We start from the raw sequence: 57,188 nt of genomic DNA on the forward strand, positions 1-57,188 counted from the left end.
ATAGCCAGCAAAGGCGGCGGCGAGCAATTCATCCTGGGTCCAGCTGTCGCGCTCGAAGGTCTCGATCAACCGCCCGGCAGACAGCACGCCGATGCGGTCACAGATCAACATCAGCTCACGCAGGTCGCTGGACACCACCACCAGCGCTTTGCCCTGACGGGTCAATTCACCGAGCAACATATAAATGTCGAACTTGGCACCCACGTCGATGCCGCGGGTCGGCTCATCGAACAGCATCACCGAGCAGTCGCGCTCCAGCCAGCGCCCAATCACGACTTTCTGCTGGTTGCCGCCGGACAGCTCGGACACCAATTGCGCCGGGCTGGAACTGCGGATGCGCATGGCATCGATCTGACGCTTGGCCAGAGCGGTTTCGTCGCGACTATTTACCACACCGCCGCCGGAAATTTCCGGCATGTTGCCCAAGGAGATATTCGCGCTGATGGATTGCGTCAGCAGCAGGCCTTCGCCCTTGCGGTCTTCGGTGATCAAGGCGATGCCGTGACCCACCGCGTCGACCGGCGAGCGAATGCTGACCACTTGGGCCGGCGACCCCAGGGCAACGGTGCCACTGTCGGCCAAGTCGGCACCGAAGATCAGGCGCAGCAATTCCGTGCGGCCGGCGCCGATCAGGCCGGAGATGCCGTAGATCTCGCCCGCACGCACTTCAAAGGAGACGTCGCGGACTTTGTCGGCGCGGGTCAGTCCTTTTACCGTCAAGGCAGGGCCGCCGATGGTACGTGGCCCCAGGTCAATGTGTTCGCCCAGCTCGCGACCGACCATCAAGGTCACCAGTTGCTCGCTGTTGTAATTGGCCATCGGCTCGACGCAGACCAGTTTGCCGTCACGCAGTACCGCAATGCGTTGGGCGACACGGGCCAACTCTTCGAGCCGATGCGAAATATAAATGATCGCCACGCCTCTGGCCTGCAGGCGGGTGATTTGCTCAAACAGCATCTCGACTTCACGGGCGGTCAACATCGCCGTGGGTTCATCGAGGATCAGCACATGGCAGTCGCCGATCAGGTTACGGGCGATCTCGACCATTTGCTGATGGCCGATGCCCAGGCTGCCGACCAGCGTGTCCGGGTCGATCGCCTCCAGGCCAACCCGTGCCATCGCTTCGATCGCCGCACTACGCAGTTGCTTGCGGCTGATCCAGCCACAGTGGCTGGGCAGGTTGTCCAGGAACAGGTTTTCGGCAACGGTCAGCGTCGGCAGCAGGTTGAGTTCCTGCATGACCATGCGCACGCCCAGCTCTTCGGCCTGGGTGCGGCTGCCGGGGCGGTAGTCCTGACCGTTGAATTGCATGTGCCCGGTGGTCGGTGTGACCAGCCCGCCGATGATCTTCGACAAGGTACTTTTGCCTGCGCCGTTTTCACCGGTCAGCGCCAGCACCTCCCCGCGATTGAGCGTCAGGGTGATGTCGGATAGAACCGGCTGGGCATAGGTCTTACCGATACCGCTGACCGAGAGGACAGCGTTCGGGGCGGAAGATGACATAGGAAAATCTCCAGGCGTCCGCTCAGGGCGAGCGGACGCTGTTGGGTGCAGCCAGGATTACTTCTTGAGGACGAGTTCGACCGGGGTTTCAATCGCGCCGTCTTGAGCGTCTACCTTCTCACCCTTGACCAGCTTGAGCGCGTTCTGGATACCAAACACGGCCTGCTGTGCGGCGGCCTGGTCGGCTGTCGCCAGGACACGGCCGTCCTGCAGCATCGGCTTGATCGCTTCGATGTTGTCGTAGCCCACGACCAGCACCTTGCCGGCCTTGCCTGCCGCGCGCACTGCGGAGACAGCGCCCAGGGCCATGTTGTCGTTACCGGCCAACAGTGCCTTGAGGTCCGGATATTCGCTCAGCATCGCAGAGGCGACCTTCTGACCCTGGTCGATTTCCCAGTTGCCGGATTGAGTGGAGACGATCTTCATGCCAGCCGCGTCCATCGCATCCTTGTAGCCTGCAGTGCGCTGCTGCGCGTTGGTGGTGGTCGGTACGCCTTCGATGATGCCGACCTTGTCACCCGCAGCCAGTTGCTTGGCCAGGTAATCACCCACCAGCTTGGAGCCCTTGCGGTTGTCCGGGCCGACGAAGGGAATATCGAGGTTTTTGCTTTTCAGCACGCCCGGGTCCAGGCGGTTGTCGATATTGACGACCTTGATGCCGGCATCGGAGGCTTTTTTCAGCACGGTGACCAGTGCCTTGGAGTCAGCCGGCGCGATGACGATGGCGTTCACTTTGGCGAGGATCATCTGGTTGACGATATCGATCTGCGCGCTGGTATCGGTTTCGTTCTTGATACCGTTGGTGATCATGTCGAAATCAGCGGCGTGGGTCTTCTGGTAGTCCTTCGCGCCCTCTTGCATGGTGACGAAAAACTCATTGGCAAGGGACTTCATCACCAGGCCGACCTTGGGTTTGGCGGCGGCGTCATCGGCGAATGCAGAAGAGAAAGGCAGCGCAGCAGATGCGGCGGCAAGCACAGCGACAGCAAGAAGACGTCCAGCGAATGGCAGCTTCATGGGTTCACTCCGATCTTATGATTATTGTGAGCAACGCTTGCACCGAAGAACACTTCGGCAGCCCTCCCACCCGGGTGACTGATACGAGCTTTCAAGAGGTTCAGGGCGTACCCGTGAAACATCTCGCAAACGTTTGCGTTAGTCAAACTATGAGAACCTTGTCGAGATTTGTCAACGGAAGAAAACCGCCCTCCCTACAAGCCCTCTAGCCCCTACTCTCTCGTCCGTCACGCTGGGTTATTAAACATCGCCGCCGCCGGATCGTTTTCTAAAACGACAGCCCATGACGCCGATGACATAAACCGCGCGCGACTATCTCGTCATTATTTTCGGACAACCGAACGCAACACCCGCCCTTTGTTCGGAAAGCCGGACAATCGTTTAGACAAACCACTCTACACGCCAATTAAATACTAATTAAATCAGTAGGTTGCATAATAACGACCGGCAGTTTCAGGCTGGTACAAATCCTGCTCCCTCCCAGCACCTCGATGCGTTCAGAACCGCTCGAGCGCTCTAGATGAACTTGCTACCGCACTCATCAAAAACCAGAGAGAAAAATAATGAAATCTGCATTGAAGACCATTGTTCCGGGCGCCCTAGCCCTTCTGCTGCTGTTCCCCGTTGCCGCTCAGGCAAAAGACGTCGAAACCAAAGCCAAACTCTCCAACGTGGTGATCCTCGCCACGGGTGGCACCATTGCCGGTGCCGGCGCCAGCGCAGCTAACAGCGCCACTTACCAGGCGGCCAAAGTCGGCATCGAGCAATTGATCGCCGGTGTTCCTGAGCTTAGCCAGATCGCCAATGTGCGCGGCGAGCAAGTGATGCAAATTGCGTCCGAAAGCATCAACAACGAAAACCTGCTGCAACTGGGTCGCCGCGTCGCCGAACTGGCTGACAGCAAGGACGTCGACGGCATCGTGATCACCCACGGCACCGACACCCTGGAAGAAACCGCTTACTTCCTGAACCTCGTGGAAAAAACCGACAAGCCCATCGTTGTAGTCGGGTCCATGCGACCAGGCACCGCCATGTCGGCAGACGGCATGCTCAACCTGTACAACGCCGTAGCCGTCGCTGGCAGCAAGAATGCCCGCGGCAAGGGCGTGCTGGTGACCATGAACGACGAGATCCAATCGGGTCGCGATGTCAGCAAGATGATCAACATCAAGACCGAAGCATTCAAGAGCCCATGGGGCCCGTTGGGCATGGTGGTTGAAGGCAAATCCTACTGGTTCCGCCTGCCGGCCAAGCGCCACACCATGGATTCTGAATTCGACATCAAGACCATCAAGAGCCTGCCTGACGTCGAAATCGCCTACGGTTACGGCAACGTGAGCGACACTGCCGCCAAGGCCCTCGCCCAGGCCGGCGCCAAAGCAATCATCTATGCAGGCACAGGCAACGGTTCGGTGTCCTCCAAGGTCGTCCCGGCTCTGCAGGAACTGCGTAAGCAAGGCGTGCAAATCATTCGCTCCTCCCACGTGAATGCCGGCGGTTTCGTACTGCGCAACGCCGAACAGCCTGACGACAAGTATGACTGGGTGGCTGCCCATGACCTGAACCCGCAGAAAGCGCGGATCCTGGCGATGGTTGCCCTGACCAAGACTCAGGACAGCAAAGAGCTGCAACGGATGTTCTGGGAATACTGATTCCTGGTGACACCTGTGCAGGGGCGGATTCGCTCGCCCCTGCTTCCCCGCAGAACCCTCGCTACCCACCTCCCCGCCCTACATCAATTCGCCTAAATCGCTGTCAGACGAGCTTGCTGAGTTTTAAGCAGTTGCGAAATTGCCCACAGTCAAATACTGTATGCACGTACAGCTTATTAAGGAATCCGCCGTGGCAAAATCCTCTTCCGCAGTGCCAACCCCGCCTGACGCCTATGAACGCCTGGCCCTTCGTGTGCAAAAGATCATCAATTCGACCAACGCCCAGAAAGCCAAGGCGGCCTTGATCTTCCGTCTGCCGGATGAGCCGGAGGACGAATGGCAACGCTTGCTGGAAGAAATTGCAGAGAACGACAACGTCACACTCGCTCACCGGGACGACGGTGGCGTGCAGATTTTCTGGGTTGTGCCGAAGGAAGATTGATTCAATGAGTGTCCGTTTTACTGCTGTGTTTTTTTGCCTGTTTTTTGCCGTCACTGCCCATGCCCAAGCGCCCCGAACGTTCAGCGAAGCCAAGAAAATCGCCTGGAAGCTCTACGCACCGCAATCCACCGAGTTCTATTGCGGCTGCAAATACACGGGCAACCGCGTGGACCTGAAAGCCTGCGGCTACATCCCGCGCAAAAACGCTAACCGCGCCGCGCGCATCGAGTGGGAACATATCGTGCCGGCCTGGCAGATCGGGCATCAGCGCCAGTGCTGGCAGAATGGCGGGCGTAAGAACTGTACGCGGCATGACGACGTGTTCAAACGCGCCGAAGCCGACCTGCACAACCTCGTGCCGAGCATCGGCGAGGTCAATGGCGACCGGAACAACTTCAGTTTTGGCTGGCTGCCGGTGCAAAGTGGACAGTACGGCTCATGCCTGACCCAGGTCGACTTCAAGGCCAAGAAGGTCATGCCGCGCCCGTCCATTCGCGGGATGATCGCACGGACGTATTTTTACATGAGCAAACAATACGGCTTGCGCCTGTCGAAACAGGATCGTCAGCTGTACGAAGCCTGGAACAAGACCTATCCGGTGCAGGCCTGGGAGCGCCAGCGCAATCAGACGGTGGCCTGTGTGATGGGGCGCGGCAATGAGTTCGTCGGCCCGGTGAATCTAAAAGCCTGCGGCTGAAAACGAGCGGGGGAAATCGGCATTTCCCCGCTCAATCTGCCGGTTACTGCGCGACCTTGTGTTCGATGACCTGCGACTCGGTGTCGTTTTTCTTGGCGCGGGCCAGCTTTTCCGTAAGCAGGGCCTGCTTGGCTTCAGCCTCGGCCTTGGTAGGAAATGGCCCCAACAGCACCACGTCCTTGCCGTCTTCCTTCACGATATAAAAATTGAAACCATGCTCCAGCAACCAGGCGGTCAGGTCGGTGATCGCCTGCAACTTGTGGTCCGGCGAGCCGACGCGCACGTCCCATTCCTGGGCGGCAATCGCACCGATTTGAGGCTGGCTTTCAGTCACGGCCGGCGGCGCCTTGGGCTCTTCGACACGCTTGCCTTCACCGCAACCGGCCAATGCCAACACCGCCATTGCCATCGCTACTTTACGCACTGCCCTGCTCCTTTAAGGATAAAGAGGCAACTTTATCATCCACTGCCTATTCTGGCGGTCATAAACGTTGGCTTAAACAATGCGAATCATGTATCGCAGACCTGTATGATGACGCCATGGGAATTAATGTCGCCTCTCTGCGTCCTAAAAGAGGCAGTCACAGGGAAGCGCTTAGCAGTAAGCTACACACATCCGACACCTGCCCTGTCTGAATCATGTGTCCTTAAAGGTAATCAAGGAGAAGTCCATGCTGATACTCACCCGTAAAGTTGGTGAAAGCATAAACATCGGTGATGACATTACGATCACCATTCTGGGCGTCAGCGGCCAGCAAGTAAGAATCGGCATCAATGCACCTAAGGATGTTGCCGTGCATCGCGAGGAGATTTACCAGCGCATCCAGGCTGGCCTTACGGCGCCAGATAAAAACCAGACGCCTTGAAGCGCCTTCAGTAGCCAGCCTTTTCGTTCACTGTAACGGCTGGCGAAAACCCTTTTAGCCTGCTCGCGTTGTTTTCGCGCTCAGCGTGTCCCGCCCCTTCATCGTCGCTGAAAGATGAAACTGTCATCACGCCCGGAACTTGTTGCATGATTCGCGGCCGAATCTCGTGAAACCCTCTTCCGCCATACGAGTGCACTCAGGAGCACATCGATGAGGCCTATCACGAAGCGACCCTTTGCCGCCCGTTCCTGGATGATCGCCCTGCTCATCGGGTTCGTCTTTGCGGGGTTGGAATGCGGTTTGAGATTCGAAATCAAAGGCATCTACGTCACCGATGTACCCTCGTGGCTGGACTTGACGCTGTTGCTCGGCGGCTACCTGTTTGTATTCTGCCTCAAGCCAATCCAGAAAACCGTGCAGCGCAAAATGTGCCAGCGCGCGGCTCTGGGGGGACACCGGAGAACTGCACGTTGATCGCCAATGCCTCGCTATCGGATCGTCGGTATTTACAGTCCCACCCCAGCACCTATGCTTGCCCTTGCCCGGTCAGTTGAAAGGCGCTGAAGCCGATGGACACCCTGAGCAAATCCCAAATCGAATCTGCACTGGCATCACGCTTACCCAGCTATAAGGTCGCCTGCACATTGCATACTGACGGCACCCTTTCAGCGATTCTCAGCGGCCCGAACACCGACCACTTCACAATCACCGGCATCGTGCGCGCGCACTATGGCGGCGAAGAAGCGATTGCCCGACTTGCCAACGAGATACTCAGGGAGATGGTGCTATCGCGCCAGGGGGTGAAAAGTTATCCGTTGCAGGTGCCCGGCGCACCAAGCACTTGCGAAGAAGGCCAGGGCCGGTAGTGGGCGCAGCCTTTCCTCTCAATCCATTCGGCGCTCGACGCGCAGCAAGCCTTCAGCGTCGCGCTGCACCTGAAACTGTTCATACCCGTCGATCGAAGCATGTGCCGTCACCATGAGGGTCAGGTGCGTCGAAGTCACAACCATCACGTCCGCGCCCGCCGCCTCCCCCGCTCGAATCCCCACCGTTGCATCTTCAAACACCAGGCAGTCCTGGGCCGCGACACCCAGACGCTGCGCGGCGAGCACATAGCAGGTGGGGTCGGGCTTGCCGTTGTCGACATCTTCGGCCGTCACCCACACAGCCGGCGGACTGATGCCCGCCGCCTGCAGGCGCCGTAGCGCCAACTCCCTGGGAGCGGACGTCACCAACCCCCATTGATCACCGGGCACACCGCTCAAGAACGCCACGGCGCCGGGAATCGCCACGACCCCTTCGACATCATTCAGCTCAGCCTCGGTGATCCATTGCGCCTCAGCCTCAGGGTCGACTCCGGGCAGCGCCTGACGCTTGATCGTATCGATCGCGCGGGCGCCATGAATGGTGGTCAGGAACGCCGCCACATCCAGGCCATGACGTTCAGCCCAGATACTCCACACCCGTTCTGCAGCCGCAATGGAGTTGAGCAAGGTGCCGTCCATATCGAACAGGAAGGCGCGGTAACGCTGGGCAAATACAGCAGGACCGGGGATGGACACGGCGTGGCTTCCTTGTAGGCGACAAAAATAGGCCCGATGCAATCTACGGATCACCTCGGTGCTTGTAAACGCCAGCAGAGCTCCGGCGGCGGGACAGCGCACGCGACCCAACTGCCGCATAGCGTCCCACGACAGGTTCACGAGCTCTTGAGCGAAGGGCTTGAATCCGCCAGCAGTAAGGTGTGCATCCTGACCTCACATCAACAGATAAAGCAGGACAATATTGACCACCAGCATCATCAACGCGGTCGGCAACTGCGCCTTGATCACCGCGTTTTTGTCCGGCAGTTCCAGCAACGCTGCCGGCACAATATTGTAGTTGGCCGCCATCGGGGTCATCAGCGTACCGCAATAGCCGGAAAACATACCGATCGCCGCCATCACCGCCGGGTTGCCACCGTAGATGCCGACCAGCACCGGCACGCCGACGCCGCCAGTCATCACCGGAAACGCGGCAAAGCCGTTACCCATGATTACCGTAAACAGCGCCATGCCCAGCACGTAAACCATCACCGCCACCAACTTGAAATCCAGGTTGATGTAAGTGGTGGTGACGTGGGCAACCGCAGTGCCGACCCCGGCCTCGTTGAACAGCAGCCCGAGCATTGCCAGCATCTGCGGCAGCACCATGGCCCAACCCAGGGCCTCGGTGAGGCGACGGGATTCGCGCAAGGCTTGCACCGGCGTATCGCGAGTCAGCCAGCAGGCCAGGCCCAGGGCAATCAGGCAGCCGATCCCCAGAGAGACGAACGTGGTGTTTTTCGGGTCCAGCAACGGTACGCCGCCGATCTCGGTGTGCTTGAGCAAGACCGAGCCAATCACCGTAGCCAGGGGAATCGCCAGCGCCGGGATAAACAACTTGTGGCCCAGGCGACCGGCACTCGCTCGAGACGCCTTGTCGTGCAATTGGGCATGGGTGCCACGCCCCACGCCACCCAAACCGGCGATCAACGCCATGACCACTACGCCCGCGCCGATCACCACCGACGGCAAGCGCTCCCCCGCCAGGAACGGAATGGCGAACAACAGCCAGAACAACGCGCTGGACCAGCGCTTGGGGTGGCTGCGATCGAGCAGGATCATGCCCGCAGTGATCAGCAACAACACACCGGCCAGCCAGTACAAGTATTGAATGGAAATGATCATTGCGCAGCCTCCACTGGCGTGGCGACGGCGGTCATCTCACGGGTCAATCGTCGATCGAACCGATGCAGGCGGACCGCGTGAATAATGAAGGCGCAGATCGCCGTAGGAATGCCCCACACCGCAATGTGCAGCGGCTCCACATCAATCCCCAAACCCAGCAGGAAGGTGTGCATCAACGCAATCGCACCAAACGCGACAAAGATGTCTTCGCCAAAAAACAGCCCGACGTTATCGGTGGCTGCACACATCGCCAACACCTTGTGACGCTGCTTGTCAGGCAGTTTGCCGTAGCGTTTTTCCGCCGCACCTTCAGCCATTGGCGCCAGCAGCGGTCGCACCATCTGCGGATGCCCGCCGAGACTGGTCAGCCCCATGGCCGCCGTCGACTCGCGCACAAACAGGTAAATAATCAGCAAGCGCCCGACCGTGGCACGTTCAAAACGCGCGATCCAGTTCTGCGCATGCAGGTCTGCGCATGCAGGCGCAAGCCATGGCGTTCCAGCAAGCCGATCACCGCCAGGGGCAATAACAGGATCAATTGCAGGGCGCGAGTCTGAAGAAAGCCATTGCCCATGGTCGCGAGGATTTTTTCCAGCGGGAAATGGGCAGCCAACCCGGTGGCGATGGCGGCGGCGGTGACCACCAAGAGCGGATTGAAGCGCAAGACAAAGCCAACTACGATCACAAGCACGCCGATCAGCGGCCATAAGTTCACAACAGTTTGCATGGCGGTGAGGTCCTTTAACGCGCGCTGCGGCGCCAATGACAGCAGGATGTGAACAAAGGGTTCACAGCAGGAAGTGGCGTGCAGTCGGCTCGGTTTTTTATTGTTGACCTGGAAGGTCGAGCGTCGATGGCGGCAACTTTGCTGCCTGGGGGCGGGAGGTGTCCAACAAGAAAAATTGTTGCTGCAAACCAATAAATTTTGTGAGTGATTGCCTTGTGTCGGCCCGGCGTGAAGATTCTCATTCAGCCACTACACTCAACAAAGTAGCTGCACGGTTCGTGCACCGCTGCTCACGGTAATGTTACCGACAGGGAGGCAAGGCCCTATGTACGCCGGACAAACACATATGGAAACGTTCAATGGCGAGATTCTCGGCCAAATGTTCGTCCAAATCATCTGCCTGCTAGCGGTGGCTCAGCTTTTCTTCTGATCGCCCGCTTCATCGTCCGTCGTGAACGGGTGTGGCGAAGCTGTGCCAAAAATTCCAGACAACAAAAAAGGGCCCACCTTTCGGTGAGCCCTTCTAGACCGCCCAGCAGAGCGGATTTTGTTTGGTAGGCGCGATTGGACTCGAACCAACGACCCCCACCATGTCAAGGTGGTGCTCTAACCAACTGAGCTACGTGCCTGCTGTGAGGCGGCATTCTACGGAATTCCGGAGGGCTGTCAACATCTTTTTTGCAGCTAACCCTATGAATATGCGAATTTTTTATTTTCGGTCAGTACATCCGTATTTTTCGGGCGGCTGGCAGGCAATTTTCAACTCAGGTAGGATCCGGGCACTCGTAAAAAATATAAAACAGAGGCTCCAGGATGGCGAACACGCCCTACCCCCAGTCGTATTACGCCGCGTCCGCGAATGCGGTTCCGCCTCGCCCAGTACTGCAAGGTGAAGTCGAAACAGATGTTTGCGTGATTGGTGCCGGCTACACCGGCCTCTCCAGCGCGCTGTTTCTGCTGGAGAACGGTTTTCGCGTGACGGTCCTGGAGGCGGCAAAGGTGGGGTTTGGCGCGTCAGGCCGCAATGGCGGGCAGATCGTCAACAGCTACAGCCGCGATATCGATGTGATCGAGCGCAGCGTCGGGCCGAAGCAAGCGCAACTGCTGGGGCAAATGGCGTTCGAGGGCGGCAAGATCATTCGCGAGCGGGTGGCCAAGTATCAGATCCAGTGCGACCTGAAGGACGGCGGGGTATTTGCCGCACTGAACAGCAAGCACATGGACCACCTGGAGTCGCAGAAGCGCCTGTGGGAGCGTTACGGCCATACGCAACTGGAGTTGCTGGATGAGCGGCGCATCCTCGAGGTGGTGGCCTGTGACAATTACATCGGCGGCCTGCTGGACATGAGCGGCGGGCATATTCACCCGCTTAACCTGGCACTGGGCGAAGCGGCAGCCGTGGAGTCCCTCGGCGGTACGATTTATGAGCAGTCGGCGGCAGTGCGCATCGAGCGCGGCGCCAACCCGGTGGTCCACACCGCCGAGGGCAAGGTCCGGGCGAAGTTCATCATTGTCGCCGGCAATGCCTACCTGGGTAACCTCGTGCCAGAACTGGCGGCCAAGTCGATGCCGTGCGGCACACAAGTGATCACCACCGCGCCGCTGGGGGATGAGTTGGCCAAGACCCTATTGCCGCAAGACTACTGCGTCGAAGACTGCAACTACCTACTCGACTACTACCGCCTTACCAGCGACAAGCGCCTGATCTTCGGCGGTGGCGTGGTGTATGGCGCGCGGGACCCGGCGAATATCGAAGCGATCATCCGCCCAAAAATGCTCAAGGCTTTCCCGCAACTCAAGGACGTAAAGATCGATTACGCCTGGACAGGCAATTTCCTACTGACCCTGTCGCGCTTACCGCAAGTCGGTCGCCTGGGCGACAACATCTATTACTCCCAAGGCTGCAGCGGCCACGGCGTAACGTACACACACCTGGCGGGCAAAGTACTGGCGGAGGCCCTTCGAGGCCAGGCAGAGCGTTTTGACGCGTTTGCCGACCTGCCGCACTACCCGTTCCCGGGCGGACAGCTATTGCGCACGCCGTTTGCCGCGATGGGCGCCTGGTATTACGGGCTGCGGGATAAGCTGGGGTTCTGATTGGGCGGCTTGCCTGGGATGCCGACACGGCGGACTCATGAAGAGGTCGAGTCGATGCCATCGCAGGCAAGCCAGCTCCCACGGGGATCGAGGCGGCTTGCAGAAACCTGCTGATCAGAGCCAAATCGCAGACACAAAAAACCCCGGTCTTTCGACCAGGGTCTTTGCTATCGGATCAAAGATAGCCAAAGGCTTTCTTTGTGCTGCAAGGCGTTCAGTGGGCCTTGAAGCAGATATGGCGCAGCGGACGGGACTCGAACCCGCGACCCCCGGCGTGACAGGCCGGTATTCTAACCGACTGAACTACCGCTGCGTATCGCTTGACCGGCTGAGCGTAAACCCTCAACCGTCTTTAAACATCTGATTGATCAGCCTTGGCTGTTCAATCTCAAGCTCGACACGTCGAACCTGGAAAATATGGCGCAGCGGACGGGACTCGAACCCGCGACCCCCGGCGTGACAGGCCGGTATTCTAACCGACTGAACTACCGCTGCGCGTCGGTGCAACCTTTAACGTTGCGTCTTGCCCAAAGGCAAAACTCTCAAGAAGTGGTGGGTGATGACGGGATCGAACCGCCGACCCTCTGCTTGTAAGGCAGATGCTCTCCCAGCTGAGCTAATCACCCTTTGCTTCGTTGAGGCCGCGAAATTTACGCAGATAGCGGACCTAAGTCAATAGTCTGCTTGAAGTTTTTCTGAAAAAGACAAAATTGCTTCAAGACGGCTACCCACCCTACTCGCTGTAAATCATCTTCTTGCTCATGCCACCGTCCACGACAAACTCTTGCCCGGTGACGAAGCCGGCCTGGCGCGACAGCAACCATGCCACCAGCGCCGCCACGTCCTCCACCGTGCCAACCCTACCCGCCGGATGCTGGGCGTGATCGGCGGCAGTCAACGGCTCTGCGCGACGGGCTGCCGGATCACGCGCATCGATCCAGCCAGGGCTGACGGCGTTGACCCGTACTTCCGGGCCAAGACTCATCGCCAAGGCGTGCGTCAGGGCCAGCACGCCGCCCTTGCTCGCAGCGTAGGCTTCGGTGTCCGGCTCCGACTGCCGAGCCCGGGTCGACGCCAGGTTGACGATCGCACCGCCATGGGCACGCAGGTACGGCGCACAGTGCTTGGCCAGCAACATCGGGCCGCTGAGGTTCACCGCCAGCACGCGATTCCAGGAGGCCAGATCAAGGCTCTCCAAGGTGAAATTGCGCGGATCAGCCACCGCCGCATTGCACACCAATGCATCCAGGCGCCCGAACTGCCCAAGCACTTCGGCGACGCCTTGGGCGACTTGCTTCTCGTCGGCCACGTCCATGGTGATAAACCAGGCATTCTCACCGAGCACCTTGGACACCGTGGAGCCGCGCTCGCGGTCCAGGTCGGCCAACACCACCTGCCAGCCCTCGCTGATCAGCCATGCAGCGATGCCCAGGCCAATGCCCCGGGCGGCACCCGTCACCAGCGCGACGCGCCCGTTACCGGCCGCAGCAGCGTCAATGGCCCACTCGATCACAAGGCTGCCAGCCCGCGAGCCAGGTCAGCCTGCAAGTCAGCCACGTCTTCGAGCCCTACCGCGACGCGGATCAAGCTGTCACGAATGCCCGCCGCTTCACGCTCCTGTGGCGCCAAGCGACCGTGGGACGTCGTGCTCGGGTGGGTAATGGTGGTCTTGCTGTCACCCAGGTTGGCCGTGATGGAGATCAGGCGCGTCGCATCGATAAAGCGCCAGGCGCCCTCTTTGCCGCCTTTCACTTCAAAACTCACCACGGCGCCGAAGCCACGCTGCTGGCGCTGGGCCAACGCGTGCTGCGGATGGCTCTTAAGACCGGCGTAATGAACCTTCTCGATACCGTCCTGCTGTTCCAGCCACTCGGCCAGCGCCTGGGCATTGGCGCAATGGGCCTTCATCCGCAGGCTGAGGGTTTCCAGGCCCTTGAGGAAGATCCACGCATTGAACGGGCTCAGGGTCGGGCCAGCAGTACGCAAGAACCCCACCACTTCTTTCATCTGCTCGCTGCGACCTGCCACCACCCCACCCATGCAACGGCCCTGGCCGTCGATGAACTTGGTCGCCGAATGCACGACAACGTCCGCGCCCAGCTTCAACGGCTGTTGCAGCGCCGGGGTGCAGAAGCAGTTGTCGACCACCAGCATGGCGCCTTTGGCATGCGCCACTTGCGAGAGCGCGGCGATATCCACCAACTCGGCCAGCGGGTTGGACGGCGACTCGACGAACAGCAGCTTGGTATTGGCTTTGATTGCCGCATCCCAGCCGCAAAGATCCGCCAAAGGCACGTAGTCCACTTCGATACCGAAGCGCTTGAAATACTTTTCGAACAGACTGATGGTTGAACCGAACACGCTGCGCGACACCAGCACATGGTCGCCAGCGCTGCACAGGCTCATCACCACCGCCAGGATCGCCGCCATGCCGGTCGCCGTGGCGACCGCCTGCTCAGCGCCTTCCAGTGCGGCGATACGCTCTTCGAACGCGCGCACGGTCGGGTTGGTGTAACGGGAATAGACGTTGCCCGGCACCTCACCGGCAAAACGCGCAGCGGCGTCAGCAGCAGTGCGGAACACGTAGCTGGAGGTGAAGAACATCGGATCACCGTGCTCACCTTCCGGCGTTCGGTGCTGGCCGGCGCGCACAGCCAGGGTATCGAAAGCTACGCCATCGAGGTCGCTGTCCAACCGACCGGCATCCCATTCCTGACTCATGCTGCGACTCCTTACTCAATTCTTTATTTAAGATACAAAACCGGCCCCTCAGGGCCGGTGTTTACTCAGTTGTTGTACAGATCGATGATCGCGCTGACCGCCTGGGTCTTGATCTTCGACGAGTCGTTGCGCGCCTGCTCGATCTTGTTCAGGTAAGCCTCATCGACATCACCGGTCACGTATTTACCGTCGAACACCGCGCAGTCGAACTGCTCGATCTTGACCTTGCCACCGCCGACCGCTTCGATCAGGTCGGAAAGGTCCTGATAGATCAGCCAATCGGCGCCGATCAGGTCGGCCACGTCCTGGGTCGTGCGGTTGTGGGCGATCAGTTCGTGGGCGCTCGGCATGTCGATGCCGTACACGTTCGGGTAACGCACGGCGGGCGCTGCGGAGCAGAAGTAGACGTTCTTCGCGCCGGCTTCGCGAGCCATCTGGATGATTTGCTTGCAGGTGGTGCCACGCACGATGGAGTCATCCACCAGCATCACATTTTTGCCGCGAAATTCCAGCTCGATGGCGTTGAGCTTCTGGCGTACCGACTTCTTGCGCGCCGCCTGGCCGGGCATGATGAAGGTGCGGCCGATGTAGCGGTTCTTGACGAAGCCTTCGCGGAACTTGACGCCCAGGTGGTTGGCCAGCTCCAGCGCGGCGGTACGGCTGGTGTCCGGGATCGGGATCACCACGTCGATATCGTGCTGAGGGCGCTCGCGCAGGATCTTGTCGGCCAGCTTCTCGCCCATGCGCAGACGCGCCTTGTACACCGAAACACCGTCGATGATCGAATCCGGACGCGCCAGGTAGACATGTTCGAAGATGCACGGGGTGAGTTTCGGTGCCACAGCGCACTGGCGAGTATGCAGCTTGCCATCTTCGGTGATGTACACCGCTTCGCCCGGCGCCAGGTCGCGGATCAGGGTGAAGCCCAGCACGTCCAGGGACACGCTTTCGGAGGCGATCATGTACTCGACGCCTTCGTCGGTGTGACGCTGGCCGAACACGATCGGACGGATGCCGTGCGGGTCGCGGAAACCGACGATGCCGTACCCGGTGACCATGGCCACTACCGCGTAACCACCGACGCAACGGTTATGCACGTCGGTCACGGCGGCAAACACGTCTTCTTCGGTCGGCTGCAGCTTGCCGCGCTGGGCCAGCTCGTGAGCGAACACGTTGAGCAGCACTTCCGAGTCGGAATTGGTGTTGACGTGACGCAGGTCAGATTCGTAAATCTCCTTGGCCAGTTGTTCAACGTTGGTCAGGTTACCGTTGTGCGCCAGGGTGATGCCGTAAGGCGAGTTGACGTAAAACGGTTGAGCTTCGGCCGAGGTCGAGCTACCGGCAGTCGGGTAACGCACATGGCCAATGCCCATGTGCCCGACGAGGCGCTGCATGTGACGTTGATGGAACACATCACGTACCAGGCCATTATCCTTGCGCAGGAATAACCGGCCGTCGTGGCTGGTCACAATACCGGCAGCGTCCTGGCCGCGGTGCTGGAGGACGGTTAGCGCGTCATACAGCGCCTGATTGACGTTCGACTTACCGACGATACCGACGATGCCACACATGCGACGCAACCCCTACTTAATGAATCTTGACTGAACACTGCTTACTGAGGCGTTTTGGCCGGTAAGAGGTGCTCCTTGAACGGAAGATCAGCGGGCATGCTGATCCCGCTGGCCAGCCACTGACTGCTCCACCCCAATATGAGGTTCTTGGACCAATCTGCAACCAATAGAAATTTTGGCACGAGTACCGACTCCTGCCACCACGAATCCTGCTGTACCGGCCCCAGGCTCAATAGCCCGACCGCCACGACCACCAGCAACGCGCCACGCGCAGCGCCGAAGGCCATGCCGAGAAATCGATCGGTCCCGGAGAGGCCGGTGACACGTATCAACTCGCCAATAAGATAATTGACCATTGCTCCCACCAGCAGCGTGGCGATGAACATGATGGCGCAGCCCGCGATGACGCGAGCCGAAGGTGTCTCGATGTATCCGCTCAGGTAGACCGACAGCGAACCGCCGAACATCCAGGCGACGACTCCTGCGATGATCCAGGTCAGCAACGACAGTGCTTCTTTTACGAAGCCGCGGCTTAGACTGATCAAAGCGGAGATGGCGACGATTGCGACGATCGCCCAATCAACCCAGGTAAATGGCACGGTGCAGCCTACGGACAGATAAGGCGGCGCATTTTAGCAGAGCGCCGGGCTATCGGTAAGCGGTGATTGCGGGTGCTTTGCAAATCAATAGTTTGTGACGATTCAAGCCCATTTCAAGCCCCACACAAAACCAAAGTGGGAGAGGGCTTGCTCCCGATGGCGGTGGATCAGTCAGCACAACCGATACTGATCGACCGCCATCGGGGGCAAGCCCCCTCCCACACTTGACTGCATTCCAAGCCTAGATCGGCGTGAACTCAGCCGCGCTCAGGCTGGAAACGCACCACAAAGCCATTGAGATTCTGCTGGCGACCCAGCAAGTCGCGCAGGCGGTCTGCCTCGGCACGCTCGATCAGCGGTCCGATAAACACGCGATTCTTGCCATCGGCGCTGCGGATGTAGGCGTTGTAACCTTGGCTGCGCAGTTTTTTCTGCAGGGCCTCGGCGCTTTCGCGATTGGCCAGGCTGGCCAGCTGGATCGACCAACTGATCGGCAGGCCATTCGGGTCGATACGGCTCTGCCCCACGTCCGGTTTGCCCGGCGCGGCAGGTTGCGGCGCGACCGGCTTGGGCGCAGGCGCTGGCGCGGCAGGCTTGGCGGCGACAGCGGGCGCCGGCTTGGCCACAGGCACACTCGGCTGCACCGGCATCGACGGAGCCGGTTGCGCGGCCAGGTCCTCATCGGTCGGCACCGGCTCTTCAGGCAATGCCTGCGGCTCAGGCACCACCACCGGCTCAACCTGTACCTGAGGCACTGCCGGCGCCTGGGGCGATGCCGGAGCCTCGACAACCACCTGGCGCTGCTCATCCTGACGGGAAAACAGCATCGGCAGGAAAATCACCGCCAAGGCCACCAGCACCAGGGCGCCGACCATTCGCTGCTTGTATGCGCTATCCAGTAATGCCATGTGCAGCTTCCTCCGTGGAGCGCCGGGCCAACCATTCGAGCGCCTCGGCAACACAATAAAATGACCCGAACAACAGAATCTCGTCATCGGGCGTGGCAACCGCACACTGCGCTTCAAGGGCCGCAGTGACGCTTGCATATGACGTCACGCGCGCACCAAGGTTCTGCAAGGCAACCTCAAGCTCAGCGGCCGGCCGGCTGCGCGGCGTGTCCAGGGGCGCAACCGCCCAGGCCTGGACATTCGCCAGCAACGGCGCAACGACGCCCTCCAGATCCTTGTCGGCCAGCAAGCCGAACACCGCCAGGCGGCGACCGACCGGCGCTGTACGCGACAGGCGTTGCGCCAGGTATTCGGCGGCGTGGGGGTTGTGACCCACATCCAGCAGCAGGTTGAGGCGCTTGCCCTGCCAGTCGAAAGCACGGCGGTCCAGGCGCCCGACGATCCGCGTAGCCAGCAATGTACGAGCAATCTGCGCAGGGTCCCACGGCAGGCCCAGCAGCAGATAGGCCTGCAGGGCGAGCGCGGCGTTTTCCATCGGCAGGTTCAGCAGCGGCAGGTCATGCAGCTCCACGAGTTGGCCGCGCGCATCACGCCCGCGCCACTGCCAATGCTCAGCGCCCACTTCAAGATTGAACTCGCGCCCACGCAGAAAGAACGGGCAATCCAGCTCCCGCACCTTGTCCAGCAACGTCTGCGGCGGGTCCAGGTCACCGCACAGCGCAGGCCTGCCCTGACGGAAGATCCCGGCCTTTTCATAGGCCACGGACTCACGGGTATCACCCAGATAGTCGACATGGTCGACGCCAATGCTGGTGACCAGCGCCAGGTCGGCATCCACCACGTTGACCGTGTCCAGACGCCCGCCCAGGCCCACTTCAAGCACGACCACATCCAAGTGCGCCCGTTCGAACAGCCAGAACGCCGCCAGGGTGCCAATCTCGAAGTACGTCAGGGAAATCTCGCCGCGCCCGGCATCGAGCGCGGCAAAGGCTTCGCAAAGTTGCTCGTCAGTGGCTTCGACGCCATTGAGTTGCACTCGCTCGTTGTAGCGCAACAGGTGCGGCGAGCTGTACACGCCGACCCTCAGCCCTTGGGCCTGCAGCAGCGCTGCGACAAAGGCACAGGTCGAGCCTTTGCCGTTGGTGCCGGTCACCGTGATCACTCGCGGCGCCGGACGGCCCAACCCGAGGCGTGCCGCTACCTGTTGCGAGCGCTCCAGACCCATGTCGATGGCGCACGGATGCAACTGCTCAAGGTAGGCGAGCCATTCGCCCAGGGTACGTTGGGTCATAGGTTTGCAGGCACCGGCGGCACGACGATCGGTTCAACCTTCGGCGCGACGTAGACTGGCGTCGGCAGGCCCATCATTTGCGCGAGCAGGCTACCCAGGCGTGGACGCAGCTCGGCACGGGCAATGATCATGTCGATCGCGCCGTGCTCCAGCAGGAATTCGCTGCGCTGGAAGCCTTCCGGCAGTTTTTCACGAACGGTCTGCTCGATGACGCGCGGGCCGGCAAAGCCGATCAGGGCCTTGGGCTCGCCGACGATCACGTCGCCCAGCATCGCCAGGCTGGCAGACACACCACCGTACACCGGGTCGGTCAGCACGGAGATGAACGGGATACCCTCTTCCCGCAGACGCGCCAGCACCGCGGAGGTCTTGGCCATTTGCATCAGGGAGATCAGGGCTTCCTGCATGCGCGCACCACCGGAGGCGGAGAAGCAGATCATCGGGCAACGGTTTTCCAGGGCGTAGTTGGCAGCGCGCACAAAACGCTCACCGACGATGGCGCCCATGGAACCCCCCATGAAGGAGAATTCAAACGCCGACACCACCACCGGCATGCCCAGCAGCTTGCCGCTGATCGAAATCAGCGCGTCCTTCTCACCGGTCTGCTTCTGAGCAGCGGTCAGGCGATCCTTGTACTTCTTGCCGTCGCGGAACTTGAGGCGGTCAACCGGTTCCAGGTCGGCGCCCAGCTCGTTACGGCCGTCGGCGTCGAGAAAAATGTCGATGCGGGCGCGAGCGCCGATACGCATGTGGTGGTTGCACTTGGGGCAAACGTCCAGGGTCTTTTCCAGCTCCGGGCGGTACAGCACCGCGTCGCAGGATGGGCACTTGTGCCACAGACCTTCAGGAACCGAGCTTTTCTTCACCTCGGAACGCATGATCGAAGGGATCAGTTTGTCTACTAACCAGTTGCTCATGCTTTCTTTCTCCAGTACCGGTGGCTTGAACACAGCCCCGCGTATGCCCTTGAGCTAAATTCATATGTGGCAATGACACATGCTGGACGGGGTCAGACGTTCGACCGGCCATTTCCCGCATGCATCCTCAGCCTTCCAGACAACCTGCCAGTGCAGGGTTGCCACTTCATTTCCGGGCCTCCCGCAGGCGGCACCGGGCCGTTTTACACAGTGATAGTTATGGACGGCGGCAGACTGCCAGCCGTCACATCGCGCCGTTGCTGTTGCGCACAGCCTGCAAGAAAGCGCGAATCTTGCTGTGATCCTTGATGCCCTTGCCCTGCTCTACTCCACCGCTGACATCCACGGCATACGGTCGAACCTGCTCGATCGCCGCCGCGACATTGGCGGGGGTGAGCCCGCCGGCCAGGATGATCGGTTTGCTCAACCCCTCGGGGATCAGCGACCAATCGAAGGCTTCGCCGGTGCCGCCGGGTACACCTTCGACGTAGGTGTCCAGCAGAATCCCGCGCGCGCTGGTGTAGGCAGCGCAGGCGCCCGCGATATCATCCCCGGCCTTGACCCTCAACGCCTTGATATACGGGCGCTGGTAGCTTTCGCACTCGTCAGGGGTTTCATCGCCGTGAAACTGCACCATGTCCAGTTGCACAGCATCCAGGGTTTCGTTGAGTTCGCAACGGCTGGCGTTGACGAACAAGCCCACGGTGGTCACAAACGGCGGCAGCGCAGCGATGATCGCCCGCGCCTGCAGCACATTCACCGCCCGCGGGCTCTTGGCATAAAACACGAAACCGATGGCGTGCGCCCCCGCTTCGACTGCCGCCAGCGCGTCTTCTATGCGGGTAATCCCACAAATCTTGCTGCGAACGGCTGACATGTCGTAGAAACCTCAGGGGTTGAACCGAGAAAGTCCCGGATGGTAACAAAAGCTTTTCCGGGCGTCAGCCGTCAAGTTCGCTGAAACCGGTGAGGAAGTGTGGCCCGACGAAGCGCTGCGGTAGCTCGAACTCGTCGCGATACTCCACCTCCACCAGATACAGGCCAAACGGATGCGCCGTGACACCGCCGGTACGGCGAATGCGGCTCTCCAGCACTTCCTTGGCCCACTCCACCGGGCGTTCGCCGGTGCCGATGGTCATCAGCACACCGGCAATGTTGCGCACCATATGGTGCAGGAACGCCCCGGCGCGGATATCCAGCACGATCATCTTGCCGTGACGCGTGACCCGCAGGTGATGGACTTCCTTGATCGGCGACTTGGCCTGGCACTGGCCGGCGCGGAACGCGCTGAAATCGTGGACGCCAACCAGGTGCTGCGCGGCTTGGGCCATGCGCTCGGCATCCAGCGGGCGGTGGTTCCAGGTGATTTCTTGGTTGAGGTGCGCCGGGCGGATCTGATCGTTGTAGATCACATAGCGGTAACGCCGGGCGATAGCCTTGAAGCGCGCATGAAAATGCGCCGGCATGACCTTCGCCCAACTGACACTGACGTCATGGGGCAAATTGATATTAGCGCCCATCACCCACGCCTTCATCGAGCGCTCGGCCTGAGTATCGAAGTGCACCACCTGGCCGCAGGCGTGTACGCCCGCGTCGGTGCGCCCGGCGCACATCAGCGAAACCGGCGAGTCAGCGACTTTGGACAGGGCCTTTTCCAGGGTTTCCTGCACCGTCAGCACGCCGGACGCCTGGCGCTGCCAGCCGCAATAGCGCGAACCTTTGTATTCCACGCCCAGGGCGATGCGGTAAAAGCCTGCAGCCGCCATTTCGGCAGCCGGGTTATCTATATTTGCCAAGAACTGAGAGCCTGATGAGTTGCGCAAAGGCGGGCATTATAAGGCGCTGCGCCCCAGACGCCATGTGTTTGGTGGCGGCAACGTAAAACGGCGACCCGAAGGCCGCCGTCTGGGTTAACCCTTGGCGATTACGCCAGTCGGCCAAGCATTTCCTTGGCTTCGCCGCGTTGGGTTTCGCTACCCTCGGTCAGCACTTCGGAAAGGATATCCCGCGCGCCATCCGCATCGCCCATGTCGATATAGGCCTGGGCGAGGTCCAGCTTGGTGGCGACTTCATCGGTGCCGGAGAGGAAGTCGAACTCCGGCTCATCACCACCCAACGCCGCATCTTCGGCGGTGAAAGACGGTTCGATCGGTGGACTTTCCAGGCTCTGGGACAGACGATCGAGTTCGGCGTTGACGTCATCCAGTTCCGAGGAGAACGCATCGGGCTTGGCCGCCGGGGCCTCCGGCTCGTCGGCGAGGGACAGGTCGAAGTCTTCCGGCAAGTCGAGGTCGTCCAGGGCGGCCGGGGTCAGGGTCGGCGGTTCGACCGGCGACACATCCTTCATCTGATCTTCGAGCCCCGAAAGGAAGTCGTCATCGGACTGGGAAGACGGCGGCTCCAACTGCAGGTCGAGATCAAAGTCCGACAGGTCTTCCGAGGCTGGCTTGGCTTCGGTCTCTTGCTGCAGCAGCGCCTCGAAGGTCTGCTGATCGGCATTGTCCACCGCTGCCGGTGAAGCTGCCTCCAGCTCGTCCAGGCTCAGATCGAAATCAGTGTCGAACGCCTCTGCTTCAGCTTCCGGCACGGAAGCCGGCTTATCTTCCATCAGATCCTTGACGAATTGAGCGTCCAGCGCAGCGGCGGCCACGGCGGCACTCACCCCCGCTGCCAACACGGCCATGGCCGGGAAGCGCGACTTGAGCTGCTCGACCTGGGCATGGTTTTCACCATTGGCCACCAGTTGACGCTCCTGGGTGATGAAACCGTCCTTGTCGTTTTGCAGGCCGTAGACTTCCATCAGTTTCAAGCGCAAGTCGCTGCGCTTTGTTTCGTACTTGATGGCTTGCTCCAATACATCGGCCGCCTGGTTCAAGTGACCGCGGTCGATATGGGACTGCGCCTGCACCAGCGCATCATTGGCGTTTTCCGGCGCTACGGCGACAGCCAGGGGCGCAAGCACCGAGGCTACGCTCGGCGCCGCAGCCGGTGCGACGACAGGCGCCGGCGTAGGCGTAGGCGCGGCAGCCAACGTGACGTTCGGTGCCGGCACTTCCAGGCCAGCGAAGCTGTCCGGTGGCAGATCAAGGTCGATATTCGAGGTAAATTCCGGCTCTTCAGCCAGGGCGCGGGCCATGCGCACGTGCTTTTCTTCTGCGCGACGGCCATTGCGATGACGTGCCCACAACAGCAGGAGCAACACCACCACCAGACCAGCCGCACCGCCAATGACGCCGAGGACGATCGGGTTGGTCAGCAGCTCGTTGAATTTGTCTTCGCTGGTCGCAGGCACTGCGTCAGGCTTGATCGGCTCGGACGCCGGGGCCGCAGTGGCTGCCGCTTCGACGGGCACGACCACAGTGGCGGGCGGCTCACCAGCCAACTGCGCAGGCATGACCGCTGCTGCCTGGGCTGCCGGAGCGCCTTTTTCAGACTGCAACCTGGCCAGTTGATCGTTCTTGAGCTGGATCAGCTTTTGCAGCTTGTCCAACTGGCTCTGCAGGTCTGCTGCGCGGCTTTTCAGTTCTTCGTTGTCACGGCGCGTCGTGTCGAGCTGCTCCTGGGCCATCGCCAGTTTGTCGCCCAGGGCCCGGCCATCACCCGACTTACCCTTCGCACCCTTCTTGGCCGCTTCGGCCGAAACCAGGCTCAAGCTGTCCTTGGCATTGGTGCTAGCTGGCGCATTGCCTGCCTGGGTGCGCTTAGTCGCGTCCAGCTGCTGCTTGCCAGCCGCTTGATTGGTCGCGGCGCGACGGCCCTGGCGCCAGGCAGCGTTCTGCGCGGTCACTTCGGCAATGGCTTTGGTTTGTGGCAGCGCCGTGCTTTGTACGGTATCCGGCAGGCGCAGCACGCGACCGGTTTTCAGACGGTTGATGTTGCCATCGACAAAAGCGTGAGGGTTGAGCGCCTGGATCGCCAGCATGGTCTGCTGCACCGAAGCGCCATTGCGATGCTTTTCGGCGATTTCCCACAGCGTGTCATGGGCCGTGGTGGTGTGCTGGGCGGGCACGCTCACTGCGGGTGCGCTCAAACGAGGCGTGGCCGCGGTGTTGGTCGGCGTCGATGGGTCGAACTTGGCCGGGTCGAGCAACACGCTGTAGTCACGCATCAGGCGGCCATTCGGCCATTGCACTTGCAGCAGGAAACGCACGTAGGAATCAGGCAGCGGCTTGCTCGACGTGACACGCACCACACTGCGCCCGGCCGGGTTGATCACCGGCGTAAACGTCAGGTCATTGAGGAACGCCTGGCGATCGACCCCCGCATCCACAAACGCCTGGGACGATGCCAGGCTCGGGGTGATCTCGGCGGCCGTGAGGCCGCCGACGTCGAGCAATTCGATGTCCACCGACAATGGCTGGTTCAACTTCGACTTGAGGGTCATCTCCCCAAGCTGCAGCGCCTGCGCCATACCGGAGGACAGCGCCGAGGCGGCCGCTATTGCTAACACCAGTTTGCGAACTTGAACCATAGCCTCATCCTTTGTTTGAACACTCCCCGGCCTGCGAGAAGGTTGGTAACCGCTGCCATAAGGCACGGCGAGCCGATAGGTTACCGACGCGCAACTGTTCCTGCTTGGGGCCAAGCATAGCGCCTGGTTAGAATCAATCTACAAATTGCCGCCAAGTATCTTTTACACAAGGCCTTTTATCAACAACTGCGCCAGCTGCACCGCATTCAGTGCGGCGCCTTTGCGCACGTTATCTGACGTCAACCACAGATTTAGTTCCGCCGGATCGTCCACTCCCGCACGCACTCGGCCGACGTAGACTACATCCTGGCCGACGGCATCGCCCACGGCAGTCGGGTAATCCCCCTCCTCCACCCGCTCGATACTCGCTGCAGCGTCGAGAACGCGGTTGACGACGGCGAGGTCGACCGGCGAGCCCAATTGCAAAGACACAGTCAAGCTATCGCCAAAAAACACCGGGGCTTGAACGCAAGTTGCGGAAATCTTTAGTAAAGGAGTTTCCAGCACGGCGCGCAGTTCGTGTACGAGGCGTTTCTCCAGCTCTGTATGACCCTGGGCGTCCGGCGTGCCGACTTGTGCCAGCAGGTTGAACGCCATCTGCCGATCAAAGAATTTGGGCTCCAGGGGGCGCACATTCAGCAGCTCGGCGGTTTGGCGCGCCAACTCGCTGACCGCTTCACGGCCCTGAGCAGACACTGCCAGGTTGGCGGTAACGCTGACATGCTGGATATCCAGCACGCCGCGCAGCGGCGCCAGGACCACCGCCAGGTTGGTCGCGGACGGGCTCGGGCTACCGAGTTGGAACGGCTTTTTCAAACCTTCGAGCACATGGGCATTGGCTTCCGGCACCACCTGAGGCGCCTGCGCGGCCGGCAATGCGCCCGATAAATCAATCACCGAACAGCCGGCTGCCGTGGCACGCGGGGCGAAGCTCAGGGTCACCGCCGGGCCGGCCGCGAAAAACGCCAGTTGCGCCTTGCTGAAATCAAACTCATCGACTTCCCGCACACGCACGTTCTTGCCACGGAACGGCACCGATGCGCCCGCAGAGTTACTGCCCGCCAGCAGATACAGGGTGCCCACCGGGAAAGCCAGCTCTTAGAGGATCTGCACCAGGGTTTCACCGACGCTGCCGGTGGCGCCGATCACGGCGATATCAAAGGTCTGGGTCATGGGGGCTGCCTCGGGCATTGCGGGGGGGAGCGGCACTTTACCGGGTGGCTGGGGGTGAGGCAATTAGCCCGGGGCTTGCGGTGTAGCTGACGGCGCTATCGGGGGCAAGCCCCCTCCCACAGTGAACAGCCTTTCAACGTTGGAATTCGGTCGAATGTGGGAGGGGGCTTGCCCCCGATAGCGCCCGAAAGAACAATAAAAAACCCGCGTCTGTCACCAGTCGCGGGTTTTTCTTAGTGCCTTACGCGATCAACGCTCCAGCAGAATCCGCAGCATGCGGCGCAGCGGTTCGGCCGCGCCCCACAGCAGTTGGTCGCCGACGGTGAACGCGCCCAGGTATTGGGTGCCCATGTTCAGCTTGCGCAGACGCCCCACCGGTACATTCAGGGTGCCGGTGACCTTGGTCGGGCTCAGCTCCTGCATGCTGATGTCGCGGCTGTTCGGCACCAGCTTGACCCATGGGTTGTGCTGGCTGATCAGCCCTTCGATATCGGCGATCGGCACGTCTTTGTTCAGCTTGATGGTCAGCGCCTGGCTGTGGCAGCGCATGGCGCCGATGCGCACGCAGATGCCGTCCACCGGGATCGGGCTCTTGAAACGACCGAGGATCTTGTTGGTCTCGGCCTGGGCCTTCCACTCTTCACGGCTCTGGCCGTTCGGCAGTTCCTTGTCGATCCACGGGATCAGGCTACCGGCCAACGGTACGCCGAAGTTCTCGGTCGGGTACGCGTCGCTGCGCATGGCTTCGGCCACACGGCGGTCGATATCGAGGATCGCGCTGGCTGGGTCGGCCAGTTGATCGGCGACGGCCGCGTGGGTCGCGCCCATCTGCTTGATCAGTTCGCGCATGTTCTGCGCGCCGGCGCCGGACGCCGCCTGATAGGTCATGGCGCTCATCCACTCGACCAGGCCGGCTTCGAAGAGGCCGCCCAGACCCATCAGCATCAGGCTGACGGTGCAGTTGCCACCGATGTAGTTCTTGGTGCCAGCGTCGAGCTGCTGGTCGATGACCTTGCGGTTGACCGGATCGAGAACGATCACCGCATCGTCCTGCATGCGCAGGCTGGATGCAGCGTCGATCCAATAACCCTGCCAGCCGGCTTCGCGCAGCTTGGGGAAGACTTCGCTGGTGTAGTCGCCACCCTGGCAGGTCAGAATCACATCGAGAGTTTTCAGCTCTTCAATGCTGTAGGCGTCCTTGAGCGGAGCAATATCCTTGCCCACGGACGGCCCTTGGCCGCCCACGTTCGAAGTGGTGAAAAACACCGGCTCAATAAGATCGAAATCCTGCTCTTCCAGCATCCGCTGCATGAGCACGGAACCGACCATACCGCGCCAACCGATCAGACCTACACGTTTCATCGCAACTACACCTTGTTAAAAAGTGGGCCGCCTTGCAGCAACAACTGCAAGCGGGCCCGAGAGATTACAGATTCCGCAGCGCGGCGACTACTGCGTCGCCCATTTCTTGCGTACCGACTTTGGTGCAACCCTTCGACCAGATGTCGCCGGTGCGCAAGCCCTGGTCCAGCACCAGGCTCACGGCCTTCTCGATGGCATCCGCCGCGTCGCTCAGGTTGAAGCTGTAACGCAGCATCATCGACACCGACAAAATAGTCGCCAACGGGTTGGCAATGCCCTGGCCGGCGATGTCCGGCGCCGAACCGTGGCACGGCTCGTACATGCCCTTGTTGTTGGTGTCCAAGGACGCCGACGGCAGCATGCCGATGGAACCGGTGAGCATCGACGCCTGGTCGGACAGGATGTCGCCGAACAGGTTGTCGGTGACAATCACGTCGAACTGCTTCGGCGCGCGCACCAATTGCATGGCGGCGTTATCGACGTACATGTGGCTGAGTTCGACGTCCGGGTAGTCTTTGGCGACTTCCTCGACGATTTCACGCCACAACTGGCTGGAGGCCAGGACGTTGGCCTTATCGACCGAGCAGATCTTCTTGCTACGCACGCGGGCCATGTCGAAACCGACCCGGGCGATACGGCGAATTTCGCTTTCGCTGTACGGCAGGGTGTCGTAGGCCTGGCGCTCGCCATTTGGCAGTTCGCGCACACCGCGCGGCGAGCCGAAGTAGATACCGCCGGTCAGCTCGCGCACGATCAGGATATCCAGGCCCGCCACCACTTCCGGCTTGAGGCTCGACGCGTCGGCCAGTTGCGGGTAGAGGATCGCCGGGCGCAGGTTGCCGAACAGGCCCAGTTGCGCGCGGATCTTCAGCAGGCCGCGCTCAGGGCGGATGTCACGGTCGATCTTGTCCCATTTCGGGCCACCCACGGCGCCGAGCAGCACGGCGTCGGCAGCACGGGCGCGGTCCAGGGTCTCGTCGGCCAGGGGCACGCCGTGCTTGTCGATGGCCGCGCCGCCGATCACGTCGTGGCTCAATTCGAAGCCCAGGTTGTACTTGGTGTTGGCCAACTCCAGGACTTTGACCGCTTCGGCCATGATTTCCGGACCAATACCGTCGCCTGGAAGAATCAGAATCTGCTTGCTCATGCGTTCCTCATTTCATCGTGCGGCCCGCCCAGAGGCAGGTCGGGAAAAATACTCAGCGTTCGGCCCAAACCACCAGCACGTCGGTGCTGAAGGTGCCGTCGGCTTGAATTTCATAGTAATCGCGGACTTCCTGGCCCACCGCCTGTTGCAGCTCAAGGATCGCCGCGCACAAGACCGGCGGCGTGCGCATGCGCTCGACCCACGAGGTGTATTCCAGGCGCAGGCGCTGGCGGCTGCTGTTGCGCACATGCAGACCGGCTTCGCTGAGCTGGCGCATCCATTCGGCGGCGGAGTAATCGCGCACGTGGCTGGTGTCGCGCAGCACTTCGACGGTTTGCAGGTAAGTGTCCAACAGCGGGCTACCCGGTGACAAGACATCGACAAACGCCGCCACGCCACCCGGCTTAAGCACCCGGCGCACTTCGCGCAGGGCCAGGCCGAGGTCGCTCCAATGGTGCGCCGAATAGCGGCTGAACACGAAGTCGAATTCGCCGTCGGCGAACGGCAAGCGCTCAGCGGCGCCGTGTACCGTGCGGATATTGCCCAAGCCACGGTCCACGGCAGCGGCGGCGACCACGTCAAGCATCTGCTGGGACAGGTCGTAGGCCACCACTTCTTTTACCAGCGGCGCCACATGGAAACTGACATGACCGGCACCGCAGCCCAAATCCAGCAGTCGCGCAGCGCCGTGCCCGGCCAGTTCGGCCTGGAGCAGCGCGAATTCAGTGCCTTGGGCGTGTACGGCACTGCTCAGGTAGGCCGAGGCCTGCTCGCCGAATTGTTTTTGCACGACTTGGGTGTGGGCGGCTTTGGTCATGGGAGTTTCCTCAATGGACCTTGTGGTGTTTGTTCTGGCCCCATCGGGGGCAAGTCGAATCGTCGCACCGCCCCTCCCACATTTGAACGTGCTCACAATTCAACATGTGGGAGGAAGCTTGCTCCCGATGGCGGCGGTCCTGCCTACATCACATCAAGCGTCGCGAAACAACCAAGGCTGGCTGGCCCGATGCTTGGTTTCAAACGCGGCAATCGCATCGCCGTCCTGCAAGGTCAGGCCGATGTCGTCCAGGCCGTTGATCAGGCAGTGCTTACGGAAAGCATCGACTTCAAAGTGATACACCTTGCCGTCCGGACGGGTCACCGTCTGTGCAGCCAAGTCAACCGTCAGTTGGTAGCCGACATCGGCTTCGACTTGCTTGAACAGCTCGTCCACTTCGGCATCGCTCAAGATGATCGGCAGCAAGCCGTTCTTGAAGCTGTTGTTGAAGAAGATGTCGGCGTAGCTCGGCGCGATGATGCTGCGAAAGCCATATTCTTCCAGGGCCCACGGCGCGTGTTCGCGGCTGGAACCGCAGCCGAAGTTTTCCCGCGCCAGCAGCACGCTGGCACCCTGGTAACGTTCGGCGTTGAGCACGAAGTCCTTGTTCAGCGGGCGCTTGGAGTTGTCCTGGTAGGCGTAGCCCACGTCCAGGTAGCGCCACTCGTCGAACAGGTTAGGGCCGAAACCGGTGCGCTTGATCGACTTCAAGAACTGCTTGGGGATGATCTGGTCAGTGTCCACGTTGGCACGGTCCAACGGCGCGACAAGACCTGTGTGTTGGGTAAAAGCTCTCATCGGGTATTCCTCAGATCAATTCGCGAACGTCGATGAAACGACCGTTGACGGCAGCGGCGGCGGCCATGGCCGGGCTGACCAGGTGGGTACGCCCACCTGCGCCCTGACGCCCTTCGAAGTTACGGTTGGAGGTCGACGCGCAGTGCTCGCCGGACTCCAAGCGGTCCGGGTTCATCGCCAGGCACATGGAGCAGCCCGGCTCACGCCATTCAAAACCGGCTTCGAGGAAGATCTTGTCCAGGCCTTCCGCTTCGGCCTGGGCTTTCACCAGGCCCGAACCCGGCACCACGATGGCCTGCTTGATGGTCGAGGCGACTTTGCGGCCCTTGGCGATCACCGCCGCGGCGCGCAGGTCTTCGATCCGCGAGTTGGTGCAGGAACCGATGAACACGCGATCCAACTGAATGTCGGTGATCGCCTGGTTGGCTTTCAAGCCCATGTACTTCAAGGCACGCTCGATCGAACCGCGCTTGACCAGGTCGGTTTCCTTGGCCGGGTCCGGCACGTTCTGGTCGACGGCCAAGACCATTTCCGGCGAGGTGCCCCAGCTGACTTGCGGCTTGATCTGGCTGGCGTCGAGTTCAACCACGGTGTCAAACACGGCATCGGCATCGGAGACCAGGTCTTTCCAGGCCTCAACGGCGGTATCCCAGTCGGCGCCTTTCGGAGCGAATGGACGGCCTTTTACGTATTCGACGGTTTTTTCATCCGCCGCCACCATGCCCACGCGGGCACCGGCTTCGATGGACATGTTGCAGATGGTCATGCGGCCTTCGACGGACAGGTCGCGAATGGCGCTGCCGGCGAATTCGATGGCATGGCCGTTACCGCCGGCGGTGCCGATCTTGCCGATCACGGCGAGCACGATGTCCTTGGCGGTCACGCCAAACGGCAATTGGCCTTCGACGCGTACCAGCATGTTCTTCATTTTCTTGGCGACCAGGCACTGGGTGGCGAACACATGTTCCACCTCGGACGTGCCGATGCCGTGGGCCAGGGCACCGAACGCGCCGTGGGTGGAGGTGTGGGAGTCGCCGCAGACCACGGTCATGCCGGGCAAGGTGGCACCCTGCTCCGGGCCAATCACGTGAACGATGCCCTGACGCACGTCATTCATCTTGAATTCGGTGATGCCATATTCGTCGCAGTAGTCGTCGAGGGTTTGCACCTGCAAACGCGACACCGTGTCGATAATGGCGTCGATCCCGCCCTTGCGCTCCGGGGTGGTCGGCACGTTGTGGTCCGGGGTGGCGATGATCGAGTCGACGCGCCAAGGCTTACGCCCGGCCAGTCGCAGGCCTTCGAACGCTTGGGGCGAGGTCACTTCATGGATGATGTGACGGTCGATATAGATCAGCGACGAGCCATCGTCGCGCCGTTTCACTTCATGGGAATCCCAAAGCTTGTCGTAAAGCGTTTTGCCGGCCATCAGTCGGTCCTCATCAGCGGTCTTTCTATGCCCCGGGTCTTGAGACATTCAATAACCCTTTGGCTTGTGAGGCTGATGGTATGGCGCTACATTAAATAACTCAAATTCATATTTTTTATGCTTTGGATTACCAACTGGAATACCACAATGGACCTGGCCAACCTCAATGCCTTTATCGCCATCGCCGAGACCGGCAGCTTCTCCGGCGCCGGCGAGCGCCTGCACCTGACCCAACCGGCCATCAGCAAACGCATTGCCGGCCTGGAGCAACAATTAAAGGTGCGTTTGTTCGATCGCCTGGGCCGTGAAGTCGGCTTGACCGAAGCCGGGCGTGCCTTGTTGCCGCGCGCCTATCAGATTCTCAACGTATTGGACGACACCCGGCGCGCCCTCACCAACCTCACCGGCGAAGTCAGCGGGCGTCTCACATTGGCCACCAGCCACCATATCGGCCTGCATCGCCTGCCGCCGATCCTGCGCACCTTCACCCGGCAATACCCCAACGTTGCGCTGGATATTCAGTTTCTCGACTCGGAAGTGGCCTACGAAGAGATCCTGCATGGCCGCGCCGAAGTGGCGGTGATCACCCTGGCGCCCGAGCCGCACAACCTGGTGCGCGCCACCCCGGTGTGGGACGACCCGCTGGATTTCGTAGTTGCGCCCGAGCACAGCCTGACCCACACCGGCTCGGTCAGCCTGGTGGACATCGCCGGGCACCCGGCGGTTTTCCCCGGTGGCAACACGTTTACCCATCACATTGTCAGACGCCTGTTCGAGGCCCAGGGCCTCACGCCGAACATCGCGATGAGCACAAACTATCTGGAAACCATCAAGATGATGGTGTCCATCGGCTTGGCGTGGAGCGTATTACCGCGCACCATGCTCGATGATCAAGTGGCAAGTATCGCTTTGCCAGGCATACAACTCAGTCGCCAGCTAGGCTATATCGTGCATACCGAAAGGACGCTGTCGAACGCTGCGCGGGCTTTTATGAGCCTTTTGGATGCACAGGTCGATCTGCCAGGGACACCGGCATGAAACTGTGCGGCCTCAAGGCCTGAGCAAAACCGCGCCGAACGCCCATCGAGCCAAGGCTTTTTGATAATGCCCAATCCCGTCGACCCAATGCCATCCCTACCCCGCATTTACGCCCTTGACCCTAAAGAGGCGGAACAAAGCTGGGACAGCGCCCCGCAACTGCTGGCAGCGCTTAACGCTGCGCGGCTGGGTGCGTGGTGTTGGGAAATCGATACCGGGCGTATCAGTTGGTCACGGGGCACCCAGGCGCTGTTCGGTTTTGACCCGCGCCAACCATTGCCCAAGGATCTGGATTACCTGGACCTGCTCGCGCCGGAAGACCGCGCCCGGGTGGTCCGCGCGTTTCACGCAATAGTCGCCGGCGAGCCATTCGAGCAGGCCATGCACCATCATATCCAGTGGCCGGATGGCAGCCAGCACTGGCTGGAAATCAATGGCAGCCTGGCACCGGACAAAGCCGGCCGGCGCCGCATGATCGGGGTGATCCGCGAGACCACCCGCCAACGCGAACGGGAACACGCCCTCAGCCACTCCGAAAAACGCTTCGCCACGCTGTTTCACCTGTGCCCGAACATGGTCCTGCTCACCCGCCAGTCCGACGGATTGATCAGCGAAGCCAACCAGTATTTCGAGATCCTCTTCGGCTGGCCGGTCGCCGACGCCATCGGTCGCACCACCTTGGACCTCGGCCTGTGGCGCCACCCCGAACAACGCGCGCAACTGGTCAAGGCCACCCAGCGCAAGGGTGAACCCATCACCATGGAAGTGCAGTTCTGTGCCAGCAACGGGCAGATCCACGACGGCACGCTCTGCGCACAGAAGGTCGAACTGGAGGGCGAGGCTTACCTGATCAGCACCTTTCTCGACACCACCGAGCGTAAAAACGCCGAACAAGCCTTAAAGGACAGCCAAGAGCGCCTGGACCTGGCCCTGGACTCGGCGCAATTGGGCACCTGGGACTGGCACATTCCCACCGGCATGCTCTACGGCTCAGCACGCGCTGCCCAACTGCACGGCCTGCCGTCCGAGGCGTTCCATGAATCGTTCGAAGCGTTTTTCGAGGGCATGCCCAAGGAAGAGCGTGAGAATATGCGTAATGCCTATCGCACCCTGCGCGAAGGCCCAGCCGGCAACTATCAGCTGACTTACCGCGTACCACTGGAAGACGGCAGCTCGCGCTACCTGGAAAGCCGCGCACGCCTGTACCGCGACGAGCGAGGCGCGCCGCTGCGCATGGCCGGCACCCTGCTGGACATCACCGACCAGGTCGAGCGCGAACAACGCCTGAGCGCCTCCGAAGAAAAGTTCGCCAGCCTGTTCCAGGCCAGCCCCGACCCGATCTGCGTCACCTGCCTGGACAGCGGCGAGTTCATCGAGATCAACCCAGCGTTCACCCAGACCTTTGGCTGGACGGCCGCCGAAGTGATCAACATGAACGCCGAACAGATCGGTCTGTGGGACGAGTCGAGCCAGCGCCTGCAACGCATTGAACAGGTGATTCGCGACCAGGCGCTGAGTAACGTGGCCATCGTTGCGCACCACAAAAGCGGCCAGGCCCTGACCTGCGTGATTTCCAGCCGTCTGATCAAGGTCGGCGACCAGCCGTGCATCGTCACCACCCTGCGCGACATTACCCAGCAGCAACGTTCGGAGGCCGCGCTGAAGGCCAGCGAAGAAAAATTCGCCAAGGCCTTTCATTCCAGCCCCGACGCGATTTCCATCACCGAACACGACACCGGCCGCTATGTGGAGGTGAACGACGGCTTCTGCCGCCTGACCGGTTTTCGCGCCGAAGACGTCATTGGCCTGACGCTGTACCAGGTCGGCATCTGGGCCGATGAAAACCAACGCGCGGTGCTGCTGGCCGAACTGCAACTCAAAGGCCGTATCCGCCATTTGGAAATGCTCTGGCACAACAAGCGCGGCGATGTGCTGGCGGTGGAGGTTTCAGTCGAGCCGATCACCCTCAATGAAACCCCCTGCCTGCTGCTGACCGCACGGGATGTAAGCCTGTTGAAAAATGCCCAGGCGCAGATCCGCCACCTGGCCTACCACGACCCGCTGACCAACCTGCCCAACCGGGCGCTGCTGATGGACCGCCTGAGCCAGCAGATCGCTCTGCTTAAGCGCCATAACCTGCGCGGTGCATTGCTGTTTCTCGACCTCGACCACTTCAAGCACATCAACGATTCCCTCGGCCACCCGGTGGGCGATACCGTGCTGAAAATCGTCACCGCACGCCTGGAAGCCAGTGTGCGCATGGAAGACACGGTGGCGCGCCTGGGTGGCGATGAGTTCGTGGTGCTGCTCAGCGGCCTGGAGGGCACGCGCACCGAAGTCAGCGCCCAGGTTCAGGAACTGGCCGATACCCTGCGTGAATTGCTGTCCGAACCGATGTTCCTGGACGGCCAACGCCTGCAGGTCACGCCGAGCATTGGCGTGGCGCTGATCCCCGATCATGGCTCGACCCCAGCCGACTTGCTCAAACGTGCTGACATCGCGTTGTACCGGGCCAAGGATTCGGGGCGCAACGCCACGCAGATGTTCCACAACAGCATGCAGAAAACCGCCAGCGAACGACTGCGCATGGAAACCGACCTGCGCCTGGCCCTGGCACGCGGCGAATTCAGCGTGCATTACCAGCCCCAGGTGGACGCGCGCGGCAATAAGATCGTCGGCGCCGAGGCGCTGGTGCGCTGGCAGCATCCGCAACTGGGCGCGCAGGCGCCGTCCGAATTCATCAAGGTGCTGGAAGACAGCGGCCTGATCCTCGAAGTTGGCACCTGGATACTCGATGAAGCGTGCGCCGCCTTCGAGCAGTTGATCAAAGAAGGCAAGGTGGACCCGCAGAATTTCAGCCTGTGCGTGAACATCAGCCCCCGGCAGTTTCGCCAGAACGACTTTGTCGAACGGATCGAGCGCAGCCTCAAACAGCATTCATTGCCTTACAGCCTGCTGAAACTGGAAATCACCGAAGGCATCGTGATCCAGAACCTCGATGACACCATCAGCAAAATGCTTCGCCTGAAAAAGCTCGGCGTCAGTTTTGCAATGGACGACTTCGGCACCGGTTACTCATCGCTCACCTACCTCAAGCGCTTGCCGGTGGATGCGCTGAAGATCGACCAGTCCTTCGTGCGCGATGCCACCCACGACCCCAACGACGCCGAAATCATCCGCGCCATTGTGGCCATGGCCCGCAGCTTGAACCTGGAGGTGATCGCCGAAGGCGTCGAAACCCCGGAGCAACTGGCGTTCCTGCAAAAGTTGGGCTGCCACTTATTCCAGGGCTATTTGCACAGCCGCCCATTACCGATAGAAGGGTTCAGGCTATTGCTGGATTAAGGCTCAGACCAGCTTCAGGGCCCGAAACCCCGAATTCATCCAACGCGATGAGGCCAAGTCGTGCTTTTCTCCATAGAAATCCAGCACCCCATCGATCACCGCCACCGAATGCCCATTGTCCGCCAGGGTGCCGATCGCACCCTTGGCCAACTCTGCGACCGTACTTTCACGCAAGTAGCCAAACAACCCGAGGCGGCGCAGCGCTTCGCCTGGGAACTCACCATCGTTGAGGGTATGCAGAGCCGCCGTGTAACTCTCGCGGGCACGAAAATCGTTGTTCTCGATCTGCGCGCGTTTGGCGCTGACCGCGTACAAAAAGTGGGCGGCATCCAGCAACTGCCGATTACGGCCATAAAAGTTCGACTCGGCGGCGGCCTGGCGCACTTCCTCGTGGGTCAGTTGCAGCCGGAAGGAATCTCGCATGACCACGTCATATCCGGCCGGGGTGATTTGAACCTGCTTATAGATCCCCCCGGGGTCCCGCCCGAACCGGATCATCGCCGCCTTGATCGCCGATACCGTGACGCAATTGCCTTCTACCCCTTGGTAAAATCCACTCCAGATGTCCGCAGGCCGGATGCTCGGGACCACAGGGACGGCGTCGCGATTGCTCGAGGGCGACGCTTGATCGTTGAACAAAATGTACCCGTAACCCCGATCCACCTTTTGCGGAGCGCCACGGTCATGCCTGACCCCCTCGCGCACCAGCGCCGCCCCGCGGTTATGGGTTTCCAGTACACCGACCGCCCCCTGGCCGGCCATATCGCTCACCGAAACAAACTGAGACAGGCCGAACACCCCCATACCCTGCAGACAACGCTGGGGAGTCTCGCCCTCGAGCGTCTTCGACAAGGCGGCTTCAAACGTGGCATACCCCTGGGTCAGTTGCTTGCGCTTAACAAACGCTGCAAACACAAAGTTGGCATCCTTGACCACGTCGCTGTCTGCCCCCGCGAAGCGTGAAGCCTGCGACGCCTGCTGCAACTCCTGGCGGGACAGGTGCAGCTTGAATTCATCCTTCATCGTGACGTCGTACCCGTCCCCCGAAGGTACTAACTCATTAAACATCGCGGCTGGGCGCTGACCGAACGTCACCATCATCAACTTGATCACGGCCGCGTGGGTGCTGCAATCAAAGTTCTCGCCAAACCGCCGCTCGGTTGCGTTGAACGCCAAAGCGATATCAGCCGGTTTTTCACCTGCAGGCCTCACCGGAAATACGCGCAAAGCATCGCGTTGCTGGGCTGTTGCATTCATTGAACGGCCACCCGTGGAGATATTCATGCACTGAGTTCCTGACACCTTAAAAATCATTTGTCGAACAGACAGCCAGATTCAGACTGGCTGCACTGTTCGCTGAACTGAAAACAACCGTCGTCACATTAGGGCTATGGCATCACCCTGCGTGGGGGCTTTTCCCTGTCGGCCCCACAGCTCTTCGCGGCCGTTGATAACCGCCACCGAATGCTGGGCCCGATTGCACATGCCCAACTGCCCATTGGCGAGTTCGCGCACAGAAACCTTCTTCATGTGCTTGCTCAACCCCAGCCGCTTCAAACCCTCCCCCGCCCCCCTCTCATCCTCGCCATCATTCAGACTGCGAATCGCCGCGTTAAAACTGCGCGCCGCCCTGCCATCGTTGTTTTCGTTCTGGGCACGCTTGGCACTGACCGCAAAGAGAAACTCCGCATCCTTGAGCATCTCTTTGTCACGTCCGACAAATTTTGCCCCCCGCGCGCCTTCGGTGAGCTCCCGGTCCGTCAGGTTGACCGATACACCATCGCGCATGACCACCTCATAGCCACGCTCGGTTTTTTTCACTTCCTTGAAAATATCCGTAGGGCTTTGGCCAAACCGGTACATCGCCGCCTTGATGGCCGACACCGTCACACAGTTGCCATCCGGTCCTTGGCGAAAGCCGCTCCAGATGTTGTCGGGCTTCGCACCATTGCGTTTTCTCGAAAGGCCAGCAATGTTCGCAGCAGGCGCAGGTTGTGGTGCCGCCGGCTCTGGCATCACGCGCGGCGCGACCTCAGGTCGGGGCGGGGCTATATCCGGCACGGCTTTATCTTTCTTATCAGACACCAGGCTGATTAATTGAGTAAAAAAAGACGTGAACAGTGTCACTAACTTATCGACTGCATCTGAGTTATTCGCCACGCCAGCGCGGTTATCCTGCGCATTTATCGGCCGGGGATTATTTCCAGAGGCCGGATCATTTACGACCCTGTCGAATTGAGGCAATTGTTCATTTTTTGCACTCTTGGAATCAACCGAAAGTAACTGACGCACACCCACGACACGCGCAATATTATTAATTGAACAACACGACATACATGCCTCCACTGGCGTGCACTTCCCGAAACATTAAACTTCAAAGAAGTGCGCGCCCTATTCGTTCTTATTAAAAGAGGTTGATAACGTCAGGACCGGCGCAGTGACCGGGGGCTGATGCGCCAGTCCCTCGAATCAAATCGACTTTCCGCCGGCCCAGGGCTGGTGACATCCGGGGCGGGCGTATCCGGCAGCGGCGGCGGCGGCGTAATCGGCGGAACCACGGGGACAGTCGGTTGCGGAGTGACGCCATGCGCATGGCTGGGCATCACGCCAGGACTTGGGGTCGGCCTGACATGGGAGTGAATGTGACGCTCCGGCATCACGTTAAGCTTGCGAAGTGTCTCGGGCAGGGGCGGGACGTGGGGTAAAGACGGCATCACCCTCGGCACCACTTCGCTGTTCGCAAGCGCCTTGGTATCAGGGCAAGGACAGTGGCCGACGTTTACATTCACCTGCACATTGGCATTGGCATCCTTGGTCACGGAGACGCCGGATTTGTGCACGTGCGGTAACACCGACAAAGCGTGCTGCCCTCGCGGGTCAAGCGTCAATGTAGAGTGTCCCGGCAGTTGGCGCGCATCGACTGGAGCGGCGAGCGGCTTATACTGAGTGGGGAATGCACCAGGCGCACTATTCTTCCCCGACAATATCTCGCGCATGGTTTTGAAGACTTGCTCCAGCATGTCAATCAACCGCGAGAAGCCACCTACGTCAATCGTCATTGCATTGTTCGCCACGTTGAAATGGTCATGACGTAACGCCACAGGAGTGGCAAGCGCGTTGCCCACAGAAGTACCCGATTGGTGGATGGCTGTCGACGCAGATGACGGCTGCCGCCCCGTGGCGGTTGTATCAACATTGAGGAAGGGCGAATGGTTAATCGTTAGAGACATCAGCGAGTTCCTTATTGGCACGCCCCGGCTCAGTTAATTGGCCAAAGACGCGAGAGTTTTTCTTGGCTGAAAGCAACTCACGCTGCTTCACAGTCCGTACTTTCGTGGAAGGTGAGGCCATCGAGTTCCAGAAATCGCGACTTATATAAGGAAACCAAATCAAACTTTCGGATTTTGCCTCATGGCCATTTAGAAAAACCCGCACCCCAAGTACCCCTGCCGAACATTAACGGGACACACACGCTAATAAACCCTGTTCTGCGCAACTTACCGATACAACCCTAGACACTGCGCAGCCGCCGAGTGTGATATTCCAACCCCCATAAACGCAAAATGCCCCGCATCTTTCGATACGAAGCATTTTATTGAAAAACCCCACCCATTCATCCACTGTTGCAATGCACTTTAAAGGCATTCAAGTGTTATAGCTTATGACTCAGGTTCACCAGAATGGGCCATCCCCAGCAATCGACTCACCTGCTTCAAATCGGTCTCGCGGCGCATTGCGGTAAACAACTCCACCGCCTCGGGATAATTGCGCGTCAACATTGCCAACCACTGCTTCAGCCGACCGGGTGCCTGACGTTCGGTCAGTTGCGCCACCGACTGGGTCCAGAAGTCCTGGAGCATCGGCTGCATTTGCGCCCAGGTCATTGCCACAACCTCTTCACCGGCCCGCGCCGCCGCGATCTGCCGCGCAAGATCCGGACGCGCAACCAGCCCGCGCCCGAGCATGATGTCTTCGGCGCCGCTGACTTCGCGGCAACGCTTCCAGTCTTCGACACTCCAGATATCGCCATTGGCAAACACCGGCACCTTGACCACATCCTGCACGCGTGGAATCCACTCCCAGTGGGCCGGCGGCTTGTAGCCATCGGTTTTGGTCCGCGCATGCACGACGATATGCGCCGCACCACCCTCTGCCAGGGCCGTCGCGCAGACCAGCGCGCCATCCGGGCTATCGAAGCCCAGGCGCATCTTGGCGGTCACCGGGATATGCGCCGGCACCGCGCGACGCACATGCTCGACGATGCGGTTGAGCAACTCCGGCTCCTTGAGCAGCACCGCACCGCCGCGCGACTTGTTGACGGTCTTGGCCGGGCAGCCGAAGTTCAGGTCGATCACTTGCGAGCCCAACTCGCAAGCCAGCGCCGCGTTTTCCGCCAGGCACACCGGGTCGGAACCGAGCAACTGCACACGCAGCGGCACGCCAGCGGCGGTGTGGGCACCGTGCAGCAGTTCCGGGGCGAGCTTATGGAAATACGCCGGGGTGAGGAGGCGGTCGTTGACGCGGATAAATTCGGTCACGCACCAGTCGATACCGCCCACGCGGGTCAACACGTCCCGCAGGATGTTGTCGACCAACCCCTCCATGGGCGCTAAAGCAATTTGCATGGAAAACACTCAACAAAAATCGTGGCGCAGTTTACTGGGTTTCCCGTCGCAACCGTTAACCCCCTGTCAGGGCGGGGCCGTAGCCGTCGAGAAACTCCGCCGGCATGCGCTTGGGCTTGCCGCTGGACAGTTCGATGCAGACGAAGGTGGTTTGCGCGCGCAGTAAGGTCGCGCCGTCGCGAGGGCGTACCAACTGGAAACGACGGGTCATTTTCAGGCGCTGGTCCCAGTCGACGATCCAGGTCGCCAGTTGCAGCTCGTCGCTTTCATAGGCCGCTGCCAGGTAGTCGATCTCATGGCGTACCACGGCCATGGCGCGGTCCAGTCGCCGGTACTCGGTGAGGTCCAGCCCCAGGCGCTGGGAATGGCGCCAGGCACAACGTTCCAGCCAGGACACGTACACCGCGTTATTGGCGTGCCCCAGGCCGTCGATATCCTCAGCGGCGACCTGCAGATCGATGATAAACGGCGTTGCCAAATCCCAGCCCATGCCTTGCTCCAGTCGATTGATGTCGGCAGGGCAGTGTATCAGGCAGTTTGGCGCGCCTGTAAACGGCAGCCCGCCAGCAGGGCCAGCACCGCGTCGACCACCCGGGGATCGGCCAGCACTCGCTGGTGTCCGCCCTGCTCCAGGCGCAACAGGCGGCTGTCGAACCAGGCGTCGTGGATGACCTGGGACGCGCTGACCGGCACGAAGGTATCGTCTTCGGCATGCACGATCAGACCGGGGAGGTTCATCTGGTAATGGGCCACATCCAAATGCTTGAGCGGCATGCCCAGGGTCAGCTCGACCTCCTGGATAAACGCCGAGCGCGCCCGCGACGGCAACCCGACCATGCCGGCGAACCCACACAGCACATCAAGGAAGCGCGATGGCGCAGCAATGCTCACCAGCGCTTCGGTGCGCAGCCCCAACTGCACCGCCAGCATCGCACTCGCGCCACCCATAGAGTGGCCGACCACCGCATGCAGCGGCGGCAGCTCGGCCGCCGCTTCAAGCATGGCGCGGGCAAACAGCAGCACGTGGGCTTCACGCCCCGGCGAACGGCCGTGAGCCGGGCCATCCAGGGCAATCACCGAATAGCCGTTCTCCACCAGCGCGGTGATCAGGCTGGCGAACTGGGTGGGCCGCCCTTCCCAACCGTGCATCAGCAGCACCGCCGGGCCTTGGCCCCAGCGCAACGCCGACAGACCAAAACGCAAGGTGATGCGCTCTGCGTGCGCCAACAGCGGCAACTCCCACTCACGCGGCGGCAGATCCCGTGGGGTCATGAAGACCCGCCGCATGGTGTTGGCCACCGTGTGCGGCGCCAGGCGCCCCAAGGTGCCGTTGACGCTACGAATCCAGGTCAATGCGCCCATTCTGCAAACCCTCTTAACGTATGGCCGACTTCGCGGCACGCAACACACGATCCGACAATTCACCCGACCCCAGGGCACGCGCCAATGCCAGCCCACCGACCATCAAGGCCATGTCCGACAGGGCCTTGTCGGTGTCTTCCGGGCTGGCGGCCAGTTGCGCTGCCATCAACTCCACATGCTCATTGAGTACTTGGCGAAACGCGTCCGGCAGGCGGGCCATCTCGCCCACGGTTGCCGGAATCGGGCAGGCCTTGGCCGTGGAGTCACGGTGCTTGCGCGACAGGTAGAACGCCGCAACCAAGGCGCGGCGTTCTTCGCCGGTGAGTTGCGCATCCATGTCGTCAATCGATGCACGGCGCTGGGCCAACAATTGGCTGAAGGCTTCGAGCATCAGCGCATCCTTGCTTTCAAAGTGCGCGTAGAAACCGCCGACGGTCAGCCCCGCCGCGCCCATGACTTCACCGACGCTCGGCTCGGCCGGGCCACGCTGGATCAACGCGGCGCTGGCGGCCTGCAGGATACGTTCGCGGGTTTGCGCTTTTTTATCGCTCATCGTTGCCTCCGACTCTCATGGATTTAATATTATAACCATAATAATATTTCGCAAGCGAGTGGCATAACCACTGGCCAGAAGCCCGCATGGGCAAGAGAAAGGAGAATTGGCCAAACGCCAGACAAACAAAAGGGCCATTCAATAATTGAATGACCCTTAAAAATCCCGCAGAGCGGGTAATCGTGGCGTCCCCTAGGGGACTCGAACCCCTGTTACCGCCGTGAAAGGGCGGTGTCCTAGGCCACTAGACGAAGGGGACACAAACCTTCTATACAACTGATCAGGCTGAGACTGATCGATTCAAGTACGGCGTGGCCAGAACCTTGAACCTGTAAATTGGTGGAGCTAAACGGGATCGAACCGTTGACCTCTTGCATGCCATGCAAGCGCTCTCCCAGCTGAGCTATAGCCCCGGATTTTTCGCCTCGCGGCGCAGCAGACCTTGCGAACTGCTTGTTGAAACTGGCGTCCCCTAGGGGACTCGAACCCCTGTTACCGCCGTGAAAGGGCGGTGTCCTAGGCCACTAGACGAAGGGGACAAAACCTTCTGTACAACATGATCAAGCTAGGCTTGATCGATTCAAGGACGGTGTGGCCAGACCTTGAACCTGTAAATTGGTGGAGCTAAACGGGATCGAACCGTTGACCTCTTGCATGCCATGCAAGCGCTCTCCCAGCTGAGCTATAGCCCCTCATCGGTGAGGACGGGGCGAATCTTAATGGCGCTTTGGAAACGTGTCAAATTTATTTTCAACAATTTCCAAAGTTTTTTGCCGGGATAACAATCACTTACCAACCAAACCCCGAAAAACCGGGGTTTGGCCGCTACAAGCGCTGACTCAGGCAATAGCGCCCAGCAGCTTCTCCCACTCTTTGTTTTCTTTCTTCGACACACCACCAAGCAAATCAAGGGCTTGGCGCAGACGGAAACGCGTGAGGTCCGGACCGAGGATTTCCATCGCATCGAGTACCGACACCGAACTGGCCTGCCCGGTGATCGCGGCAAACATCAGCGGCATGGCATCGCGCAATTTCAGCTCCAGGGATTCGACCACCGCCTGGATCGTCGCGGTAATGGCGTCCTTCTCCCACTGGCGCAGGCTTTCGAGCTTCCACAGGATCAACTGCATCAACTGGCGAACCTGGTCGCCGGAGAGTTTCTTCGACTCAAACAGCTTCGCATCCGGGTTCACGCCACCGGCAAAGAAGAAACTGGCCAACGGTGCGACCTGGCTGAACGTCTCCACCCTGCCCTGCACCAGCGGTGCGATCTTCATCATGTACTCGGGGTTCAACGCCCACTGCTGCATGCGGCTGGCAAACGCTTCCACTGGCAGGTCGCGCAGCCACTGGCCATTGAGCCACGACAGCTTCTCGATATCGAAGATCGGCCCGCCCAGCGAGACGCGTGACAGGTCGAAATTGTCGACCATTTCCTGCAGCGAGAACTTCTCGCGCTCGTCCGGCATCGACCAGCCCATGCGCCCCAGGTAGTTGAGCATTGCTTCGGGCATGAAACCCATGCGCTCATAGAACGTCACCGAGGTCGGGTTCTTGCGCTTGGACAGCTTGCTCTTGTCCGGGTTACGCAGCAGCGGCATGTAGCACAGTTGCGGTTGTTCCCAGCCAAAGTACTCGTAGAGCAGGATCAGCTTCGGCGCCGACGGCAGCCATTCTTCACCGCGCAACACGTGAGTGATGCCCATCAGGTGGTCGTCGACCACGTTGGCCAGGAAGTACGTCGGCAGGCCGTCGGTCTTCATCAGCACTTGCATGTCCATGCGATCCCACGGGATCTCGACGTCACCGCGCAACATGTCCGGCACCACGCACACGCCTTCGCTCGGCACCTTCATGCGGATCACATGGGGCTCGCCGGCAGCCAGGCGTGCGGCCACTTCTTCTTTGGACAGCAGCAGCGCACGGCCGTCGTAGCGCGGGGTTTCGCCACGGGCCTGTTGCTCGGCGCGCATCTGGTCCAGTTCCTCGCTGGTGCAGAAGCAAGGGAATGCATGGCCCATGTCGACCAACTGCTGGGTGTACTGCTTGTAGATGTCGCTGCGCTCGCTCTGGCGATACGGGCCGTGCGGGCCGCCGACGTCCGGGCCTTCCGACCAGGTGATGCCCAACCAGCGCAGGGCATCGAAAATCTGCTGTTCGGACTCGCGGGTCGAACGCAGTTGATCGGTGTCTTCGATCCGCAGGATGAATTCACCGCCGTGCTGCTTGGCAAAGCAGTAGTTGAACAAGGCGATGTAAGCAGTGCCGACGTGGGGGTCCCCGGTAGGCGATGGCGCGATGCGCGTGCGGACGGTGGTCATGGCAGGTCTCGAATGGGCGATATAACTGAAATTAAAACAAGGGGCGAATGGTAACAGCCATGGGCACTTAGGCTCCAGCGTCCTCCGTACCGAGCATGGCATATAGGCCAAGTTTGGGTCTGGAGTCTCGCTATAGCTATTTGCCAACTGGCTGGCTGGTTATATTCCATTACCTCTTGTTACAGACGCCACGCCCATGCCTGCCCCACTGAAACGCCGCCTGCTTATATTCGCATTGATCGTGAGCCTGATCGCCCTGGGTTTCTTCGCCCAGTGGTTCTTCAGGGGCCGCTTCTACGAAAGCACCGATAACGCCTACGTACAGGGCGAGATCACCCGGGTCTCCAGCCAACTCGGCGCGCGAATTGTCGAGGTGCTGGTCGGTGATAACGAGCACGTGCAACAAGGCCAACTGCTGGTGAGGCTTGAAGACGACGACTTCCACCTCGCCGTGGACCGCGCCAACGCCGCCCTCGCCATGCGTGAAGCCGAGCGTACCCAGGCGCAGAGCAAGCTCACCCAGCAAGCCAGCCTGATCGCCGCCGGCGAAGCCAAAGTGGCGTCCAGCCAGGCCAGCCTGGGCCGTTCGCAGATCGACCTGTCCCGCGCCCAGACCCTGCGCAAACCCGGCTACGTCTCGGAAGAACGGGTAACCACCCTCTCCGCCGACAACCACATCGCCCGCTCCCAAGTGACCATGGCCCAGGCCGACCTGCAGGGCCAGCGCCAGCAGGTCAACGCCCTGAATGCCGAGCTCAAGCGCCTCGACGCGCTGATCGCCAACGCCAGAACCGACCTGGCCCAGGCCGAGCTGAACCTGACCCGCAGCGAAATCCACGCGCCCATCAGTGGCCTGGTCGGCCAGCGCGCCGCGCGCAATGGCCAATACGTGCAAGCCGGCGCCTACCTGCTGTCGATCGTCCCCGACCAGGACATCTGGATTCAGGCCAACTTCAAGGAAACCCAAATCGGCCATATGCAGCCCGGGCAAAAGGCCGAACTGACCTTCGATGCTTATAGCGATACACCGATCGAGGCGCGGGTCGACAGCCTGTTCGCCGCCTCCGGGGCGCAGTTCAGCCTGTTGCCGCCGGACAATGCCACCGGCAACTTCACCAAAGTCGTACAACGGATTCCGGTGAAACTCACGTTTGCTGCGGATAACCCGCTAAAGGGCAAGATCCGCCCCGGCATGTCCGTCACCGTCAAAGTGAACATCAAAGACCAGCCTGATGGCCGGTGACCCACTGCTGCGCCCGGTCGGCGAACCGACCCGGCGCGACTGGATCGCGGTGATGAGCGTGATGCTCGGCGCCTTCATGGCGGTGCTCGACATCCAGATCACCAACTCGTCCCTCAAGGACATCCAAGGCGCGCTGTCAGCCACCCTGGAAGAAGGATCGTGGATTTCCACCTCCTACCTTGTGGCCGAAATCATCATGATCCCCCTCACCGCCTGGCTGGTGCAGTTGCTTTCGGCACGGCGGCTGGCGGTGTGGGTGTCGATAGGATTCCTGATCGCCTCGCTGATGTGCTCCATGGCCTGGAGCCTGGAAAGCATGATCGTGTTCCGCGCCCTGCAAGGCTTCACCGGCGGCGCGCTGATCCCGCTGGCGTTTACCCTGACCCTGATCAAGCTGCCCGAGCATCACCGCGCCAAAGGCATGGCGATGTTTGCCATGACCGCCACCTTCGCGCCGTCCATCGGCCCGACCATCGGCGGCTGGCTCACGGAAAACTGGGGCTGGGAATACATCTTCTATATCAACGTGCCCCCCGGGCTGCTGATGATCGCCGGACTGCTCTACGGCCTGGAAAAAAAGGCGCCCCATTGGGAGCTGCTGAAAAGCACCGACTACGCCGGCATCGTCAGCATGGCCATCGGCCTGGGCTGCTTGCAGGTATTTTTGGAAGAAGGCCACCGCAAGGACTGGCTCGAGTCGAACCTGATCGTCAGCCTGGGCAGCGTCGCCTTGCTGAGCCTGATCACCTTCGTGATTGTGCAACTGTCCAAGCCCAACCCGCTGATCAACCTCGGCATCCTGGCCAATCGCAACTTCGGCTTGTCGAGCATTTCCAGCCTGGGCATGGGTGTCGGGTTGTACGGTTCGATCTATTTACTGCCGCTGTACCTGGCGCAGATCCAGAACTACAACGCGCTGCAGATCGGCGAAGTGATCATGTGGATGGGCGTTCCCCAGCTGTTCCTGATCCCGCTGGTGCCGAAACTGATGAAGTATGTGTCGCCGAAATGGCTGTGCGCCTTAGGATTCGGCCTGTTCGGCCTGGCGAGTTTTTCCTCGGGCGTGCTCAACCCGGACTTTGCCGGCAGCCAGTTCAACCAGATCCAACTCATCCGCGCCCTCGGGCAGCCGTTGATCATGGTGACCATCTCGCTGATCGCCACGGCCTACATCCTGCCGCAGGACGCAGGCTCGGCTTCAAGCCTGTTCAACATCCTGCGCAACCTCGGCGGCGCTATCGGCATTGCGCTACTGGCGACCCTGCTGGATGCGCGCACCAAGGTCTATTTCGATTATTTACGCGAGGCGATCGTGCCGACCAATCCCCAAGTCGCGGAGCGGCTGGCGACGCTGACGGAGCAATTGGGCAACCAAACGGCAGCGCTGGGCAAACTCAGTGAGATTGCGCACCAGCAGGCGCAGATCATGGCCTACAACGATGCGTTTCACTGCGTGGGGCTGGCGTTGGGGGTGAGTATGGTCGCGGTTTTGTTGACCAAGGCGTTGCCGGCGGGGCTTAAGGCTGGGGAGAGTCATTGAGACCGTGTCGCGCCTATCGGGAGCAAGCTCCCTCCCACATTTGACCGGGTTCCAACGTTGAAATGCGGTCAAATGTGGGAGGGGGCTTGCCCCCGATGAGGCCAGTACAGCCACTACCAATCAGACTGCCAGCAAGCGCTCACGCAACTTACCAATCTCATCCCGCGTCTGCGCCGCCGCTTCGAATTCCAGATCCCGCGCCAACTGGTACATTTTCTCTTCCAACTGCCGGATACGCTTGGTGATCTCGCTCGGCGAACGCAGTTCGTTTTCGTACTTGGCACTTTCCTCGGCGGCCTTGGCCATGCCTTTGCGCTTCTTGCTGCGCGAGCCAGGCACGGTGGCGCCTTCCATGATGTCGGCGACGTCCTTGAACACGCCCTTGGGCGTAATGCCGTTTGCCAGGTTGAAGGCGATCTGTTTGTCGCGACGGCGATCGGTCTCGCCAATCGCCCGCTCCATGGAGCCGGTGATGCGATCGGCGTAGAGAATTGCCCGGCCATTGAGGTTACGCGCTGCACGGCCGATGGTCTGGATCAGCGAACGTTCGGAGCGCAGGAAGCCCTCCTTGTCCGCATCGAGGATCGCCACCAGCGAGACTTCCGGCATGTCCAGGCCTTCGCGCAGCAGGTTGATCCCCACCAGTACATCAAAAGTACCCAGGCGCAGGTCGCGGATGATTTCCACGCGCTCCACGGTGTCGATGTCCGAGTGCAGGTAGCGCACGCGCACGCCGTGGTCGGCCAGGTAGTCGGTCAAATCTTCGGACATGCGCTTGGTCAGCGTGGTGACCAGTACCCGCTCTTCCAGGGCCACGCGCTTGCCGATTTCCGAGAGCAGGTCGTCGACCTGGGTCAACGCCGGGCGGATTTCGATTTGCGGATCGACCAGGCCGGTCGGGCGTACCAGTTGCTCGATCACGCGCCCCGCATGCTCAGCCTCGTAATTGCCGGGCGTCGCCGAGACGAAGATGGTCTGCGGGCTGATGCGTTCCCATTCGTCGAAGCGCATCGGCCGGTTGTCCAGCGCCGACGGCAGGCGGAAGCCGTATTCCACCAGGGTTTCCTTGCGCGAACGGTCGCCCTTATACATCGCGCCGACTTGCGGCACGCTGACGTGGGATTCGTCGATCACCAGCAGCGCGTCGTCCGGCAAGTAGTCGTAGAGCGTCGGCGGCGGCGCACCGGATTCACGACCCGAGAGGTAGCGTGAGTAGTTTTCGATGCCGTTGCAGTAGCCCAGCTCCAGGATCATCTCCAGGTCGAAGCGGGTGCGTTGCTCCAGGCGCTGGGCTTCCACCAGCTTGTTGTTGGCGCGCAGGTACTCCAGGCGCTCGGCCAGTTCGACCTTGATGCCCTCGACGGCGCCCATCAGGGTTTCGCGCGGCGTGACGTAGTGACTTTTGGGGTAGAAGGTGAAGCGCGGCAGTTTGCGGATCACTTCGCCGGTCAACGGGTCGAAGGCCGACAGGCTCTCGACTTCATCGTCGAACAGCTCGATGCGGATCGCTTCCAGATCGGACTCCGCCGGGTAGATGTCGATCACATCGCCGCGCACGCGGAAGGTGGCGCGGGCGAAGTCCATGTCGTTGCGGGTGTATTGCAGGCTCGTCAGCCGACGCAGCAGTTCGCGCTGGTCGAGTTTGTCACCACGGTCAACGTGCAGCACCATCTTCAGATAGGTTTCCGGGCTGCCCAGGCCATAGATGCACGACACCGTGGTGACGATGATCGCGTCCTTGCGTTCCAGCAGCGCCTTGGTCGCCGACAGACGCATCTGCTCGATGTGGTCGTTGATCGATGCGTCCTTCTCGATAAAGGTATCGGAGGACGGCACATAGGCTTCGGGCTGGTAGTAGTCGTAGTAGGAAACGAAGTACTCCACCGCGTTGTTCGGGAAGAACGCCTTGAACTCGCCATACAACTGCGCGGCCAGGGTCTTGTTCGGTGCCAGTACCAGGGTCGGGCGGTTGATCTGCGCGATCACGTTGGCGATGCTGAATGTCTTGCCCGAACCGGTCACCCCGAGCAGCGTCTGGTGCGACAAGCCGGCTTCGATGCCTTCGACCATCTGGCGAATCGCTTCGGGTTGATCGCCGGCGGGTTCAAAGCGGGTGACGAGCTGGAAATCCGACATAACGTACCTCTTTCAAGTCACCCCCGGCTGCACTCCACCAAGGACGAAAAAAACTCAGCGACCCGCGAATTCTCATCGCAGGTTGCAGGAAAAAACCATGATAGCTGTAGAAGTGGTGGCTAATGTGTCGGGTTTCAAGGCAATCGTCCGACCTGCCGTCTACGCTCAAGGCTGGATCAAGACTAACGGTCGGCAAATAAACCGAAAAAGTTGGCCGAAAAGCCGTTTCGGTTGTCGCCCTTGACCGTGATGGCCTCTATACTAGCTCCCCGTTTGTGCACCGCTCTAGTGCATTCGGCTGGAGCGCGACACGTCCCTCCTTTCCCCCAAAGAGCTGCCGCAAAAATGAGCCTGTTCTCCGCTGTCGAAATGGCACCACGCGATCCAATCCTGGGCCTCAACGAAGCATTCAACGCCGATACACGAACCACCAAGGTCAACCTTGGCGTGGGCGTTTACTGCAACGAAGAGGGGAAGATTCCGCTCTTGCGTGCCGTTGCCGAAGCGGAAGCCATTCGCGTGGCGCAACACGCCGCCCGGGGCTACCTGCCGATCGACGGCATCGTGGCCTACGACCAGGCCGTGCAAAAGCTGCTGTTCGGCGCTGACTCGCCCCTGCTGAGCGCAGGCCGCGTGATCACCGCACAAGCGGTCGGCGGCACCGGCGCACTGAAGATCGGCGCTGACTTCCTCAAGCAACTGCTGCCCAATGCCGTGGTTGCCATCAGCGACCCGAGCTGGGAAAACCACCAGGCGCTGTTCGAAAAAGCCGGCTTCCCGGTGCAGACCTACCGCTACTACGACGCCGCCACCCACGACGTGAACCGTGCCGGTCTGCTCGACGACCTCAACGCCCTGCCGCCACAGTCCATCGTGGTATTGCACGCCTGCTGCCACAACCCGACCGGCGTCGACCTGAGCCCTGCCGACTGGCAACAAGTGCTGGACGTGGTCAAGGCGAAAAACCTGGTGCCGTTCCTCGACATGGCCTACCAGGGTTTTGGCGATGGCATTCACGAAGACGCTGCGGCGGTGCGCCTGTTCGCGGAATCGGGCCTGACGTTCTTTGTATCGAGCTCGTTCTCCAAGTCGTTCTCCCTGTACGGCGAACGCGTCGGCGCGCTGTCGATCGTCAGCGAATCCAAGGAAGAAAGTGCGCGCATCCTGTCCCAGGTCAAGCGTGTGATCCGCACCAACTACTCGAACCCGCCGACCCACGGCGCGGCGATCGTGGCTGCGGTGCTGAACAACCCAGAGCTGCGCGCCAAGTGGGAAGCCGAGCTGGCCGAAATGCGCCTGCGCATCCGTGGCATGCGCGAGCAGATGGTCGCCGAACTGGCCAAGGCTGCGCCGGGCCACGACTTCAGCTTTGTCGGTCGCCAGCGTGGGATGTTCTCCTACTCCGGCCTGACCGTTGAGCAAGTCACCCGCCTGCGCACCGAGTTTGGGATCTATGCGCTGGATACCGGGCGTATCTGTGTGGCGGCGTTGAACCAGGCGAACATCGGTGCGGTAACAAAGGCGATTGTTCAGGTTCTATAACCCTGGCGGCGCTGTACGAAGGGAAGCTACGGCTTCCCTTTTTAATGCCTGTCAGAAAACGCCCTGCTCCCCTAGACTGACCCCCGACTGCCCCTTTGCTATGAGACCCCTATGAGAAACGACGACCTGGACCTGCATGCCGACCGCGATGAACTGGACCACTTCACCCCGCGTGCGCCTCAAGCCAAGCGCCAGAAAAGCCTGGTACTGCAAGTAGCCCTCGGCGTATTCCTCGGTGGCCTGGCCCTGTGGCTGGTGCAATTGGGTGCGACAGCCATCATGGCCAAATTGGCGATGGGTACCCTGCAATTCGGCGGCTGATGAAGATCGAAAGGAGGGAGGGGGCTTGCCTGCGAAGGCGGTGTATCAGTGATGGGTGTATTGGCTGACCCACCGCTTTCGGGGGCAAGCCCCCTCCCACATTGGTTTTATGGGGTTTCCAGGGCGCGTTCCTCCAGCAACCGCACAAAACTGTTAAGGCTCTGCGACACCGTGCCCCGGCGCCAGATCAGCCAGGTGTGCAACAGGCGGAAACTGTCCGTCAGCGGCCACACACTCACCGTGGTAAACCCCGGCATGCTTTCCAGCATGCTGCGCGGCATCAGCGCCAGGCCGGCCCCAGCGCTGACGCAGGCAAGCATGCCGTGGTAAGACTCCATCTCAAAAATCCGCCCCGGCACCGCGCCGTCCTGTGAGAACCAGCGCTCGAAGTGGTGCCGGTACGAACAGTTGGAGCGAAAGGTATAGATGCTTTCCCCGTTCACATCCTGCCCGCGGGTGATCGGCGCGTGGTGCAACGGTGCAATCACCACCATCTCCTCCTCGAACACCGCCACGCCCTCCAGGGTGGCATGCAACACCGGCCCATCGACAAACGCTGCCGCCAGGCGCCCTGACAGCACGCCTTCGATCATCGTGCCGGATGGCCCGGTACTCAGGTCCAACTCGACCTTGGTGTGCTTCTGGTTATACGCCGCCAGTAACGCAGGAATGCGCACCGCTGCGGTGCTTTCCAGCGAACCCAGGGCAAACGCGCCCTGGGGCTCCTCCCCCGCCACCGTCGCGCGGGCTTCCTGCACCAAGTCGAGAATGCGCCGCGCATAGCCGAGGAAGTTCCACCCGGCCGGCGACAAGCGCAGGCGGCTCTTCTCGCGGATAAACAGCTCCACGCCGAGATCCTGCTCCAGTTGCTTGATGCGCGTGGTCAGGTTGGACGGCACCCGATGAATCAACTGCGCGGCGGCGCTGATGCTGCCTTGCTCGGCAACGGCCTTGAAGATTTCCAGCTGCACCAGGTCCAAATCATTCTCCAATCGTGAACATATTGCTTAATATTATTCACTTTCCAGAAAAGACATAGCCCCTTACGCTGATTCCAATCCAAACTTTCAGCAGGACGGTGCCATGCACACTATCACTCACCAGACCCACGCCCTCTCGATCAACCCTGCCACCGGCGAAACGCTCGGCAGTTACCCGTATGAAAGCGAGGCCCAACTGGACGCCGCCCTCGACCGTGCCACCGCTGCCTTCCGCACCTGGCGCCGTCAGCCGGTCAGCCAGCGCGCAGAGCGTTTGCTGGCACTGGCCGGAGCCCTGCGTGATCAAGCCGAGGAGATGGCGCAGATGATCACCCTGGAAATGGGCAAACCCATCGCTCAGGCCCGCGCCGAAATCGAGAAATGCGCGCAACTCAGCGAGTGGTACGCCGCCCACGGCCCCGCCATGCTCGCCCCGGAACCGACGCTGGTGGACAACGGCACCGCGCATATCGAATACCGCCCGCTGGGGCCAATCCTCGCCGTGATGCCATGGAACTTCCCGGTGTGGCAAGTCCTGCGCGGCGCCGTGCCGACGCTGCTCGCCGGCAACACCTACGTACTCAAACACGCGCCGAACGTGATGGGCAGCGCCTACCTGATGAAAGCGGCGTTCCACAAAGCCGGCTTTGCGCAAGGCCTGTTCGAAGTGCTCAACGTGACCCAGGACGGTGTGTCCAAAGCCATCGCCGACCCACGCATCGCCGCCGTCACTCTCACCGGCAGCGTGCGCGCCGGCATGGCTATCGGCTCCCAGGCCGGTGCCGCGCTGAAGAAATGCGTGCTCGAACTGGGCGGCTGCGACCCGTTCATCGTGCTCAACGACGCCGACCTCGACGCCGCCGTCCAGGCTGCCGTGATCGGCCGTTTCCAGAACAGCGGTCAAGTCTGCGCTGCCGCCAAGCGTCTGATCATCGAAGCCGGCGTGGTGGACGCGTTCACCGCCAAGTTCGTCGAAGCCTGCCGCCAACTGGTGATGGGCGACCCGACCTCGACCAGCACCTACCTCGGCCCGATGGCCCGCTTCGACCTGCGCGACGAACTGCACGGCCAGGTCCAGGCCACCCTGGCAGAAGGCGCGACCCTGCTGCTGGGCGGTAACAAAGTGCCCGGCGCCGGCAACTACTACGCGCCGACCGTACTGGCCGATGTCACCGACCAGATGACCTCGTTCAAACAGGAGCTGTTCGGCCCCGTCGCCTCCATCATCAGCGCCCGCGACGCTGACCACGCCGTGGCCCTGGCCAACGACAGCGAGTTTGGCCTGACCGCGAGCATCTTCACCCGCGATTCGGCGAAAGCGCGCGATATCGCCAACCAACTCGAAACCGGCGGGATCTTCGTCAACGCCTTCAGCGTGTCCGACCCTCGGGTGGCGTTTGGCGGCGTGAAGAAAAGCGGCTTTGGGCGCGAGTTGTCGCACTTTGGCGTGCGGGAATTCTGCAATGCGCAGACGGTATGGCTGGATCGTAAGTAAGCCAAAGCAACCCCTGTGGCAAGGGAGTGTGACCCCACTGGGCTGCGCAACAGGCTCAACAGCGAATATGCCGCCGCAGGCACTGCACCAGCCCGTCCAGCGCCTGTGACTTCACCGGTGCGAGCACACAGACTGTGTGCTCGCGCTCACCTTCCGTCACGGTCAAGGTGTAATGCACCTGGCCTGGATTACCGGGTTCCGGCGCGGTGCTTTGCGGTAACTGAAAGAAGTGCGAAGCCTCGATCAGTTGCCGCAACTCTTGCTGGTCCGGCTCGGGCAGCTTCTCCAGTTCCACGGTGTTCGGTCGGGCCAGGCCCGGAAAAAACGCCGGACCACCGATTTCCTTGATCGAAATTTGCATGGCTGCTCCTCACCGCCCAGGCGGGTTGTCAGACGTTAATGCCCACGGCTTTCCAGCCTTCCTTCACCGCCTTCTGCTCAGCCTTGTCAGCACCGTACAGCCGGCCGGCGATGTCGTAGGTGATGCGCGCGAAACGCAGAAACCCCGCGTTCGGCCGCAACCGCGAGTCGCGCAGCGCGTCATACCAGATACGCCCGGCGCGCTCCCAGGCAAACCCGCCGATCTTCGTGGCCACCTGATAGAACGCATGGTTGGGAATGCCGGAATTGATATGCACCCCGCCGTTGTCCTCATAGGTCTGCACGAAATCGTCCATATGCCAAGGCTGAGGGTCCTTGCCCAGCAGCTTGTCATCAAACGCGGTGCCTGGCGCTTTCATCGAGCGCAAAGCAGTGCCTTTGATTTGCTTGGTAAACAACCCTTTGCCGATCAACCAATCCGCATCTTGCGCCTTTTGCTGCAGCGCGTACTGCTTGATGAGTGAACCGAACACGTCAGACAGCGACTCGTTCAACGCACCGGATTGATTGAAATACATCAACTTGGCCTCATCCTCGGTCACACCGTGGGCCAACTCATGGCCAATGACATCAAGGGCGATCGTGAACCGGTTGAATAGCTGCTGATCGCCATCACCAAACACCATCTGGCTCGAATTCCAGAACGCATTGTTGTAGCTCTGGCCAAAATGAACCGTCGCGTCCAGTGCCATACCGGCGTCGTCAATGGAATTGCGGTCGAAGACCTGATCAAAAAAATCGAACGTGGCGCCCAACCCGTCATAGGCCTCGTCCACCGCGACATCACCACTGGCAGGTTGCCCTTCGCCACGGATCAGCTTGCCCGGCAGGCTATCGGCGCCCTCGGCGCTGTAGATCGAACGCCGTTTGTCGGCGCCCATAGCCAGGGCCATATGGGCGGCCCCTTTGGAGGGCACGGCAACCATGCGCAACGAACGGAACGTGCTGTCTTTGGCGCGTGTCCGTAACGCGACGTCGCGTTGCGCTTTATCGCCATTGCGGGCGATCTGGTCGAGCATGTACGGCGGGATCAGGCAGAAAATCGGATTGCGATGCTGGCGAACACACATTGGCTGGCTCCATTTTGGCGGGTGGTGAACGTCCGGGTAACCGTTCAAGGATAGTCATGCTGCGACGGCTTGGCCCAAATTGTCATGAAGCTATGCTGCAGTAGCGTTTATCCAAGGACTGCGAGGAACTTACGATGCCCCCACGCACCGCCAAAATCGACCTTTCGCGCCGCCCCCGGCTCGCCGATCTGCGCCCGTTGATCGCGGCCAGCCCCAGCCTCATGGAGGCCAGGGCGGCGACTGTGCGCGTCACCGCGGCCAAGGACCTGCAGGACCGGGGCGGCTACGCTGAAGCGTTTCTCGACCGCTTCGTGGTGCCATGGCCCACGGTGGATGAGGCCCTGGCGGCTGACGTACAACCGCTGCGCCTGGACTACACGCATTTCTCAGTGACCATGTCCCGCTCGAGGCGACTGGCGCTCTACGTGGGCGCCAATATCGATGGCGGACAGCATGTGGATATCATCCGCAGCAACGACGCCTGGGCCTACGACGGTCGCCTGCCCATCAGCGCACAGGTGGGCGACGCGCTCTACACCAACAATGGCCTGGACCGCGGTCACCTGGTACGCCGACAAGACCCCAACTGGGGCGACGCCGCCAACACGGCCAATGCCGACACCTTCCACTTCACCAACTGCTCACCGCAGATGAGCGGGTTCAACCAGAAGACCTGGCTGGAGCTCGAGGACTACATTCTCGATAACACTCAACGCTGGAAAGCCCGGGCCACGGTGTTTACCGGCCCGGTGCTGGCTGACGACGACCGTGTTTACCGGGGCGTTAAAATCCCCAAGGCATTCTGGAAAGTGGTCGCCTACCTCAGCGACGACGGCGAGCCCTCCGCCAGCGCCTACATGATCGACCAAAGCCGTGAACTGGGTCAGCTCGACCTCATGTTCGGCCAGCTCAGAACCTACCAACGCAGCGTGATTCAGATAGAGCGATTGACCGGTATTCGCTTCGGCAACCTGGCCGACTACGACGGTTTCAGCAACGAAGAGCGCGCCACGGGGACGCGAATTGAAGCGCTGATCCAGGGCCCTGAAGATATTCGTCTCTGACCGGGCGACCTAAGGCTATATCGCCTCGCCGTGATCGACTACCATACCGCGCCGGTTCCCAAACGGGACTAATAGGGAATCCGAAGCGCGGTACATCGCGCCAATCGGAACTGCCCCCGCAACTGTAGATGCCGAGCCTGCTCCCCCACTGCCACTGGACCACGTCCGGGAAGGCCGGAGCGTGGCGACGACGCATCAGTCAGGAGACCTGCCGGCCCAGCAAAATCACTAACCGGCGGGGTGTCCGGGAAGGACATCCTTGCCTGCCTCAACCGCAGCGGTCGAGGGCGTATTTCCGAACCGTACATCCCCAGCTCCAGGTACGGCTTCAAGGAGATTGCCCCATGCTGCCACGCGTTATCGCCCTGCTCACCGGGCTGGGCTTGTGTGCCCTGGCCCAAGCCAACCCCACTCAGTACCCGCTGACGGTGGAGAACTGCGGCAGCACCCTGACCTTCGCGCAAGCGCCCGCCCGCAGCGTGACCATCGGCCAGGCTGCCACCGAAATGCTCTATGCCCTCGGCGTGGGCGATAAAGTAGTCGGCACGTCGCTGTGGTTCAACAACGTGTTGCCGCCATTCAAGGCGCTGAACGACAACATCGAACGCCTGGCCAATAACGAACCGAGTTTCGAGTCGGTGATCGCCAAACGCCCGCAACTGGTGGCGGCCGAGCTGGAATGGGTGGTCGGCCCGCAAGGCGTGGTGGGCACCCGCGAGCAGTTTCATGAGTTGAAGATCGCCACCTACCTGTTGCCCTCCGACTGCGAAGGCAAGGACAACCGGGTGGGCGCCGACGGCACGCGGCTGGAGCCATTCCGTGTCGACACGATCTACAAGAGCATCCGCCAACTGGCCGAGATTTTCGACGTACAAGATCGCGGCCGGCAACTCAACGATGAACTCAAGACACGCCTGGCCAAGTCCGTCGCCACGGTGCACAGCAAGGGGCTCAAGCAGGCCAGCGCGTTGGTGTGGTTCTCCAGCGCCGAGATGGCCAGCGATCCCTACGTGGCCGGCCACAAGGGCGTCCCTGAGTTCATGCTGCAAACCCTCGGCCTGCGCAACGTGGTGCAGTCCGATGAGGAATGGCCCGCCGTCGGCTGGGAAACCATCGCCAAGGCCAACCCCACCGTGCTGGTGATCGCGCGTATGGACCGCCGCCGCTACCCGGCTGACGATCATGAACAGAAGCTGGCCTTCCTGCGCAGCGACCCGGTGACGCGCAACATGGACGCGGTTAAACACAACCGCATCATC

Annotated in this window: 48 protein-coding genes, 8 tRNA genes, 2 pseudogenes and 1 riboswitch (2 of these 59 only partly in view); of the genes and pseudogenes, 16 read left to right on the plus strand and 42 right to left on the minus strand. The window is 60.9% G+C overall.

The annotated features are described in order from the left end of the window. Positions 1–1,503, minus strand: the 5' portion of a protein-coding gene (locus ACS5Q8_RS19360) for a sugar ABC transporter ATP-binding protein (protein WP_465159344.1). 51 nt of this gene lie to the left of the window's left edge; the window shows 1,503 of its 1,554 coding nt (coding positions 1–1,503); the start codon lies at positions 1,501–1,503; the stop codon falls past the left edge of the window. 57 nt (positions 1,504–1,560) lie between these two features. Continuing rightward, on the minus strand, positions 1,561–2,520 hold the full coding sequence (locus tag ACS5Q8_RS19365) for a sugar ABC transporter substrate-binding protein (protein WP_276194049.1): 960 nt from the start codon (positions 2,518–2,520) through the stop codon (positions 1,561–1,563). Between the two features lie 563 nt (positions 2,521–3,083). On the opposite strand from ACS5Q8_RS19365, the gene ACS5Q8_RS19370 reads away from it, so the two are divergent. From ACS5Q8_RS19370 to ACS5Q8_RS19380, 3 genes are all read left to right on the plus strand, one after another. Continuing rightward, positions 3,084–4,172 (plus strand): asparaginase, encoded by a 1,089-nt coding sequence (locus ACS5Q8_RS19370; protein WP_426101259.1) that lies wholly within the window; start codon positions 3,084–3,086, stop codon positions 4,170–4,172. Between the two features lie 190 nt (positions 4,173–4,362). Next, positions 4,363–4,614: a DUF1654 domain-containing protein gene (locus ACS5Q8_RS19375; protein ID WP_247395806.1), complete on the plus strand. Its 252-nt coding sequence runs from the start codon at positions 4,363–4,365 to the stop codon at positions 4,612–4,614. Positions 4,615–4,618: 4 nt separating this feature from the next. Further along, on the plus strand, positions 4,619–5,311 hold the full coding sequence (locus tag ACS5Q8_RS19380) for an endonuclease (RefSeq protein WP_253397505.1): 693 nt from the start codon (positions 4,619–4,621) through the stop codon (positions 5,309–5,311). 43 nt (positions 5,312–5,354) lie between these two features. Here the strand turns inward: ACS5Q8_RS19380 and ACS5Q8_RS19385 are convergent, their stop codons facing one another. Continuing rightward, on the minus strand, positions 5,355–5,735 hold the full coding sequence (locus ACS5Q8_RS19385) for an SPOR domain-containing protein (protein WP_276194052.1): 381 nt from the start codon (positions 5,733–5,735) through the stop codon (positions 5,355–5,357). 247 nt (positions 5,736–5,982) lie between these two features. Here ACS5Q8_RS19385 and csrA point away from each other — a divergent pair, with 247 nt between their 5' ends. The 3 genes from csrA to ACS5Q8_RS19400 all read left to right on the plus strand — a co-directional run bounded on the left by csrA (position 5,983) and on the right by ACS5Q8_RS19400 (position 7,043). Then, positions 5,983–6,177 (plus strand): carbon storage regulator CsrA, encoded by a 195-nt coding sequence (csrA, locus tag ACS5Q8_RS19390; RefSeq protein ID WP_003192511.1) that lies wholly within the window; start codon positions 5,983–5,985, stop codon positions 6,175–6,177. 210 nt (positions 6,178–6,387) lie between these two features. Next, the gene (locus ACS5Q8_RS19395; protein ID WP_276194053.1) at positions 6,388–6,651 is read left to right on the plus strand and encodes a hypothetical protein; all 264 of its coding nucleotides are present in this window, start codon (positions 6,388–6,390) and stop codon (positions 6,649–6,651) included. A 95-nt stretch (positions 6,652–6,746) separates the two neighbouring features. Further along, the gene (locus ACS5Q8_RS19400) at positions 6,747–7,043 is read left to right on the plus strand and encodes a hypothetical protein (protein ID WP_426101253.1); all 297 of its coding nucleotides are present in this window, start codon (positions 6,747–6,749) and stop codon (positions 7,041–7,043) included. 18 nt (positions 7,044–7,061) lie between these two features. On the opposite strand, the gene ACS5Q8_RS19405 is transcribed toward ACS5Q8_RS19400, so the two are convergent. The 4 genes and pseudogenes from ACS5Q8_RS19405 to ACS5Q8_RS19420 form a co-directional block, all read right to left on the minus strand. Continuing rightward, positions 7,062–7,739, minus strand: a complete 678-nt coding sequence (locus tag ACS5Q8_RS19405) for an HAD-IA family hydrolase (protein ID WP_276194055.1) — start codon at positions 7,737–7,739, stop codon at positions 7,062–7,064. A 195-nt stretch (positions 7,740–7,934) separates the two neighbouring features. After that, positions 7,935–8,885: a DUF979 domain-containing protein gene (locus tag ACS5Q8_RS19410; RefSeq protein WP_276194056.1), complete on the minus strand. Its 951-nt coding sequence runs from the start codon at positions 8,883–8,885 to the stop codon at positions 7,935–7,937. Then, positions 8,882–9,612: pseudogene (locus ACS5Q8_RS19415) on the minus strand (DUF969 domain-containing protein). Before ACS5Q8_RS19415 ends, ACS5Q8_RS19410 begins: the two are co-directional and overlap by 4 nt. 552 nt (positions 9,613–10,164) lie before the next feature. Next, a tRNA-Val gene (locus ACS5Q8_RS19420) sits at positions 10,165–10,241 on the minus strand. A gap of 184 nt (positions 10,242–10,425) precedes the next feature. Between ACS5Q8_RS19420 and ACS5Q8_RS19425 the strand changes: the two genes are divergently transcribed. Then, on the plus strand, positions 10,426–11,709 hold the full coding sequence (locus ACS5Q8_RS19425) for an NAD(P)/FAD-dependent oxidoreductase (RefSeq protein WP_276194058.1): 1,284 nt from the start codon (positions 10,426–10,428) through the stop codon (positions 11,707–11,709). 236 nt (positions 11,710–11,945) lie between these two features. On the opposite strand, the gene ACS5Q8_RS19430 is transcribed toward ACS5Q8_RS19425, so the two are convergent. The 19 genes and pseudogenes from ACS5Q8_RS19430 to leuC all read right to left on the minus strand — a co-directional run bounded on the left by ACS5Q8_RS19430 (position 11,946) and on the right by leuC (position 30,913). Further along, positions 11,946–12,022: transfer RNA gene (locus ACS5Q8_RS19430), tRNA-Asp, on the minus strand. A gap of 105 nt (positions 12,023–12,127) precedes the next feature. Next, positions 12,128–12,204 (minus strand) — tRNA-Asp (locus ACS5Q8_RS19435). Positions 12,205–12,259: 55 nt separating this feature from the next. Next, positions 12,260–12,335: transfer RNA gene (locus tag ACS5Q8_RS19440), tRNA-Val, on the minus strand. Positions 12,336–12,442: 107 nt separating this feature from the next. Next, positions 12,443–13,207: an SDR family oxidoreductase gene (locus tag ACS5Q8_RS19445; RefSeq protein ID WP_443695557.1), complete on the minus strand. Its 765-nt coding sequence runs from the start codon at positions 13,205–13,207 to the stop codon at positions 12,443–12,445. An 11-nt stretch (positions 13,208–13,218) separates the two neighbouring features. After that, positions 13,219–14,430 (minus strand): O-succinylhomoserine sulfhydrylase, encoded by a 1,212-nt coding sequence (locus ACS5Q8_RS19450; protein WP_276194059.1) that lies wholly within the window; start codon positions 14,428–14,430, stop codon positions 13,219–13,221. A gap of 65 nt (positions 14,431–14,495) precedes the next feature. Further along, complete coding sequence (gene purF / locus ACS5Q8_RS19455) at positions 14,496–16,001, minus strand: amidophosphoribosyltransferase (protein ID WP_465159345.1); 1,506 nt, start codon at positions 15,999–16,001, stop codon at positions 14,496–14,498. A gap of 41 nt (positions 16,002–16,042) precedes the next feature. Further along, the gene (locus ACS5Q8_RS19460) at positions 16,043–16,600 is read right to left on the minus strand and encodes a CvpA family protein (protein ID WP_247403593.1); all 558 of its coding nucleotides are present in this window, start codon (positions 16,598–16,600) and stop codon (positions 16,043–16,045) included. Between the two features lie 257 nt (positions 16,601–16,857). Beyond that, a complete protein-coding gene (locus ACS5Q8_RS19465; RefSeq protein ID WP_276194061.1) occupies positions 16,858–17,508 on the minus strand; it encodes an SPOR domain-containing protein in 651 nt (216 codons plus the stop codon). Further along, a complete protein-coding gene (gene folC / locus ACS5Q8_RS19470) occupies positions 17,492–18,799 on the minus strand; it encodes a bifunctional tetrahydrofolate synthase/dihydrofolate synthase (protein WP_465159346.1) in 1,308 nt (435 codons plus the stop codon). Before folC ends, ACS5Q8_RS19465 begins: the two co-directional genes overlap by 17 nt. Continuing rightward, positions 18,796–19,716 (minus strand): acetyl-CoA carboxylase, carboxyltransferase subunit beta, encoded by a 921-nt coding sequence (gene accD, locus ACS5Q8_RS19475; RefSeq protein WP_276194063.1) that lies wholly within the window; start codon positions 19,714–19,716, stop codon positions 18,796–18,798. The genes folC and accD overlap by 4 nt, the downstream gene beginning before the upstream one ends. A gap of 244 nt (positions 19,717–19,960) precedes the next feature. Next, positions 19,961–20,593: a phosphoribosylanthranilate isomerase gene (locus ACS5Q8_RS19480; RefSeq protein ID WP_276194064.1), complete on the minus strand. Its 633-nt coding sequence runs from the start codon at positions 20,591–20,593 to the stop codon at positions 19,961–19,963. A gap of 64 nt (positions 20,594–20,657) precedes the next feature. Continuing rightward, on the minus strand, positions 20,658–21,482 hold the full coding sequence (truA, locus tag ACS5Q8_RS19485) for a tRNA pseudouridine(38-40) synthase TruA (RefSeq protein ID WP_443697683.1): 825 nt from the start codon (positions 21,480–21,482) through the stop codon (positions 20,658–20,660). A gap of 158 nt (positions 21,483–21,640) precedes the next feature. Further along, positions 21,641–24,187, minus strand: coding sequence for a motility hub landmark protein FimV (locus ACS5Q8_RS19490; protein WP_443695547.1), 2,547 nt, complete (start codon positions 24,185–24,187; stop codon positions 21,641–21,643). Between the two features lie 162 nt (positions 24,188–24,349). After that, a pseudogene (locus ACS5Q8_RS19495) lies at positions 24,350–25,360 on the minus strand (aspartate-semialdehyde dehydrogenase). Between the two features lie 249 nt (positions 25,361–25,609). After that, positions 25,610–26,722, minus strand: a complete 1,113-nt coding sequence (gene asd / locus ACS5Q8_RS19500; RefSeq protein ID WP_095146332.1) for an aspartate-semialdehyde dehydrogenase — start codon at positions 26,720–26,722, stop codon at positions 25,610–25,612. Between the two features lie 64 nt (positions 26,723–26,786). Next, positions 26,787–27,869 carry a 3-isopropylmalate dehydrogenase gene (gene leuB / locus ACS5Q8_RS19505; protein ID WP_276194067.1) on the minus strand — a complete coding sequence of 361 codons (1,083 nt, stop codon included), beginning with the start codon at positions 27,867–27,869 and terminating at the stop codon, positions 26,787–26,789. A gap of 52 nt (positions 27,870–27,921) precedes the next feature. Continuing rightward, entirely contained in the window at positions 27,922–28,686 is a 765-nt protein-coding gene (locus ACS5Q8_RS19510; RefSeq protein ID WP_276194068.1) for a class I SAM-dependent methyltransferase, read from the minus strand. A 153-nt stretch (positions 28,687–28,839) separates the two neighbouring features. Next, positions 28,840–29,484 (minus strand): 3-isopropylmalate dehydratase small subunit, encoded by a 645-nt coding sequence (leuD, locus tag ACS5Q8_RS19515; RefSeq protein ID WP_094953214.1) that lies wholly within the window; start codon positions 29,482–29,484, stop codon positions 28,840–28,842. Positions 29,485–29,494: 10 nt separating this feature from the next. Next, a complete protein-coding gene (gene leuC / locus ACS5Q8_RS19520) occupies positions 29,495–30,913 on the minus strand; it encodes a 3-isopropylmalate dehydratase large subunit (protein WP_426101241.1) in 1,419 nt (472 codons plus the stop codon). Between the two features lie 147 nt (positions 30,914–31,060). Here leuC and ACS5Q8_RS19525 point away from each other — a divergent pair, with 147 nt between their 5' ends. Together ACS5Q8_RS19525 and ACS5Q8_RS19530 are read left to right on the plus strand one after the other, a co-directional pair. After that, positions 31,061–31,951, plus strand: coding sequence for a LysR family transcriptional regulator (locus ACS5Q8_RS19525; protein ID WP_276194070.1), 891 nt, complete (start codon positions 31,061–31,063; stop codon positions 31,949–31,951). Between the two features lie 66 nt (positions 31,952–32,017). Then, positions 32,018–35,296, plus strand: coding sequence for an EAL domain-containing protein (locus ACS5Q8_RS19530; protein ID WP_276194071.1), 3,279 nt, complete (start codon positions 32,018–32,020; stop codon positions 35,294–35,296). Positions 35,297–35,299: 3 nt separating this feature from the next. On the opposite strand, the gene ACS5Q8_RS19535 is transcribed toward ACS5Q8_RS19530, so the two are convergent. The 12 genes from ACS5Q8_RS19535 to gltX all read right to left on the minus strand — a co-directional run bounded on the left by ACS5Q8_RS19535 (position 35,300) and on the right by gltX (position 44,157). Beyond that, a complete protein-coding gene (locus tag ACS5Q8_RS19535) occupies positions 35,300–36,580 on the minus strand; it encodes a hypothetical protein (protein ID WP_276194072.1) in 1,281 nt (426 codons plus the stop codon). Positions 36,581–36,673: 93 nt separating this feature from the next. After that, positions 36,674–37,594 carry a hypothetical protein gene (locus tag ACS5Q8_RS19540; RefSeq protein ID WP_276194073.1) on the minus strand — a complete coding sequence of 307 codons (921 nt, stop codon included), beginning with the start codon at positions 37,592–37,594 and terminating at the stop codon, positions 36,674–36,676. Between the two features lie 125 nt (positions 37,595–37,719). Continuing rightward, positions 37,720–38,526 carry a hypothetical protein gene (locus ACS5Q8_RS19545; protein ID WP_276194074.1) on the minus strand — a complete coding sequence of 269 codons (807 nt, stop codon included), beginning with the start codon at positions 38,524–38,526 and terminating at the stop codon, positions 37,720–37,722. A 429-nt stretch (positions 38,527–38,955) separates the two neighbouring features. Then, positions 38,956–39,921 (minus strand): tRNA dihydrouridine synthase, encoded by a 966-nt coding sequence (locus tag ACS5Q8_RS19550; protein WP_276194075.1) that lies wholly within the window; start codon positions 39,919–39,921, stop codon positions 38,956–38,958. A gap of 55 nt (positions 39,922–39,976) precedes the next feature. Further along, positions 39,977–40,411 carry an acyl-CoA thioesterase gene (locus ACS5Q8_RS19555; protein WP_276194076.1) on the minus strand — a complete coding sequence of 145 codons (435 nt, stop codon included), beginning with the start codon at positions 40,409–40,411 and terminating at the stop codon, positions 39,977–39,979. Positions 40,412–40,449: 38 nt separating this feature from the next. Continuing rightward, positions 40,450–41,283 carry an alpha/beta hydrolase gene (locus ACS5Q8_RS19560; protein ID WP_276194077.1) on the minus strand — a complete coding sequence of 278 codons (834 nt, stop codon included), beginning with the start codon at positions 41,281–41,283 and terminating at the stop codon, positions 40,450–40,452. A gap of 13 nt (positions 41,284–41,296) precedes the next feature. Further along, on the minus strand, positions 41,297–41,836 hold the full coding sequence (locus tag ACS5Q8_RS19565; protein ID WP_276194078.1) for a TetR/AcrR family transcriptional regulator: 540 nt from the start codon (positions 41,834–41,836) through the stop codon (positions 41,297–41,299). A 183-nt stretch (positions 41,837–42,019) separates the two neighbouring features. After that, positions 42,020–42,095: transfer RNA gene (locus ACS5Q8_RS19570), tRNA-Glu, on the minus strand. A 78-nt stretch (positions 42,096–42,173) separates the two neighbouring features. Then, a tRNA-Ala gene (locus tag ACS5Q8_RS19575) sits at positions 42,174–42,249 on the minus strand. A gap of 50 nt (positions 42,250–42,299) precedes the next feature. Further along, a tRNA-Glu gene (locus ACS5Q8_RS19580) sits at positions 42,300–42,375 on the minus strand. A 77-nt stretch (positions 42,376–42,452) separates the two neighbouring features. After that, positions 42,453–42,528, minus strand: a tRNA-Ala gene (locus ACS5Q8_RS19585). Between the two features lie 147 nt (positions 42,529–42,675). Then, positions 42,676–44,157 carry a glutamate--tRNA ligase gene (gene gltX / locus ACS5Q8_RS19590; RefSeq protein ID WP_247403104.1) on the minus strand — a complete coding sequence of 494 codons (1,482 nt, stop codon included), beginning with the start codon at positions 44,155–44,157 and terminating at the stop codon, positions 42,676–42,678. A 196-nt stretch (positions 44,158–44,353) separates the two neighbouring features. Between gltX and ACS5Q8_RS19595 the strand changes: the two genes are divergently transcribed. Both ACS5Q8_RS19595 and ACS5Q8_RS19600 read left to right on the plus strand, forming a co-directional pair. Beyond that, positions 44,354–45,400, plus strand: a complete 1,047-nt coding sequence (locus tag ACS5Q8_RS19595; protein WP_276194079.1) for an HlyD family secretion protein — start codon at positions 44,354–44,356, stop codon at positions 45,398–45,400. After that, positions 45,390–46,940, plus strand: coding sequence for an MDR family MFS transporter (locus tag ACS5Q8_RS19600; RefSeq protein ID WP_465159347.1), 1,551 nt, complete (start codon positions 45,390–45,392; stop codon positions 46,938–46,940). Before ACS5Q8_RS19595 ends, ACS5Q8_RS19600 begins: the two co-directional genes overlap by 11 nt. Positions 46,941–47,060: 120 nt before the next feature. Here ACS5Q8_RS19600 and uvrB read toward each other — a convergent pair whose 3' ends face one another. Then, positions 47,061–49,076: an excinuclease ABC subunit UvrB gene (gene uvrB, locus ACS5Q8_RS19605; RefSeq protein WP_247403098.1), complete on the minus strand. Its 2,016-nt coding sequence runs from the start codon at positions 49,074–49,076 to the stop codon at positions 47,061–47,063. Positions 49,077–49,421: 345 nt separating this feature from the next. On the opposite strand from uvrB, the gene ACS5Q8_RS19610 reads away from it, so the two are divergent. Both ACS5Q8_RS19610 and ACS5Q8_RS19615 read left to right on the plus strand, forming a co-directional pair. Continuing rightward, a complete protein-coding gene (locus ACS5Q8_RS19610) occupies positions 49,422–50,618 on the plus strand; it encodes an amino acid aminotransferase (protein ID WP_465159348.1) in 1,197 nt (398 codons plus the stop codon). 111 nt (positions 50,619–50,729) lie between these two features. Then, positions 50,730–50,939, plus strand: a complete 210-nt coding sequence (locus ACS5Q8_RS19615) for a hypothetical protein (RefSeq protein ID WP_276194081.1) — start codon at positions 50,730–50,732, stop codon at positions 50,937–50,939. 107 nt (positions 50,940–51,046) lie between these two features. Here ACS5Q8_RS19615 and ptrR read toward each other — a convergent pair whose 3' ends face one another. Then, positions 51,047–51,919, minus strand: coding sequence for a putrescine utilization regulator PtrR (gene ptrR / locus ACS5Q8_RS19620; RefSeq protein WP_276194082.1), 873 nt, complete (start codon positions 51,917–51,919; stop codon positions 51,047–51,049). Positions 51,920–52,022: 103 nt separating this feature from the next. Between ptrR and ACS5Q8_RS19625 the strand changes: the two genes are divergently transcribed. Continuing rightward, positions 52,023–53,414: an aldehyde dehydrogenase family protein gene (locus ACS5Q8_RS19625; protein ID WP_465159349.1), complete on the plus strand. Its 1,392-nt coding sequence runs from the start codon at positions 52,023–52,025 to the stop codon at positions 53,412–53,414. Between the two features lie 55 nt (positions 53,415–53,469). Here ACS5Q8_RS19625 and ACS5Q8_RS19630 read toward each other — a convergent pair whose 3' ends face one another. Both ACS5Q8_RS19630 and ACS5Q8_RS19635 read right to left on the minus strand, forming a co-directional pair. Continuing rightward, on the minus strand, positions 53,470–53,775 hold the full coding sequence (locus ACS5Q8_RS19630; protein ID WP_276194084.1) for a protealysin inhibitor emfourin: 306 nt from the start codon (positions 53,773–53,775) through the stop codon (positions 53,470–53,472). A gap of 28 nt (positions 53,776–53,803) precedes the next feature. Beyond that, positions 53,804–54,865, minus strand: coding sequence for a M4 family metallopeptidase (locus ACS5Q8_RS19635; protein ID WP_426101226.1), 1,062 nt, complete (start codon positions 54,863–54,865; stop codon positions 53,804–53,806). A 134-nt stretch (positions 54,866–54,999) separates the two neighbouring features. Between ACS5Q8_RS19635 and ACS5Q8_RS19640 the strand changes: the two genes are divergently transcribed. Continuing rightward, the gene (locus ACS5Q8_RS19640) at positions 55,000–55,929 is read left to right on the plus strand and encodes a DNA/RNA non-specific endonuclease (RefSeq protein WP_426101224.1); all 930 of its coding nucleotides are present in this window, start codon (positions 55,000–55,002) and stop codon (positions 55,927–55,929) included. A gap of 35 nt (positions 55,930–55,964) precedes the next feature. Next, positions 55,965–56,159, plus strand: a riboswitch (cobalamin riboswitch). Between the two features lie 114 nt (positions 56,160–56,273). After that, positions 56,274–57,188, plus strand: the 5' portion of a protein-coding gene (locus ACS5Q8_RS19645; RefSeq protein ID WP_276194087.1) for an ABC transporter substrate-binding protein. 96 nt of this gene lie beyond the right edge of the window; 915 of the gene's 1,011 nt are visible here — the first part of the coding sequence; the start codon lies at positions 56,274–56,276; its stop codon lies beyond the right edge, outside the window.

It is taken from the genome of Pseudomonas sp. PAMC25584 (assembly GCF_058135675.1).

Excerpts from the sequence above, each read along its gene's own strand:
- ACS5Q8_RS19365 (WP_276194049.1), bottom strand. The coding sequence starts at position 2,520 with ATGAAGCTGCCATTCGCTGGACGTCTTCTTGCTGTCGCTGTGCTTGCC.
- ACS5Q8_RS19370 (WP_426101259.1), top strand. The coding sequence starts at position 3,084 with ATGAAATCTGCATTGAAGACCATTGTTCCGGGCGCCCTAGCCCTTCTG.
- ACS5Q8_RS19380 (WP_253397505.1), top strand. The coding sequence starts at position 4,619 with ATGAGTGTCCGTTTTACTGCTGTGTTTTTTTGCCTGTTTTTTGCCGTC.
- csrA (WP_003192511.1), top strand. The coding sequence starts at position 5,983 with ATGCTGATACTCACCCGTAAAGTTGGTGAAAGCATAAACATCGGTGAT.
- ACS5Q8_RS19395 (WP_276194053.1), top strand. The coding sequence starts at position 6,388 with ATGAGGCCTATCACGAAGCGACCCTTTGCCGCCCGTTCCTGGATGATC.
- ACS5Q8_RS19400 (WP_426101253.1), top strand. The coding sequence starts at position 6,747 with ATGGACACCCTGAGCAAATCCCAAATCGAATCTGCACTGGCATCACGC.
- ACS5Q8_RS19410 (WP_276194056.1), bottom strand. The coding sequence starts at position 8,885 with ATGATCATTTCCATTCAATACTTGTACTGGCTGGCCGGTGTGTTGTTG.
- ACS5Q8_RS19425 (WP_276194058.1), top strand. The coding sequence starts at position 10,426 with ATGGCGAACACGCCCTACCCCCAGTCGTATTACGCCGCGTCCGCGAAT.
- ACS5Q8_RS19450 (WP_276194059.1), bottom strand. The coding sequence starts at position 14,430 with ATGAGTCAGGAATGGGATGCCGGTCGGTTGGACAGCGACCTCGATGGC.
- purF (WP_465159345.1), bottom strand. The coding sequence starts at position 16,001 with ATGTGTGGCATCGTCGGTATCGTCGGTAAGTCGAACGTCAATCAGGCG.
- ACS5Q8_RS19465 (WP_276194061.1), bottom strand. The coding sequence starts at position 17,508 with ATGGCATTACTGGATAGCGCATACAAGCAGCGAATGGTCGGCGCCCTG.
- folC (WP_465159346.1), bottom strand. The coding sequence starts at position 18,799 with ATGACCCAACGTACCCTGGGCGAATGGCTCGCCTACCTTGAGCAGTTG.
- accD (WP_276194063.1), bottom strand. The coding sequence starts at position 19,716 with ATGAGCAACTGGTTAGTAGACAAACTGATCCCTTCGATCATGCGTTCC.
- ACS5Q8_RS19480 (WP_276194064.1), bottom strand. The coding sequence starts at position 20,593 with ATGTCAGCCGTTCGCAGCAAGATTTGTGGGATTACCCGCATAGAAGAC.
- truA (WP_443697683.1), bottom strand. The coding sequence starts at position 21,482 with ATGGCGGCTGCAGGCTTTTACCGCATCGCCCTGGGCGTGGAATACAAA.
- ACS5Q8_RS19490 (WP_443695547.1), bottom strand. The coding sequence starts at position 24,187 with ATGGTTCAAGTTCGCAAACTGGTGTTAGCAATAGCGGCCGCCTCGGCG.
- asd (WP_095146332.1), bottom strand. The coding sequence starts at position 26,722 with ATGAAACGTGTAGGTCTGATCGGTTGGCGCGGTATGGTCGGTTCCGTG.
- leuB (WP_276194067.1), bottom strand. The coding sequence starts at position 27,869 with ATGAGCAAGCAGATTCTGATTCTTCCAGGCGACGGTATTGGTCCGGAA.
- ACS5Q8_RS19510 (WP_276194068.1), bottom strand. The coding sequence starts at position 28,686 with ATGACCAAAGCCGCCCACACCCAAGTCGTGCAAAAACAATTCGGCGAG.
- leuD (WP_094953214.1), bottom strand. The coding sequence starts at position 29,484 with ATGAGAGCTTTTACCCAACACACAGGTCTTGTCGCGCCGTTGGACCGT.
- leuC (WP_426101241.1), bottom strand. The coding sequence starts at position 30,913 with ATGGCCGGCAAAACGCTTTACGACAAGCTTTGGGATTCCCATGAAGTG.
- ACS5Q8_RS19525 (WP_276194070.1), top strand. The coding sequence starts at position 31,061 with ATGGACCTGGCCAACCTCAATGCCTTTATCGCCATCGCCGAGACCGGC.
- ACS5Q8_RS19530 (WP_276194071.1), top strand. The coding sequence starts at position 32,018 with ATGCCCAATCCCGTCGACCCAATGCCATCCCTACCCCGCATTTACGCC.
- ACS5Q8_RS19535 (WP_276194072.1), bottom strand. The coding sequence starts at position 36,580 with ATGAATATCTCCACGGGTGGCCGTTCAATGAATGCAACAGCCCAGCAA.
- ACS5Q8_RS19545 (WP_276194074.1), bottom strand. The coding sequence starts at position 38,526 with ATGTCTCTAACGATTAACCATTCGCCCTTCCTCAATGTTGATACAACC.
- ACS5Q8_RS19550 (WP_276194075.1), bottom strand. The coding sequence starts at position 39,921 with ATGCAAATTGCTTTAGCGCCCATGGAGGGGTTGGTCGACAACATCCTG.
- ACS5Q8_RS19555 (WP_276194076.1), bottom strand. The coding sequence starts at position 40,411 with ATGGGCTGGGATTTGGCAACGCCGTTTATCATCGATCTGCAGGTCGCC.
- ACS5Q8_RS19560 (WP_276194077.1), bottom strand. The coding sequence starts at position 41,283 with ATGGGCGCATTGACCTGGATTCGTAGCGTCAACGGCACCTTGGGGCGC.
- ACS5Q8_RS19565 (WP_276194078.1), bottom strand. The coding sequence starts at position 41,836 with ATGAGCGATAAAAAAGCGCAAACCCGCGAACGTATCCTGCAGGCCGCC.
- gltX (WP_247403104.1), bottom strand. The coding sequence starts at position 44,157 with ATGACCACCGTCCGCACGCGCATCGCGCCATCGCCTACCGGGGACCCC.
- ACS5Q8_RS19595 (WP_276194079.1), top strand. The coding sequence starts at position 44,354 with ATGCCTGCCCCACTGAAACGCCGCCTGCTTATATTCGCATTGATCGTG.
- ACS5Q8_RS19600 (WP_465159347.1), top strand. The coding sequence starts at position 45,390 with ATGGCCGGTGACCCACTGCTGCGCCCGGTCGGCGAACCGACCCGGCGC.
- uvrB (WP_247403098.1), bottom strand. The coding sequence starts at position 49,076 with ATGTCGGATTTCCAGCTCGTCACCCGCTTTGAACCCGCCGGCGATCAA.
- ACS5Q8_RS19610 (WP_465159348.1), top strand. The coding sequence starts at position 49,422 with ATGAGCCTGTTCTCCGCTGTCGAAATGGCACCACGCGATCCAATCCTG.
- ACS5Q8_RS19615 (WP_276194081.1), top strand. The coding sequence starts at position 50,730 with ATGAGAAACGACGACCTGGACCTGCATGCCGACCGCGATGAACTGGAC.
- ACS5Q8_RS19625 (WP_465159349.1), top strand. The coding sequence starts at position 52,023 with ATGCACACTATCACTCACCAGACCCACGCCCTCTCGATCAACCCTGCC.
- ACS5Q8_RS19630 (WP_276194084.1), bottom strand. The coding sequence starts at position 53,775 with ATGCAAATTTCGATCAAGGAAATCGGTGGTCCGGCGTTTTTTCCGGGC.
- ACS5Q8_RS19635 (WP_426101226.1), bottom strand. The coding sequence starts at position 54,865 with ATGTGTGTTCGCCAGCATCGCAATCCGATTTTCTGCCTGATCCCGCCG.
- ACS5Q8_RS19640 (WP_426101224.1), top strand. The coding sequence starts at position 55,000 with ATGCCCCCACGCACCGCCAAAATCGACCTTTCGCGCCGCCCCCGGCTC.